The sequence below is a fragment of the Pseudomonas sp. NFX5 genome, assembly GCF_049132125.1.
GTDB classification, from domain to species: Bacteria; Pseudomonadota; Gammaproteobacteria; order Pseudomonadales; family Pseudomonadaceae; genus Aquipseudomonas; species Aquipseudomonas marginalis.
In genome coordinates this window covers 1-57,046 of record NZ_JAFMZG010000023.1, presented here as the reverse complement: position 1 = coordinate 57,046, position 57,046 = coordinate 1, and the positions used below count along the sequence as shown (strand labels likewise).

Annotated in this window: 49 protein-coding genes and 1 tRNA gene (1 of these 50 cut by a window edge); 26 read left to right on the top strand and 24 right to left on the bottom strand. The window is 59.2% G+C overall.

The features are described 5' to 3' along the window. Positions 1 to 752 carry the 5' portion of a LysR family transcriptional regulator gene (locus J1N02_RS14610; protein ID WP_146476781.1) on the bottom strand. Its footprint begins 115 nt before the window's first position, so only the first 752 of its 867 coding nucleotides appear in the window; it begins with the start codon at positions 750 to 752; its stop codon lies off the left edge, out of view. Positions 753 to 860: 108 nt separating this feature from the next. Between J1N02_RS14610 and J1N02_RS14605 the strand changes: the two genes are divergently transcribed. Beyond that, positions 861 to 2,048: a CynX/NimT family MFS transporter gene (locus tag J1N02_RS14605; RefSeq protein ID WP_027607857.1), complete on the top strand. Its 1,188-nt coding sequence runs from the start codon at positions 861 to 863 to the stop codon at positions 2,046 to 2,048. Here J1N02_RS14605 and J1N02_RS14600 read toward each other — a convergent pair. Beyond that, the gene (locus tag J1N02_RS14600) at positions 2,019 to 4,334 is read right to left on the bottom strand and encodes a TonB-dependent receptor (RefSeq protein WP_421147439.1); all 2,316 of its coding nucleotides are present in this window, start codon (positions 4,332 to 4,334) and stop codon (positions 2,019 to 2,021) included. The genes J1N02_RS14605 and J1N02_RS14600 overlap by 30 nt on opposite strands. Before the next feature lie 155 nt (positions 4,335 to 4,489). On the opposite strand from J1N02_RS14600, the gene J1N02_RS14595 reads away from it, so the two are divergent. Together J1N02_RS14595 and J1N02_RS14590 are read left to right on the top strand one after the other, a co-directional pair. Then, positions 4,490 to 5,434, top strand: coding sequence for a LysR family transcriptional regulator (locus tag J1N02_RS14595; protein WP_012721641.1), 945 nt, complete (start codon positions 4,490 to 4,492; stop codon positions 5,432 to 5,434). Between the two features lie 100 nt (positions 5,435 to 5,534). Further along, entirely contained in the window at positions 5,535 to 7,142 is a 1,608-nt protein-coding gene (locus tag J1N02_RS14590; RefSeq protein ID WP_012721640.1) for an alkaline phosphatase family protein, read from the top strand. A 258-nt stretch (positions 7,143 to 7,400) separates the two neighbouring features. On the opposite strand, the gene J1N02_RS14585 is transcribed toward J1N02_RS14590, so the two are convergent. Further along, a complete protein-coding gene (locus tag J1N02_RS14585) occupies positions 7,401 to 8,306 on the bottom strand; it encodes a TauD/TfdA dioxygenase family protein (RefSeq protein ID WP_421147438.1) in 906 nt (301 codons plus the stop codon). A 179-nt stretch (positions 8,307 to 8,485) separates the two neighbouring features. Between J1N02_RS14585 and J1N02_RS14580 the strand changes: the two genes are divergently transcribed. Beyond that, positions 8,486 to 9,406, top strand: coding sequence for a LysR family transcriptional regulator (locus tag J1N02_RS14580; RefSeq protein WP_012721638.1), 921 nt, complete (start codon positions 8,486 to 8,488; stop codon positions 9,404 to 9,406). A gap of 53 nt (positions 9,407 to 9,459) precedes the next feature. Here J1N02_RS14580 and J1N02_RS14575 read toward each other — a convergent pair whose 3' ends face one another. Beyond that, complete coding sequence (locus J1N02_RS14575; protein ID WP_421147437.1) at positions 9,460 to 10,461, bottom strand: ABC transporter substrate-binding protein; 1,002 nt, start codon at positions 10,459 to 10,461, stop codon at positions 9,460 to 9,462. 288 nt (positions 10,462 to 10,749) lie between these two features. On the opposite strand from J1N02_RS14575, the gene J1N02_RS14570 reads away from it, so the two are divergent. From J1N02_RS14570 to J1N02_RS14560, 3 genes are read left to right on the top strand one after another with little or no spacing between them, the layout of a single operon-like run. Next, complete coding sequence (locus J1N02_RS14570; protein WP_027607858.1) at positions 10,750 to 12,342, top strand: ABC transporter permease; 1,593 nt, start codon at positions 10,750 to 10,752, stop codon at positions 12,340 to 12,342. Further along, positions 12,339 to 13,154, top strand: a complete 816-nt coding sequence (locus J1N02_RS14565; protein WP_092358642.1) for an ABC transporter ATP-binding protein — start codon at positions 12,339 to 12,341, stop codon at positions 13,152 to 13,154. The genes J1N02_RS14570 and J1N02_RS14565 overlap by 4 nt, the downstream gene beginning before the upstream one ends. A 16-nt stretch (positions 13,155 to 13,170) precedes the next feature. Beyond that, positions 13,171 to 14,781, top strand: a complete 1,611-nt coding sequence (locus J1N02_RS14560; RefSeq protein ID WP_012721634.1) for an arylsulfatase — start codon at positions 13,171 to 13,173, stop codon at positions 14,779 to 14,781. On the opposite strand, the gene J1N02_RS14555 is transcribed toward J1N02_RS14560, so the two are convergent. Further along, positions 14,753 to 15,832: a fatty acid desaturase gene (locus J1N02_RS14555; RefSeq protein WP_098480625.1), complete on the bottom strand. Its 1,080-nt coding sequence runs from the start codon at positions 15,830 to 15,832 to the stop codon at positions 14,753 to 14,755. The two genes, J1N02_RS14560 and J1N02_RS14555, sit on opposite strands and share 29 nt — an antisense overlap. A 101-nt stretch (positions 15,833 to 15,933) precedes the next feature. Here J1N02_RS14555 and J1N02_RS14550 point away from each other — a divergent pair, with 101 nt between their 5' ends. Continuing rightward, positions 15,934 to 16,938, top strand: coding sequence for an AraC family transcriptional regulator (locus tag J1N02_RS14550; RefSeq protein ID WP_065926327.1), 1,005 nt, complete (start codon positions 15,934 to 15,936; stop codon positions 16,936 to 16,938). A 102-nt stretch (positions 16,939 to 17,040) separates the two neighbouring features. Here J1N02_RS14550 and J1N02_RS14545 read toward each other — a convergent pair whose 3' ends face one another. Both J1N02_RS14545 and J1N02_RS14540 read right to left on the bottom strand, forming a co-directional pair. Beyond that, positions 17,041 to 17,406 (bottom strand): response regulator, encoded by a 366-nt coding sequence (locus J1N02_RS14545; protein ID WP_027607863.1) that lies wholly within the window; start codon positions 17,404 to 17,406, stop codon positions 17,041 to 17,043. Between the two features lie 38 nt (positions 17,407 to 17,444). After that, positions 17,445 to 18,131, bottom strand: coding sequence for a Crp/Fnr family transcriptional regulator (locus J1N02_RS14540; RefSeq protein ID WP_027607864.1), 687 nt, complete (start codon positions 18,129 to 18,131; stop codon positions 17,445 to 17,447). Between the two features lie 83 nt (positions 18,132 to 18,214). Between J1N02_RS14540 and J1N02_RS14535 the strand changes: the two genes are divergently transcribed. Continuing rightward, on the top strand, positions 18,215 to 18,742 hold the full coding sequence (locus J1N02_RS14535) for a DUF962 domain-containing protein (RefSeq protein WP_421147436.1): 528 nt from the start codon (positions 18,215 to 18,217) through the stop codon (positions 18,740 to 18,742). Positions 18,743 to 18,868: 126 nt separating this feature from the next. Here the strand turns inward: J1N02_RS14535 and J1N02_RS14530 are convergent, their stop codons facing one another. The 6 genes from J1N02_RS14530 to dibA all read right to left on the bottom strand — a co-directional run bounded on the left by J1N02_RS14530 (position 18,869) and on the right by dibA (position 25,043). Continuing rightward, complete coding sequence (locus J1N02_RS14530; protein ID WP_027607866.1) at positions 18,869 to 19,849, bottom strand: sulfate/molybdate ABC transporter ATP-binding protein; 981 nt, start codon at positions 19,847 to 19,849, stop codon at positions 18,869 to 18,871. A 3-nt stretch (positions 19,850 to 19,852) separates the two neighbouring features. Further along, positions 19,853 to 20,725 (bottom strand): sulfate ABC transporter permease subunit CysW, encoded by an 873-nt coding sequence (cysW, locus tag J1N02_RS14525; protein WP_027607867.1) that lies wholly within the window; start codon positions 20,723 to 20,725, stop codon positions 19,853 to 19,855. A 13-nt stretch (positions 20,726 to 20,738) separates the two neighbouring features. Beyond that, entirely contained in the window at positions 20,739 to 21,557 is an 819-nt protein-coding gene (gene cysT, locus J1N02_RS14520; RefSeq protein ID WP_027607868.1) for a sulfate ABC transporter permease subunit CysT, read from the bottom strand. A 77-nt stretch (positions 21,558 to 21,634) separates the two neighbouring features. Beyond that, complete coding sequence (locus J1N02_RS14515) at positions 21,635 to 22,645, bottom strand: sulfate ABC transporter substrate-binding protein (RefSeq protein ID WP_027607869.1); 1,011 nt, start codon at positions 22,643 to 22,645, stop codon at positions 21,635 to 21,637. Positions 22,646 to 22,711: 66 nt separating this feature from the next. After that, positions 22,712 to 22,894: a sulfur starvation response protein OscA gene (oscA, locus tag J1N02_RS14510; protein ID WP_003170956.1), complete on the bottom strand. Its 183-nt coding sequence runs from the start codon at positions 22,892 to 22,894 to the stop codon at positions 22,712 to 22,714. A 238-nt stretch (positions 22,895 to 23,132) separates the two neighbouring features. Beyond that, a complete protein-coding gene (gene dibA / locus J1N02_RS14505) occupies positions 23,133 to 25,043 on the bottom strand; it encodes a phosphodiesterase DibA (protein WP_027607870.1) in 1,911 nt (636 codons plus the stop codon). A gap of 166 nt (positions 25,044 to 25,209) precedes the next feature. On the opposite strand from dibA, the gene desA reads away from it, so the two are divergent. Then, on the top strand, positions 25,210 to 26,394 hold the full coding sequence (gene desA, locus J1N02_RS14500; protein ID WP_421147435.1) for a delta-9 fatty acid desaturase DesA: 1,185 nt from the start codon (positions 25,210 to 25,212) through the stop codon (positions 26,392 to 26,394). A gap of 188 nt (positions 26,395 to 26,582) precedes the next feature. Then, the gene (locus J1N02_RS14495; protein WP_027607872.1) at positions 26,583 to 27,584 is read left to right on the top strand and encodes a sensor domain-containing diguanylate cyclase; all 1,002 of its coding nucleotides are present in this window, start codon (positions 26,583 to 26,585) and stop codon (positions 27,582 to 27,584) included. A 389-nt stretch (positions 27,585 to 27,973) separates the two neighbouring features. Here the strand turns inward: J1N02_RS14495 and gabT are convergent, their stop codons facing one another. Then, positions 27,974 to 29,251, bottom strand: a complete 1,278-nt coding sequence (gene gabT / locus J1N02_RS14490) for a 4-aminobutyrate--2-oxoglutarate transaminase (protein ID WP_027607873.1) — start codon at positions 29,249 to 29,251, stop codon at positions 27,974 to 27,976. Positions 29,252 to 29,432: 181 nt separating this feature from the next. Further along, complete coding sequence (gene gabD, locus J1N02_RS14485) at positions 29,433 to 30,875, bottom strand: NADP-dependent succinate-semialdehyde dehydrogenase (protein ID WP_027607874.1); 1,443 nt, start codon at positions 30,873 to 30,875, stop codon at positions 29,433 to 29,435. Positions 30,876 to 31,245: 370 nt separating this feature from the next. On the opposite strand from gabD, the gene J1N02_RS14480 reads away from it, so the two are divergent. The 9 genes from J1N02_RS14480 (at position 31,246) to J1N02_RS14440 (ending at position 39,463) form a co-directional block, all read left to right on the top strand. Further along, a tRNA-Arg gene (locus J1N02_RS14480) sits at positions 31,246 to 31,322 on the top strand. Between the two features lie 167 nt (positions 31,323 to 31,489). Next, positions 31,490 to 32,725 (top strand): tyrosine-type recombinase/integrase, encoded by a 1,236-nt coding sequence (locus J1N02_RS14475; RefSeq protein ID WP_034136437.1) that lies wholly within the window; start codon positions 31,490 to 31,492, stop codon positions 32,723 to 32,725. 279 nt (positions 32,726 to 33,004) lie between these two features. Beyond that, positions 33,005 to 33,862, top strand: coding sequence for a hypothetical protein (locus J1N02_RS14470; protein ID WP_241089535.1), 858 nt, complete (start codon positions 33,005 to 33,007; stop codon positions 33,860 to 33,862). Between the two features lie 100 nt (positions 33,863 to 33,962). Further along, a complete protein-coding gene (locus tag J1N02_RS14465) occupies positions 33,963 to 34,244 on the top strand; it encodes a helix-turn-helix transcriptional regulator (RefSeq protein ID WP_122764487.1) in 282 nt (93 codons plus the stop codon). Further along, complete coding sequence (locus J1N02_RS14460) at positions 34,241 to 34,546, top strand: hypothetical protein (protein ID WP_122764486.1); 306 nt, start codon at positions 34,241 to 34,243, stop codon at positions 34,544 to 34,546. The genes J1N02_RS14465 and J1N02_RS14460 overlap by 4 nt, the downstream gene beginning before the upstream one ends. A gap of 530 nt (positions 34,547 to 35,076) precedes the next feature. Beyond that, on the top strand, positions 35,077 to 35,361 hold the full coding sequence (locus J1N02_RS14455; RefSeq protein ID WP_122764485.1) for a hypothetical protein: 285 nt from the start codon (positions 35,077 to 35,079) through the stop codon (positions 35,359 to 35,361). Continuing rightward, complete coding sequence (locus tag J1N02_RS14450) at positions 35,358 to 35,630, top strand: DUF3077 domain-containing protein (protein WP_122764484.1); 273 nt, start codon at positions 35,358 to 35,360, stop codon at positions 35,628 to 35,630. Before J1N02_RS14455 ends, J1N02_RS14450 begins: the two co-directional genes overlap by 4 nt. Further along, positions 35,627 to 38,515, top strand: a complete 2,889-nt coding sequence (locus tag J1N02_RS14445) for a DUF927 domain-containing protein (RefSeq protein WP_421147434.1) — start codon at positions 35,627 to 35,629, stop codon at positions 38,513 to 38,515. Before J1N02_RS14450 ends, J1N02_RS14445 begins: the two co-directional genes overlap by 4 nt. A gap of 90 nt (positions 38,516 to 38,605) precedes the next feature. Beyond that, positions 38,606 to 39,463, top strand: coding sequence for a hypothetical protein (locus J1N02_RS14440; protein ID WP_421147433.1), 858 nt, complete (start codon positions 38,606 to 38,608; stop codon positions 39,461 to 39,463). A 279-nt stretch (positions 39,464 to 39,742) separates the two neighbouring features. Here J1N02_RS14440 and J1N02_RS14435 read toward each other — a convergent pair whose 3' ends face one another. Together J1N02_RS14435 and J1N02_RS14430 are read right to left on the bottom strand one after the other, a co-directional pair. Beyond that, the gene (locus J1N02_RS14435) at positions 39,743 to 40,267 is read right to left on the bottom strand and encodes a gamma-glutamylcyclotransferase (protein WP_122764481.1); all 525 of its coding nucleotides are present in this window, start codon (positions 40,265 to 40,267) and stop codon (positions 39,743 to 39,745) included. A 19-nt stretch (positions 40,268 to 40,286) separates the two neighbouring features. Further along, a complete protein-coding gene (locus tag J1N02_RS14430) occupies positions 40,287 to 42,923 on the bottom strand; it encodes an AAA family ATPase (protein WP_122764480.1) in 2,637 nt (878 codons plus the stop codon). Between the two features lie 348 nt (positions 42,924 to 43,271). On the opposite strand from J1N02_RS14430, the gene J1N02_RS14425 reads away from it, so the two are divergent. After that, positions 43,272 to 44,036, top strand: a complete 765-nt coding sequence (locus tag J1N02_RS14425; protein ID WP_163034895.1) for a hypothetical protein — start codon at positions 43,272 to 43,274, stop codon at positions 44,034 to 44,036. Between the two features lie 45 nt (positions 44,037 to 44,081). Here the strand turns inward: J1N02_RS14425 and J1N02_RS14420 are convergent, their stop codons facing one another. The 3 genes from J1N02_RS14420 to J1N02_RS14410 form a co-directional block, all read right to left on the bottom strand. After that, a complete protein-coding gene (locus J1N02_RS14420; RefSeq protein WP_122764520.1) occupies positions 44,082 to 45,311 on the bottom strand; it encodes an HAD hydrolase-like protein in 1,230 nt (409 codons plus the stop codon). A 15-nt stretch (positions 45,312 to 45,326) separates the two neighbouring features. After that, entirely contained in the window at positions 45,327 to 46,295 is a 969-nt protein-coding gene (locus J1N02_RS14415) for a DNA-processing protein DprA (protein ID WP_122764478.1), read from the bottom strand. 1,249 nt (positions 46,296 to 47,544) lie between these two features. Then, on the bottom strand, positions 47,545 to 48,045 hold the full coding sequence (locus J1N02_RS14410) for a hypothetical protein (protein ID WP_421147432.1): 501 nt from the start codon (positions 48,043 to 48,045) through the stop codon (positions 47,545 to 47,547). A gap of 83 nt (positions 48,046 to 48,128) precedes the next feature. On the opposite strand from J1N02_RS14410, the gene J1N02_RS14405 reads away from it, so the two are divergent. The 4 genes from J1N02_RS14405 to J1N02_RS14390 all read left to right on the top strand — a co-directional run bounded on the left by J1N02_RS14405 (position 48,129) and on the right by J1N02_RS14390 (position 51,333). After that, entirely contained in the window at positions 48,129 to 48,491 is a 363-nt protein-coding gene (locus tag J1N02_RS14405) for a CPCC family cysteine-rich protein (protein WP_074848336.1), read from the top strand. A gap of 289 nt (positions 48,492 to 48,780) precedes the next feature. Continuing rightward, positions 48,781 to 49,002, top strand: a complete 222-nt coding sequence (locus J1N02_RS14400; RefSeq protein ID WP_056858122.1) for a hypothetical protein — start codon at positions 48,781 to 48,783, stop codon at positions 49,000 to 49,002. Positions 49,003 to 49,269: 267 nt separating this feature from the next. Beyond that, positions 49,270 to 50,310, top strand: coding sequence for a virulence RhuM family protein (locus J1N02_RS14395; protein ID WP_027607875.1), 1,041 nt, complete (start codon positions 49,270 to 49,272; stop codon positions 50,308 to 50,310). 117 nt (positions 50,311 to 50,427) lie between these two features. Beyond that, on the top strand, positions 50,428 to 51,333 hold the full coding sequence (locus J1N02_RS14390; protein ID WP_092358636.1) for a DMT family transporter: 906 nt from the start codon (positions 50,428 to 50,430) through the stop codon (positions 51,331 to 51,333). Between the two features lie 109 nt (positions 51,334 to 51,442). Here the strand turns inward: J1N02_RS14390 and J1N02_RS14385 are convergent, their stop codons facing one another. Beyond that, positions 51,443 to 52,507: a 2,3-butanediol dehydrogenase gene (locus J1N02_RS14385; protein WP_227432305.1), complete on the bottom strand. Its 1,065-nt coding sequence runs from the start codon at positions 52,505 to 52,507 to the stop codon at positions 51,443 to 51,445. 552 nt (positions 52,508 to 53,059) lie between these two features. On the opposite strand from J1N02_RS14385, the gene J1N02_RS14380 reads away from it, so the two are divergent. Then, positions 53,060 to 53,695 carry a LysE family translocator gene (locus J1N02_RS14380; protein ID WP_027607878.1) on the top strand — a complete coding sequence of 212 codons (636 nt, stop codon included), beginning with the start codon at positions 53,060 to 53,062 and terminating at the stop codon, positions 53,693 to 53,695. Between the two features lie 181 nt (positions 53,696 to 53,876). On the opposite strand, the gene J1N02_RS14375 is transcribed toward J1N02_RS14380, so the two are convergent. The 3 genes from J1N02_RS14375 to J1N02_RS14365 all read right to left on the bottom strand — a co-directional run bounded on the left by J1N02_RS14375 (position 53,877) and on the right by J1N02_RS14365 (position 56,765). Next, positions 53,877 to 54,482 carry a hypothetical protein gene (locus tag J1N02_RS14375; RefSeq protein ID WP_027607879.1) on the bottom strand — a complete coding sequence of 202 codons (606 nt, stop codon included), beginning with the start codon at positions 54,480 to 54,482 and terminating at the stop codon, positions 53,877 to 53,879. Then, the gene (locus J1N02_RS14370) at positions 54,479 to 55,051 is read right to left on the bottom strand and encodes an RNA polymerase sigma factor (RefSeq protein WP_027607880.1); all 573 of its coding nucleotides are present in this window, start codon (positions 55,049 to 55,051) and stop codon (positions 54,479 to 54,481) included. The genes J1N02_RS14375 and J1N02_RS14370 overlap by 4 nt, the downstream gene beginning before the upstream one ends. 91 nt (positions 55,052 to 55,142) lie before the next feature. After that, entirely contained in the window at positions 55,143 to 56,765 is a 1,623-nt protein-coding gene (locus J1N02_RS14365; protein ID WP_098480627.1) for a vWA domain-containing protein, read from the bottom strand. Positions 56,766 to 57,046: the final 281 nt, after the last annotated feature.

Sequence of the window (57,046 nt, the reverse complement as noted above, 5' to 3'; positions counted from 1 at the left end):
TGCACCACGGGCAAACCGCTGTCCGGTCCCAGTTCCACATGCCCTGGCTGCACGACCCGTCGCGGCAACAGACTCACCCCCAACCCCGCCGCCACCGCCGAACACACGCTGGCCAGGCTGGCGCTGGAATAACCGATACGCCAGCGCCAGCCGCCCACTTCCAGGTGGTGCAGCATTTCATTGCGGTACAGGCCGCCCACCGGGAATGCCACCAACGGCAGAGGGTCGCGCCCCAGGCACGGCGTGCTGCGGCTGTCGACCCAACACAGCGGCTCGGGCCACGACGCCAGGCAGTCATCGCTGCTACCCATCTGCTTGACCAGCAACACGTCGAATTCACCACTGCGGTATTGGCGCTGCAACTCGGGGCCCAGGCCGCTGGTGACCTCCAGGCGCACCCGTGGATAGGCCAGCACAAATGCCGACAGCAACGGCATCAGGCGCTCGGCGGCAAAGTCTTCCGGCACCCCCAGGCGCAATACGCCGTCGCTCTGTTGGTTGATCAACACATCGGTGGCTTCTTCATGCAATGCGAGGATGCGCCGCGCATAGGCCAGCAAGCGCTCGCCCTCGGCGGTGGCGACCACGCGGCGCTGGTCGCGGTCCAGCAACTGGCACGCCACCGCGTCTTCCAGGCGGCGGATCTGCTGGCTCACGGTGGATTGGGTCAAGTGCAGGCGCTCGGCGGCACGGGTGAAGTTGCCGCAGTCCACCACGGCGACAAAGCTGCGCAACAACACGGGATCGAACATCAGCGTCACCATTCTCTTTGCCACTGGTTGGCATGGTTATATTTAATTTCAGAATACCTTGGGTGCTGGCCATACTCACGCCTCATTTGCCGACTGCAAGAGCGTTGCATGACCCTGAACAAATCCCTCGCCGGCTGGGGCCTGCTGGTGGTGCTCGGCCTGAACCTGCGGCCAATCCTCAGTTCCATCAGCCCGTTGCTCGGCGAGATCCGCCAGGCCACCGGCCTGAGTTTCCAGAGCAGCGCCCTGCTGACCAGCCTGCCGGTGGTGTGCATGGGGCTGGTGGCGCTGGTGGGCGTGCGCGTGGAAGCCCGCCTTGGCGAACGGCGCGGCATCGCCCTGGGCCTGATGATGATCCTGCTGGCGTGCCTGGCACGCTGGCTGATGGGCCAGGCCTCGGCGCTGCTGGTCACGGCGTTGCTCGGCGGTGCGGGGGTGGCGCTGATCCAGGCCTTGGTGCCGGCGATGATCAAGCGCGAATTCCGTCATCGCGTGCCGGTGGCGATGGGTGTGTACTCGGCCTCGCTGATGGCCGGCGGAGGGCTGGCAGCGCTGCTCAGCCCGCTGGTGGCCACGCATTTCCAGGAATGGCAGGCGGGGTTGGGGGTGTGGCTGCTGCCGGCGCTGGGCGCCTTGCTGCTATGGGCCTGGCTGCCCCTGGGCGCGGCCAGAAATCCACAGGTGGTGCCGGCCTTCAAGGACCTGCGCAATCGCCGCGCCTGGTTGCTGGCGCTGTATTTCGGCCTGGTCAATTGCGGCTACATGAGCCTGGTGGCGTGGCTGCCGGCCTACTATCAGCAACTTGGCTGGGGCGTGTTGCCCAGCGGTTCGCTGCTGGCGTTCATGACCATCTTCCAGGTGCTCGCCGCGCTGTTGATGCCGGTGCTGGCGCAGCGCGGTATCGACCGTCGGCCGCTGCTGGGCATCGCCCTGCTGGCCCAGACCGTGGGTTACCTCGGCCTGATCGTCGCGCCGCAGGAATATCCGCACCTCTGGGTGGCGCTGTGCGGCTTCGGCCTGGGCGCGTGTTTCGCCTTGAGCCTGCTGCTGACCCTCGACCACCATCGCGACCCACGCCAGGCCGGGCAACTGGCGGCCTTTGTGCAAGGCGTGGGCTTCTTGATCAATGCGGTGTCGCCGTGGCTGACCGGCTGGTTGCGCGGGCTGACCGGCAACTTTGTCAGCGCCTGGGTGGTGCTGACGGTCACGGCGGTGGCGATGCTGGTGGTGACGCGCGTGTTCAGCCCGGCCACCTATCGCACGGGGCTAGAAGTCATAGCGCCCGGTCACTCCTAGCGTGCGCGGCGTACCAAGCAGGCCTTCGTAGCCGCCGTTCCCCCCCGTCCACAGCGTGGTGTAGTAGGTCTTGTCGAAGGCGTTTTTCAGCCATAACGACACGTCCCACTGCCCTTGCTCATAGTTGCCACGCAGGCCGGTGGACAGGTTGACCACGGCGTAGGCAGGAATCTGTCCATAGTCGGAGTCCTCCACGGTGCCCACAGCCTTGGAGCGGAAGGCATAGCTGGCGGTGACGTAGGGTTCGAAGCCGTTATCCAGGTTCCACTTGTATTCGCCGTTGGCGTTGGCGATCCATTTCGAGGCCCCCACCACTTGGTGCCCACTCAGGTCACAGGAGGCCGGCGCACCGGGGCGCAGACTGACTTCCGGCGGGCACGGCGCATCTTTGTAAGACAGGTAGCTCACATCGTTGAACGAGCCGTTGAGGTTCAGCGTCAGGCCCTTGATCGGCACCAGGGTGCTTTCCACCTCGACACCCCGCGAGCGCACCGAACCGGCGTTGGTCAGGTACTGCACACGGTTGTCCTGGTCATAGGCATTGGTCTGGTAGCCGTTGACCTGGGTCCAGAACAGGTTGGCATTGAGCTGCAGCCGCCGGTCCCACAGCGTGCTTTTAAAACCCAGTTCGGCGTTATTGGCGCGCTCGGTGCCGATCAACAGCGAGTCGGCCCCAGCCGTCGGTGCCGAGCCGACCGCCAGGTTGACCCCGCCGGACTTCTCGCCATGGGACAGCGTCGCGTAGCCCAGCAGGTTTTCGTTAAAGCGGTAGCTCAGGTTGAGCAAACCCGAGGGGCTGGTGCTGTATTGCGTGAGGTCGCCGGAATCGTACGCTCCCGCGCGGCCGCGTCGAGCCGTCGCGGCAGCACCGGTGACCGCCGCACCGCCAAGGGGAGCGTTGCGCGTGACCCAGGCACTTTTTTCTTCATAGGTGCCGCGCAGGCCGGCGGTGAAATCCAGGCGCTCGGTGAGGTGCCAGGTGCCCTGGGCAAACAGTGCAAAACTGTCGGTGCGAATGTGCCCGTTGCCGACGCTGCTGACGTTGGCCAGTGCGCCGGCTGGCGTGCCGTTCCAGATGTCGGCCTGCGGCCCGTAATAGCTGAAGGATTTGTTATCCAGCGAATTACCGAAGTAGTAGGCACCGAGCACGTAATCGAAGAACCCGCCGGTGGGTGAAGCCAGCCGGAATTCCTGGGACCACTGCTTATCTTCCACCGACACCCCGGCGTTATACGACGCCGGCACGTTAAGGCCGTCGTCGTTACGCGGGGTGAAATTCCAGAAGCGATAGGAACTGACCGAGGTCAGGGTGAAATCACTCGGCAACGTCCAGTTGGCCTCCAGCGACGTACCGCCCTGGAACACGGTGACGTGCTGGTCGCTGTCCAGGTTGACCTTGCGGTGGGTGCCATCGACCAGGGTCGCGCCTGCCGCGTTGGCCCGCGACTGGTAGAGGTTGGTGCCGTTGATGGTCGGCCCGGTGCTGTACAGCACCCGGGTGCCGGCGCTGGAATCCTCTTCGTTGTAATCGCCGATCCAGCGCAGGTTGAAGGTCTCGCTGGGCTTGTACAGCAGTTGCCCGCGAAAGCCCTGGCGCGAGCCGCCGTTGAGGTCATGGCCGTTGTATTCGTTCTTGATGTCGCCGTCGCTGCGGGTGCGATACGCCGAGAAACGCCCCGCCAGGTCATCGGTGAGCGGGCCGGAAATCGTGCCCTTGGTCTGGAAGTAGCCGTCCTCGCCCAGCGAGGTTTCGATGCTGCGCTCCGGGGTAAAACTCGGCGCGCGCGTGCTGATGTTGATCACCCCGGCGGTGGTGTTTTTGCCGAACAAGGTGCCTTGCGGGCCGCGCAAGACTTCAAGCTGTTCGATGTCCATCAGGTCGAACACCGCCATGCCCGGCCGCCCGAGATACACGTTGTCGATATACAGCCCTACGCTGCCTTCCAGGCCGTCGCTGGCCGGGTTGTTGCCAAGCCCGCGGATCGACACGCTGGACTGGCGCGCATGCATATAGGCGACGTTGACGCTGGGCACCAGTTGCTGCAGATCCTGAATCCGGTAAACCCGCTGGCTCTCCAGGGCCTGGCCGCCGATCACGCTCATGGGCGTCGGCACTGCCTGGGCGCTTTCGGTGCGCCGCCGGGCGGTGACGGTGACCGTCTCCAACTCGCCGCCGGCGCTCTCGCCCTTGCTTACCGGCGCGGGCGTTTCGGCGGCCTGGGTCGGCGACCAACTGGAACTGCCGGCCACCAGAATGGCCAGGGGCAAGGACTTCAACAGACTCATAAGCGGCTCCGGAACCCGGAAATATCCATCGAGAGATATTCCTTTAGGTTATTTATTTATGTTTTTACGAACATTCACTGCATAAGAGATAGCCTTTATAAGGAGTCGACCTAATGCATAGCCAATGCATTTCCCGGATATTTTTGATGTGAAAAATGCATATCGATCTGCGCCAGCTTCGTCACTTCATCGCCCTTGCCGAACAACGCAGTTTTGTCGCCGCCGCGTTGACGGTGAACCTGTCGCAATCGGCGTTCAGTCGCAGTATCCAGGCCCTGGAACACAGCGCCGGTTGCCAGCTGATTGACCGTGGCCGCAAAGACCTGGCGCCGACCAAACAAGGCCAGGTATTGCTGGAGCACGCCCGGCGCCTGGTCAGCGGTGCGCAGCAGTTGGCCAATGAGATCAGCCAGTTCAATGGCCTGGAGGCGGGAGAATTGCGCTTCGGTTGCGGCCCGGCACCGGCCGGCGGCCTGATCCCGCGCGCCATCGGCAGTTTTATCGGGCGCTACCCCAAGGCACGGGTGCAGTACCAGGTGGACGACTGGCAAAGCCTGAGCAAACGCCTGCTCAGTGAAGAGTTCGAGTTTTTCGTCGCCGACACCCGCCACTTCGAAGCCAACCCGGACTATCACACCCACCGCCTGCGCCCGCGCCGCTGGTATTTCTGCTGCCGCGCCGGCCACCCACTGGCCGGGCGTGGCAGCGTAAGCGCCGCCGAGCTGATGAGTTACCCACTGGCCGTGACCATCCGCCCGCCCAACCTGCGCAAGGTCATCGTCGACCTCAGCGGCCGGCCCGATTACCTGCCCAATGTCGAATGCGAGAACGGCTATAGCCTGATGGGCGTGGTGCTGCGCTCCGACGCCATCGGCATCGTCAGCGCCAACAGCGATGTGCTGCACATGGCCCGGGGCGAACTGGTGTGCTTGACGATCGAGGGCCTGGCGGAGGATCTGGAGGAGCGTTACACCCGCTACGGCATCGTCAGCCGTGCGGGGTATCGCTTGTCGCCGCTGGCCGAAGCGATGATCGAGCAGATCAAGCAGGTCGATGAGTTGGATGAAGAGGTGTGCACGCTGGAGAACGTTGCGGTCTAGGCCATGCATTCACTGCATCAAAGCCAGTCCCCAAATGCACTTGCCAGCCCCCCACTCGAACGGCGAAAAACCTCACCTGTCCTCCGTCTGGTGAAGCCCCATGTCCCACCCCCAACCCGTGCGCAACGTGCTGTACATCATGTGCGACCAACTGCGCCGCGATTACCTGTCGTGCTACGGCCACGCCCACTTGCACACGCCGAACATCGATCGCCTGGCCGCCGCCGGTGTGCGCTTCAACCGCGCCTATACCCAAGGCACCATCTGCGGGCCCTCGCGCATGTCGGCCTATACCGGGCGCTACGTCAGCAGCCACCAGGTGGCGTGGAACGCGGTGCCGTTGCCCCTGGAAGAACTGACCCTCGGCGACTACCTGCGCCCCCACGGCATCCGCACGGCGCTGGTCGGCAAGACCCACGCCACGCCCAATGTGGACGCCTTGCAACGCCTGAATATCGACCCTGACAGCAAGCAGGCCGAGCCGTTGAACGAGGTCGGCTTCGAGGCGTACCTGCGTCACGACGGCATCTACCCCGACAGCCCGCTGTTCGAAGATAAACGCGAGTCCGCGCCCTACACCCATTACCTGCGCGAGCAGGGCTACAGCGGCGCCAACCCGTGGCACGAATGGGCCAATGCGGCAGCCGGTGAAAACGGCGAAGTCCTCAGCGGTTGGCACATGCGCAATGCGGGCCGCCCCGCGCGCGTGGCCGAGGAACATTCGGAAACCGTCTACACCACCGACCGTGCGATCGACTTTATCCGTGAACAGGCCGAACAACCGTGGTGCCTGCACCTGTCCTATATCAAGCCACACTGGCCCTACATCGCACCGGCGCCGTATCACGCGCTGTATGGCGCCGAGCATATCCAGGCACCGATCCAGCCAGGGGAGACCAGCGATCACCCGGTGTACCAGGCGTTCCGCCAGCACCAGGAGAGCCTTAACTTTTCCCGTGACGAGGTACGGCTCACGGTGATTCCCACCTACATGGGCTTGATCAAACAGGTCGACGACCAACTCGGGCGCCTGTTCGATTTCCTGCAAGGCAATGGCCGTTGGGACGACACCCTGATCGTGTTCACCAGCGACCACGGCGATTTCCTCGGCGATCACTTCCTCGGCGAAAAAGAATTTCTGCTGGAACCTGCGGTGGGCATTCCGCTGATCGTGCGCGACCCACGCGCCGCCGCCGATACCCGCCGTGGCACGGTGGACGCGCGTCTGGTGGAAACCATCGATGCGCTGCCGACCTTCCTCGACGCCCTGGGTTTGCCAGCGGCCGAGCATCGCCTGGAAGGCCGCTCGCTGATCCCGCTGTTGCACGGCCAGGAAACCCGCTGGCGCCGCTACGCCATCGCCGAGTACGACTACGCCTTCCAGGCCCCGGCCCGCGAACGCCTGGCGCAACCCATCGACCGTTGCCGGATGACCATGGTGCGCAGCGAACGCTGGAAATACCTGGCGTACGACGGCTTCCGCCCACAGCTGTTCGACCTGGAAAACGACCCGCAGGAACTGCACGACCTGGGCAACGACCCGGCCTATGCCGAAGTGCGCGAAACCCACGTGGGGTATCTGTTCGAATGGCTGCGCGGGCTGAAGCGACGCACCACCATCAGCCACGCAGAGATCGATCTGCGTGGCCAACGGTTTCGTTACGGTGAGCCGGAAGCGGAGAAGGTGGTGCAGATCGGCGTGTGGTAAACCACCCATCGAACGTGGGGGCCCCCACTACGTCTTCGAAGTAGCGTTGTCGCGCAGCAAACGGGTACCTCTGTGGTGAGCGGGCTTGTCCCGCGTTGGGGTGCGAAGCGCCCCTGATGAAGACGAATGCGGTGTATCAGGCACTCCGCTGCGCCTGGTTCTGGGGCTGCTTCGCAGCCCAGCGCGGGACAAGCCCGCTCACCACAGGTACGGTGTTCGCCGTTGACTGACTGGCATCAGGGCTTGCCCCCTCCCACATTAGAGACCTTTGGTGGTCTGGCTGCGTTGCCCGTGCACGCCCACCGGCACATCGCCCTTGAGCGTCACCCGGCGCACGATGCGTTCCTGGGTGCCGTAGTCGTCGACGGCGTAATGCTGGGTGGCGCGGTTGTCCCAGATCGCCACGTCGCCGGTGTTCCAGCGCCAGCGCACGGTGTTTTCCAGGCGGGTGACGTGGCTTTGCAGCAGGTTGAACAGCTGGGTCGAGTCCGCCTGGGAATAACCTTTCAGGCGCTTGACGAAGTGCCCCAGCAGCAGGGTTTTCTCGCCACTGACCGGATGCACGCGCACCACCGGGTGCTCGGTTTCGTACACCGTCGAGGTGAACACCTTGCGGTATGCCTCAAGCCGCTCGGCCGACACATCCGGCTTGAGCGCGGCGTAGTCGTATTCGTTGCTGTGCACTGCCCACAAGTTATCCGCCAGGGCGCGCAGTTCGACGCTGAGGTCGTTGTAGGCGCTTGAGGTGTTGGCCCAGACCGTGTCGCCACCGGACTTGGGCGCCAGTACCGAACGCAGCACCGAGGCTTTCGGGTAGGCATCGACGAAGGTCACGTCGGTGTGCCAGGAATTGGCGCGCTGGCCACGGGTGCCGTCCAGTTCCATGAGGAAGCGCGTGCCGTCGCGCACCGGCACCGTCGGGTGGGCAATCGGCTCGCCGAGCAGATGGGCAAAGGCTTCCTGGCTCTGGTCATCGAGGTGAGTCTGCTCACGGAAGAAGACCACCTTGTACTGCACCAGCGCCTTCTGGATGGCTTCGACCGTGGCGGCATCCAGATCGCCGGACAGTCTGATACCGCGGATCTCGGCGCCGATGCGGCCGGCGACCGGGTGAATATCCAGCGCCTGGGCGACGGGTTGAACAGCTAATGCGGCGTTGCTCATGGTGATGACCCTCTTGTGCCTGCTGATGGGGACGCTTTCCGACAACGCTCTATCCATATGCAATTTAGGTCTAGCAAATGAACGAATGCTTCATTGACGGAATAAGAGCTTGCATTTAAAACCTCTGCTCCCGTGGTCGCAAATGCCTTCGACCTATTTTTAAGATGCAGGGAAAGCATATGGATCTTCGCCAACTGCGCTACTTCATCGCCCTCAACGAACACCGCAGTTTCGTGCGTGCGGCAGACGCCATGGGCATCACCCAACCGGCGTTCAGCCGCAGCATCCAGGGGCTGGAACAGGAGTTCGGCTGCGTGCTGGTCGACCGTGGCCACAAGGACCTGCGCCCCACGCCGGAGGGCCAAGTGGTGCTGCAACATGCCCTGTCCCTGGTGCACGGCGCCGCCTTGCTGAGCAGTGAAGTGACGCGCATGACCAAGCTCGACGCCGGCGACCTGCGCTTCGGCTGCGGCCCGGCACCGGCGGTGAAACTGGTGCCGGATGCGGTGGCGCGCTTTATCAGCGCCCACCCGAAAATCCGCACCAGTTTCCAGGTGGATAACTGGGAAAAACTCAGCCGTGCCCTGAGCCGTGAAGAGATCGAATTCTTTATCGCCGACATCCGCCAATTCGAAGCCGACCCGAATTTCCAGACCCGCGCGCTGACCCCCAAGCGCGGGGTATTTTTTTGCCGACCGGGCCACCCGTTGCTGGCCAAGGACAGCCTGTCGACCAACGACATGTTCGACTACCCGCTGGCGGCGCCGCTGATCTCACAGGGCATTCGCAAACTGTTGGCGAACCTGAGCGGGCGCATGGATTTTTCCCCGAGCATCCAGACCGAACATTTCCCGGCGCTGGTGAAGATCGTGCTGCAGTCCAACGCCATCGGCGTCGGCACCGAGGAGGCATTCGCCGAAGACATCGCCCACGGCACGTTGAAACTGCTGCACTGGCGCAACCTGCCGCAGAACATGGAGACCATGAGCGCCCGCTGCGGGATTGTCAGCCGCACCGGTTCGCGGTTGTCGCCGGCGGCGAAGGCGATGATCGAGACGCTGGTGGAGGTGGACAGGCAGGAGGTGAGCGTGGCGGTGTGACGGGCCTCATCGGGGGCAAGCCCCCGATGGCGATAGCCCAGGCACCACCCGACTCAAAGCCCCGCCGCCGCCAGGTTCGGCGCCACCCAGTCACTCACCTGGAACGGCTTGCGAATCAGCTTCTCCTTGGAAGCCAGGTCCACCGAACCCTGCAATTTAGCCAGGAACACCGGGTCCAGGGTCGACGGGAAAATCTCGCTGAGGGTCTGGTCTTTCAAGTCATTGGTGAGAATCACCGGCGGGTAACTGGCCAGCCCGGACACCAGCGCAATGTAGGCTTGCTTGTTGGTGTCATCGGTCAACCAGTGCACCGCCTGCTGCTGGGCCTTGAGCAGCTTGGCGACGGCGTCGGGGTGCTCGTCGACAAACTGTTTGCTGCCCACCAGCACCGCCTGGATGCTGCCGGCGCCACCGAGGTCCTTGGTGGTCAGCGGTATTTCAGCCAGCCCCTTGGCTTGCAATGCCGTCAGGTTCGAACCGCCCCAGGTGGCGTCGATCTGCTTGGCGGCCAGCGCGGTATTGGCGGCGTTGTAGTCCAGGCTGATGACTTTGAGGTCCTTCTCACTCAAGCCCTGGCTGGCCAATGCACTGTCGAACGACAACTGGCTGGCCGTGCCACGGAACACCGCGACGCGCTTGCCCTTGAGGTCCTGCAAGGTCTTGATGCCAGAACCCGGCACCACGCCGAGGTACTGCTTGATGTCCCGCGCGGTGGCACTGAGCAGGCGCGTCTCCAGGCCATTGGAGCGGCCGATGATCGCCGCCAGGTCGCCCAGGTACGCCAGGTCCACCTGCCCGTTGGCGAAGGCTTCGTTGATCACAGGGCCGGCGCCCTTGAAGTAATTCCACTGGATCTTGATGCCTTGATCGGCAAAGGCTTTTTCGAAGATCTGCTGCTCGCGCAGCACGTCCGTTATGCCCCCGCCGCTGTGCTGGCTGCCTGCGCTGAGGTCGGGCACGGCGATGCGGATTTCCTTGAGGTCGGCAGCCTGTACCAGGCCCGCCAGGGCGGTGCCTGCGACCAGGGTGATCAGACGTTTGAACGGCAGTTTCATAAGCGCAGCTCCTTGTGGGCGAGGGTCGCCTGGGGAGCAGAAAGTAGGCACAACCTGGTCAAAACTTTAAATACTATAATTTCACAATTTAATAGCTTTTAGGACTATACGAAGGGAAACGCAGGCTCCAGAGGGCTATGCATGAATAGCATCGAAAATATTCTTCGAATGCATTGGATGCGTGCCGGGGCGAGGCTTTAAATGGTTTTTCTTATCCCTCAATCATCTTGATTACGTTTTTATAAGATCGAAATCACATAACGCCCCTGGCGACAACGGAGGTCCTCCATGGCCCGAATCTCACTTTTGAGCCTCCCGCTCGCGGCTCCCGGCGCCACGCCACGTTGGCCGCTGCGCTGTGAACGGCTGTTGCCATGGTTGCTGCCGGTGACGCTGTTTGCGCTGTGGTGGCTGGCCAGCCGCAATCACTGGATGAGCGAGCAGATCCTGCCGCCACCGTCCCTGGTGTGGAGCAGCGCCGTGGAACTGGCCGGCGGCGAGCTGTGGAGCCACCTGGCGATCAGCCTGCAACGCCTGTCCTGGGGGTTGCTGGCCGGCATTGGCGCCGGGGCGCTGCTGGGGGCGATGCTGGGTTTCAGCGCGCGCGCCGAGCGCCTGGTGTTTCCGACGTTCAGCGCGTTGTCGCAGGTACCGACCCTGGCCTGGATTCCGCTGTTCATGGTGTTCTTCGGCATTGGCGAAACCCTGAAACTGGTGGTGCTGGTGAAGGCGATCGTGGTGCCCGTCACCCTGCATACCCTGGTGGGCGTGCGCGACGCCCAACCCCAGTTGCGTGAAGCCGCCCGCGTGCTGCGCCTGCCCACGCACCTGTTGATCCGGCGCCTGATCCTGCCTGCCGCGCTGCCCGCCTTTATGGCCGGCGTGCGCCTGGCCCTGGCGGCCGGCTGGACCTCGCTGCTGGCGGTGGAGTTGCTGGCCTCCAGCGAAGGCATCGGCTACCTGATGGTGTGGGCGCGCCAGCTGTTCATGCTCGATATCGTCTTCGTGTGCATCGTGGTCATCGGCGTATTCGGCGTGGTTATGGACCGTGGCATTGGCTGGCTGGACCGCAAATGGGTGCACTGGCCCCATCCGGCCACGGCGCAGATTCGTCGCGGGCCGCGCTATCAAGGCTGGCAGCGCCTGCAACCGTGGGTGCTGCCCCTGCTGTTGCTGGCGCTGTGGCAGGTCGCGACGCAACAAGGCTGGGTCGACCCGAACATTCTGGTCAGCCCTTGGGTGGTGCTGCACACCACCGTCGCCGGGGTCGTGGATGGCAACCTCAGCGGTGCACTGGGCACCAGCCTGGGGCGAAGCCTGGGCGGCTTGCTGCTCGGTGGCGGCGTTGGCTTTGCCATGGGCCTGTGGCTCGGACTGTCACGGCGCAGTGAGCGGGTACTCGGGCCGACCCTGAGCGCCTTGCGCCAGATCGCGATTTTCGCCTGGGTGCCATTGCTCACTGCCTGGTTTGGCCTGGGTGAGTTGGCCAAGTGGGTGTTTATCGCCCTCGCCGCCTTCTTCCCGTTGTTTATCGCCACTCAACGCAGCGTGCTGAATCTGTCGCCACAGCTCAACGAAGCGGCGCAGGTGTTGCGCCTGAATCTGTTCCAACGGCTGCGACGCCTGGTACTGCCAGGCGCCGCAGCCGGGATTTTCGCCGGCCTGCGCCTGAGCCTGATCTACGCCTGGCTGGGCACCATCGGTGCGGAATATTTCATGCCGTCCAACGGCGGTATCGGCAGCCTGATGATCGGCGCCCAACAACTGCTGCGCATGGACCTGATCATGAGCGGCATGCTCCTGGTCGGCCTTACCGGCGCGGCCCTCAACCTGATCGGCCAGCGCATCGAAACCCGCGCCACCCGCTGGAGACACGCATGAACGCACCTATCGTCAGCTTCAACCATGTGGGCAAGACCTTCGACGTCGACGGCTTCGAGCTGGAAGCTATCCGCGAATTCAACCTGGAGATTGCCGAAGGCGAATTCGTTGCGATTGTCGGCTCCAGCGGCTGCGGCAAATCCACGCTGCTGCGTTTGCTGGTGGGGCTCGATACGCAGTTTCGCGGCGAGATCCGCGTCGACGGTAAAGCCGTGAGCGGCATAGGCGGCGAGCGCGGCATCGTGTTCCAGGAGCATCGTCTGTTCCCCTGGCTCACCGTGGCGGAAAACATCGGCCTGGGCCTGGTCAACGAGCCACTGAGCGACGCTGAGCGCAATCGGCGCATCAGCGATTTTATCGAGCTGGTCGGCCTCACCGATTTCACCCGCGCCTATCCGCACCAACTGTCCGGCGGCATGGCGCAACGGGTGGCGATTGCCCGCGGCCTGGTGGCCAGCCCGCGCATCCTGCTGCTGGACGAACCCTTCGGCGCCCTCGACGCCCTGACCCGCCAGCAGATGCAGGACGAACTCCTGGCGATCCGCGCCCGCGCCAAAATCACCACGGTATTGGTGACCCACGATGTGGAGGAAGCGATTTTCCTCGCCGACCGCGTGGTGGTGATGGAGCCCCGGCCGGGGCGGATCAAGCAGGTGGTGGACGTCGCCCTGCCACATCCACGTCAGCGCAGCAGTTTTGAATTCCATCAACTGCGCGAAGAACTGCTGCATGAATTGACCAACGATGGCCACTACCAGCCGCCGGTGCGCGAACAGATCCGCGATCTGCCATTGGCCTTTATTGCCTGCTGAAAAAAGGAGTGCCTTGATGCCGCAACGTCCCAATTTTCTCGTGATCCTGGCCGATGACATGGGCTTCTCGGACCTCGGTGCGTTTGGCGGGGAAATTTCCACGCCGCACCTGGACGCACTCGCCCTGAACGGCCTGCGCCTGACCGACTTCCACACCGCCCCGACGTGCTCGCCTACCCGCTCGATGCTGCTCACCGGCACCGACCACCATATCGCCGGTATCGGCACCATGGCCGAGGCGCTGACGCCGGAGCTGATCGGCAAGCCCGGCTACGAGGGCTACTTGAATGACAAGGTGGTGGCACTGCCGGAGCTGTTGCGCGAGGCCGGTTACCAGACATTGATGAGCGGCAAGTGGCACCTGGGCCTGACCGCCGAACTGGCGCCCCACGCCCGCGGTTTCGAGCGTTCGTTCTCGTTGTTGCCGGGCGCCGCCAACCATTATGGCTTCGAGCCGACCTACGACGAGCACACCCCGGGCCTGCTCAAATCCACCCCGGCGCTGTACATCGAAGACGACCGGTTCGTGGAGCAACTGCCCAAGGACTTCTATTCCTCCGATGCCTTCGGCGACAAGCTGCTGCACTACCTCAAGGAGCGCGACCAGGCCCGGCCGTTCTTCGCCTACCTGCCGTTTTCCGCCCCGCACTGGCCGTTGCAGGCGCCTGCGGACATCGTCGAAAAGTACCGTGGCCGCTACGACGCCGGCCCCGAAGTGCTGCGCCTGGAACGCCTGGAAAAACTCAAGGCATTGGGGCTGATCGACGCCGACGTCGAGCCCCATCCGTTGATCGAGCTGAACACCCAGTGGGCCGCCTTGAGCGACGAACAGCGCCAGGTGTCGGCGCGGGCCATGGAGGTGTATGCGGCGATGGTCGAGCGCATGGACTGGAACATCGGCCGAGTGGTGGATTACCTGCGCCAGCAGGGGCAGTTGGACAATACGTTCATTGTGTTCATGTCCGACAACGGCGCCGAAGGTGCGCTGCTGGAGGCGTTCCCCAAGTTCGGGCCGCAGTTGCTCACCTACCTCAACCAGCATTACGACAACAGCCTCGACAATATCGGCCGCGCCAACTCCTACGTCTGGTATGGCCCGTCATGGGCGCAGGTGGCGACGGCGCCGTCGCGATTGTTCAAGGCGTTCACCACCGAGGGCGGGATTCGCGTGCCGGCGCTGGTGCACTATCCGCAGTTGTCGCTCAAAGGTCGTATCAGCCATGGGTTCGGCACGGTGATGGACATCACGCCGACCATCCTCGACCTGGCCGGCGTGCGTCATCCGGGCAAACAATGGCGTGGCAAGCCGGTGGCGCCGCTGCGGGGCAAGTCGTGGCTGGGCTTCCTCTCCGGCGAGACCGCCCAGGTGCACGACGACGACACCGTAACCGGCTGGGAGCTGTTCGGCCGCCGCGCGATTCGCCAGGGCCAGTGGAAAGCCGTGTACATTCCCGGCCCCGTGGGCCCGGCGACCTGGCAGCTGTATGACCTGGGCCAGGACCCCGGCGAAATCCACGACCTGGCCTTGAGTCATCCGGACAAGCTCGCCAGGTTGATCGGCCACTGGCAGCAGTACGTCGACGAAACCGGCGTGGTGCTCAGCGCGTCGCCGTTTCAGCCGGATTGAGCCGGGCCTGGGGCGACGCCATGGGTTCAAGCCGATTGGCCCGCGCAAACGTGCCGAAATCATTGAAACGCACGCCCATCTCGGCCATGACCTTATGTGCCACCTTGGCCGTCATCTGGCGGATGTAGAACGGCTCCTTCACCACAAAATGGTGAATCCCGTGGGTGCTGCCGAAGTTGAAGCAGAACGCCTGCAACGGCCAAAGCCACCACGGGTTCAGCACTTGGGTTTGCTGGATCACATTGCCCGGTTCCACATCGCCGTAGTAGTGCATGTTGGAGCTGACAAAGTGCAGGCAAAAGGTGCGCAGCACATTGGGGCCGATGATTACCACGGCGGCGATGTCGATCACCTGCATCATCTGCAAGGTGCCGGCGGACCAGTCGATCGGCGTGCCCAGCAGGCTGGCGATGCCGTTGGCGGCATGGAAACCGAGGAAGAGGTACCACGCGCCCCAATGCAGCAGCGCCAAAGGTGCGTAGACCAGCAGCGAGCGCTTGAGGATCTTGAGTTTGTGGCCCCAGGTCCTGGCGCGCAGCATGCGGATAAACGCCGACATCACGTTATCGCCCACCATCAGCAACCGCGCCAGGCCCCAGGGCTCGCCGTTGGTGATCGCACGTTCCTCCATATCGGTCTCGGTGCCGGAGACCTTGTGGTGATTGAGGTGCAGATGCCGGCGGATCCACGGGTTGATGGTGCTCGGCCGCGCCAGCCACACCAGGCCCATCATCAGGTTGTGGGGCACGCGCTGTTTGCGAAAGTACATGCTGTGGATCAGGTCGTGTTCCAGCTCGTGGGTCAGTGAGGCCAGGAACGCATTGAGCAGCAGGCAGGCCCACCAGGCCATATGACCGCTGATATAGAGCGCCGCCGAGCCGATCATGCCGAGCAGGGAAAAGGCCAGGATGCCCGCGCCCAGGGCGTCCTGATGCTGCAGCCACGGGTGCCGGCGACGCAAGCGCACGCCTTCGGCGAGCACCACCTCACGGATATGCGCCGAACGCTGTTGCGCGTTCATCTGCTGGGGACTTGCAGAAGTACCGTCCATGCTCCCATCCTCTTATTCATTGATGGTTACATCCTGCACCAGGGCTTCTTGCAGGACGCTAGCCCCACACGCCAACCTGTTGACCGCAAGCGCCAATCGCCATGACCGAACCGACTTCCCTCGCCAGCTGGACCCGCGCCCTGCGTAAGCAGCTCGATGCCCTGGGCCTCGACAGTGCCGCGCTGTGCGCCCAGGCCGGGCTCGATCCGCAGCAGATGGACGACCCCAACGCGCGTTACCCGCTGTCGGCCACCACGCGCCTGTGGGAACTGGCGGTGCAGGCCAGCGGCGATCCGGCCATCGGGTTGCGGGTGTCGCGGTTTGTCAGCCCGACCACCTTTCATGCGCTGGGTTATGCGCTGGTGGCGAGCGGCAGCCTGCGCGAGGTGTTCGAGCGCATCGTGCGGTATCACCAGGTGGTCAGCGATGCCCTGAGCCTGGAACTCAGCGGCGATGGCGAGCGCTACCGCTTTCGCCTGCTGCAACCGCCGGGCAGCCCGGCGCCGGCGCTGGAAGCCATCGACGCGTTTGCCGCGATCTATGTGCGCACGTGCCGCAACCGCCTGGGCCGCGACTATGCGCCGCTGGCGGTTTACCTGCGGCGCCCGCAACCCGCCGACCCCAAGCCCTGGCACACGGTGTTCCGCGCACCGGTGTTTTTCGGCGCCGAGGAAGACCGCCTCGAATTCGCCGCCAGCGATTTCGACAGCCACCTGGACGACGCCAACCCGGAACTGGCCGAACATAACGAAACCGTGCTCAAACGCACCCTGGCGCAACTGCAACCGCTGACCTGGGAACGCAAGGTGCGCGCGGCCATCGAGGCCCAACTGCCCGATGGCGAGCCTAGCGCCGAGCGGATTGCCCAGGCGCTGCACTTGAGTTTGCGCAGTCTGCAGCGGCATCTGGCGGATGAGGGATGTCGGTTTGATGCGTTGCTCAATGAGTGTCGCCAGAACTTGGCGTTGCTCCACTTGCGTGATCCACAGTGTTCATTGGCCGAGGTCAGCCATCTGTTGGGATTTGCCGATACCAGCAGCTTTAACCGGGCGTTCAAGCGCTGGACGGGGATGACGCCGGGGCAGTTTCGGGATGGGTTGCGGTAGGGGGATGTGTGGGGAGGCTGAAGGCCTCATCGGGGGCAAGCCCCCTCCCACAGGGGAACGCATTTCAAATGTGGGAGGGGGCTTGCTCCCGATGGCGATCGCTCAGCGACCCCGATCCCGCCGCAACAGTTTCCTGACCCGCATCACCAACCCCTTGGCCTCAAACGGCTTGAGCAGGTAGTCATCCTCATGCAACTCCAGCCCGCGCAGGCGATCTTCAATCCCGCCCGGTGTGGTCAGGAACAACACCGGTGTCTCACCCTTCTGCCGGATCGCCTGCTGCAGCTTCCAGGCATTCAGGCCGGGCAACATCACATCCAGGATCACCAGGTCGTATTCGGCGCTTTCGACAAAGCGCTGCGCCGCCATGCCGTTGGCCGCGACTTCCACGGTGTAGCCGGCCTCGTTCAAGCCCTGGGCCATCCGCTGTGCCTCTTCGGATTCATGTTCCACTAACAGCACACGCATAACACACCTCGATTGATCAGGTTTGCAGGCTAACACCCTCAGGTGTGCGCCGCCTCTCGTAGCCGCTGGGCATCGAGGATTTCGATCTCGCCGTAGCCCAGGCGCACGATGCCCTGGGCTTGCAGGTCCTTGAGCAAGGCATTGGTGGTCTGGCGCGACAGGCTCAACATCGCCGCCAGGTCTTCCTGGGGCAGTTGCAGCACGCGTTTTGAAGGCGCCATGTCGCCGTAGCCCTCAACAATCATCAACAGCCGGTGGGCCAGGCGCACCGACGCGGGCATCAGGCTGAGCTGTTCGAGGCCGATAAAACTCAGGCGCAGCTTCTGGCTCATCAGCAGCGCCAGGTCGCGCCAGTAGCGAGGGGATTGATCGAGGATCTTCAGCAGCGCCTGCTGCGGCACCTGCACCAGCGTGCACGGCCCCGTGGCGCAGGCGTCGTGGGTGCGCGGCAAGCCGTCGAACAGGCAGATCTCGCCGAACCAGTAGGGCGCCCCCACCAGGCTCAACAGCGCTTCCTTGCCGTGCTCATTTACCGCACTGACACGCAACGTGCCCTCGAGCACCGCATACAAGCCGCAGGGCGGGTCGCCGCGCTTGAACAGGTACTGTCCCGCCGTCAGCTGCCGCAGCCGGGCATGGGCCAGCAGGCTATGCTGGAAAGGTACGGGCAGGTGACTGAACCAGTGACCGACGGCCAACCGGGAGTGCCATTGCGTCGCATCCATGAGAACTCCGAAGATTGTCGCCCAACTGACAGTTAGTCCCAGGCTGACAGGGCATGATCAAGCATCCTACAGGAGGAACAACAATGAAAAGCCTCGTCGATCATCTCAGTCAATACGCCGCGTACCACCGCGATCCACGCAATATCGCCAGCCACTTCATCGGCATCCCGCTGATTGTGGTCGCCGTGGCCGTGCTGTTGTCACGCCCCGAATGGGCGGTGGGCGGGCTGTGGCTTTCCCCGGCAGTGATAGTGGCGCTGTTTTCCGCGTGGTTTTACCTGCGGCTTGAACTGGCCCTGGGCGTGCTGATGACGGTGTTGATGGGCTTGTCGCTGTGGGCCGGGCACGTGTTGGCGGCGCAGAGCACGATGGTGTGGCTCAGCAGCGGCGTCGGCCTGTTTGTGGTGGGCTGGGTGATTCAGTTTGTCGGGCATTACTACGAAGGCAGGAAGCCGGCGTTTGTGGATGACGTGTCGGGGCTGATTGTGGGGCCGTTGTTTGTGGTGGCGGAGGTGGCGTTTTTGCTGGGGTTGCGGCATGACCTGAAGGCGAACATTGAGAAACGCTCAGGCCCGGTGGCGCGCCGCGATCTAAAGCCAAGCGAGGTCTGAATGTGGGAGGGGGCTTGCCCCCGATAGCAGTGGGTCAGCAGCAGATAAGCTGACTGAAACACCGCCATCGGGGGCAAGCCCCCTCCCACATTTGGTCCCAGTTTCAGAGTTGGTATTGCGGTGAACTCAGGCTTTTTGCCAGACCTTGGGCTTGAAGAACAGGGTCTCGCCACGGGCCAGGCCGGTCAGGCTGTCGTGGTCCTTCACCACTTCGGCTTCGATCAGCTCGCTCTGGCCTTCGACCTTCAAGGTGACCCGCGTGGTCGCGCCCAACGGGCGGATATCACGCACTTCGGCCGCGTGATGATCTTCCAGTTCGTGGCGCGACAGCGACACTTCATGCGGACGGAACAGCACATGCTTGTCCTCGCCCAGGTGCAGGCGGTTGGAGTCGCCGAGGAAGTGGTAGACGAAATCGCTGGCCGGGTTTTCGTAGACGTCGCCGGGTGAGCCGATCTGCTCGATCACGCCCTTGTTCATCACCACGATGCGGTCGGCGACTTCCATGGCCTCTTCCTGGTCGTGGGTCACGAACACCGAGGTCAGGTTGATGTCTTCGTGCAGGCGCGCCAGCCAGCGGCGCAGTTCCTTACGCACCTTGGCATCGAGGGCGCCGAAGGGTTCATCCAGCAGCAGCACTTTCGGCTCGACCGCCAACGCGCGGGCCAGGGCGATACGCTGGCGCTGGCCACCGGAGAGTTGTTCCGGGTAACGGTCGGCCAGCCAGTCCAACTGCACCATGTTCAGCAGTTCGTGAACCTTGGCCGCGATCTGGCTTTCGTTCGGACGCTGGTTCTTCGGCTTCATGCGCAGGCCGAAGGCGACGTTGTCGAACACGGTCATGTGGCGGAACAGCGCGTAGTGCTGGAACACAAAACCGACGTTGCGATCACGCACGTCGTGGCCGGAGACGTCTTCACCGTGGAACACGATGCTGCCGTCATCCGGGGTTTCCAGGCCGGCGATGATGCGCAGCAAGGTGGTCTTGCCGCAGCCGGAAGGCCCAAGCAAGGCCACCAGCTCGCCACTCTGGATATCCAGGTTGATGCTGTCCAGGGCCTTGAAGGCGTTGAAGTTCTTGCTGACGTTACGGACTTCGATCGACATGACTTATTCCTCAGCCGCACTGGCGCGCAGGCGATTAATACGGTTCTCGCTCCACTGCTTGAGCAGCAGGATGAAGAGCGCCAGGATCAGCAGCAGACTCGCCACCGCAAACGCTGCAACGTGGTTGTATTCGTTGTAGAGAATCTCGACGTGCAGCGGCAAGGTGTTGGTCACGCCGCGAATATGGCCGGACACCACCGACACCGCGCCGAACTCCCCCATGGCCCGCGCGGTGCACAGCACCACGCCGTAGATCAGGCCCCATTTGATATTCGGCACGGTGACATGCCAGAACATCTGCCAGCCATTGGCGCCCAGCAGGCGCGCGGCCTCTTCTTCCTGGGTACCCTGCTCCTGCATCAGCGGGATCAGTTCGCGGGCGACGAACGGCACGGTAACGAAGATGGTCGCCAGCACGATGCCGGGCAAGGCGAACACGATCTGGATGTCATGCGCCTGCAACCACGGGCCAAACAGGCCCTGGGCGCCGAACATCAGCACGTAGACCAGGCCGGCGATCACCGGGGAGACCGAGAACGGCAGGTCGATCAGCGTCACCAGGATGCTCTTGCCACGGAACGAGTACTTGCTCACGCACCAGGCCGCGCTGACGCCGAATACCAGGTTGAGCGGCACCGAAATCAGCACGGCGATCACCGTGAGTTTCAGCGCGGACAACGCGTCCGGTTCAAGGATCGCGGTGAAAAACGCCCCGAGGCCGTTCTTCAAGCCCTGGGACACCACGATAAACAGCGGCAGCAGCAGGAACAGGAAGAACACCAGCCAGCCCAGGCTGATCAGGATGCGCCGGGAAACAGCGCTGCCACGGCGGGCTGCGTTGGCCGAGGATGCCGCGGAAATAGACGATTGGGACATGTTCCGCGCCTCCTTATGGACGTTCGATGCGCCGCTGCAACAAGTTGATCAGCAGCAGCAGGACAAAGGAAACCACCAGCATCAGTACGCCAATGGAGGTGGCGCCGCGGTAGTCGTACTGGTCGAGCTTGACCATGATCAGCAGCGGCAGGATCTCGGTTTTCATCGGCATGTTGCCGGCGATGAAAATCACCGAGCCGTACTCACCGACGCCACGGGCAAACGCCAGGGCGAAGCCGGTCAGCCAGGCGGGCAGCAGCGCGGGTACGAGGATGTAGCGAAACACCTGCAACGGCTTGGCGCCCAGGCAGGCGGCGGCTTCTTCGATTTCCCGGGGGATATCGGCGAGTACCGGCTGCACCGTGCGCACCACGAACGGCAGGGTCACGAAGGTCAGCGCCAGGGTGATGCCCAAGGGGCTGTAGGCGATCTTGAAGCCCAGGTCGGCGGCGAACTGGCCCACCAGGCCGGTCGGCGTGTACAGGGCAGTCAGGGCAATACCGGCCACGGCGGTGGGCAGGGCGAACGGCAGGTCGATCATCGCATCGATGATCTTGCGGCCGGGGAAGGTGTAGCGCACCAGCACCCAGGCCAGCAGCGTGCCGATCACGCCGTTGATCAGGGCGGCGTACAGCGCGGTGCTGAAGCTCAGCTTCAACGCCGCCAGCACACGGGGTGCGGAGATGATGTTCCAGAACTGATCCCAGGTGAGTTGAGCGGCGTGTACGAACATCGCCGCGAGGGGGATGAGTACGATCAGGCTGAGGTACACCACGGTGTAGCCCAGCGTCAGCCCGAAGCCGGGTATGACGGGGGAAATACGACGCGACATAAGAGTCCTTGGTTAGCGGAACTGACACACAAAACCCGCAGGTGAATGCGGGCTCTGTGGGCGGGTTGTTGCTCGGCTTACTGCGCCGTGTAGATCTGGTCGAACACGCCACCGTCGTTAAAGAATTTCGGCTGGGCAGTTTTCCAGCCGCCGAAGTCTTTGTCGATAGTCACCAGGTCCAGTTTCGGGAACTGCTGGGCGTATTTGGCGGCCACTTTTGCATCCCGTGGGCGGTAGAAGTTCTTCGCCGCAATCTCCTGGCCAGCCGGGCTGTACAGGTGCTTGAGGTATTCAGTGGCGATCTCGGTGTTGCCCTTTTTCTCGGCGTTCTTGTCGACCACGGCCACCGGCGGCTCCGCGAGAATCGACAGGGACGGCACGACGATGTCGAACTTGTCGGCGCCGCCGTCTTCTTTCAGGGCCAGGAACGCCTCGTTTTCCCAGGCCAGCAACACGTCGCCCTGACCGTTGTTGACGAAGGTAATGGTCGAACCGCGCGCGCCGGTGTCGAGGATCGGCACGTGCTTGAACAGCTCCTTGACGTATTCCTGAGCCTTGGCTTCGCTGCCACCGGATTTCAGGCCGTAGGCCCAGGCGGCAAGGAAGTTCCAGCGCGCACCGCCGGAGGTTTTCGGGTTAGGCGTGATCACGGAAACGTCTTTCTTGATCAGGTCGCCCCAATCCTTGATGCCTTTAGGGTTGCCCTTGCGCACCAGGAACACGATGGTCGAGGTGTAGGGGGTGCTCGCATCCGGCAGGCGGGTCTGCCAGTTTTCCGGCAGGGTCTTGCCCAGCTTGGCGATTTCGTCGATGTCGCCGGCCAGGGCCAGGGTCACCACGTCGGCGCGCAGGCCGTCGATCACGGCCCGGCCTTGCTTGCCCGAACCACCGTGGGATTGCTGGATCTTGACGGTGTCGCCGGGGTGGGACTGTTTCCAGAAGTTGGTGAACTCAGCGTTGTAGTCCTGGTACAGCTCACGGGTAGGATCGTACGAGACGTTGAGCAACTCGTAGTCCTTGGCAACGGCGGAACCGGCAAACACGGCGCTGGCCAGGGCGGCCAGGGCATAACGGCGAATCGACGACATAGAAGCTCCTGAAAATTCTGGGTGTTGGCTTTTTCTTATAGTGACGGGGTCTATCGCCGTTATTGCTTAGCTCGGTTTGTTACCCGGATTCTGCAAACGGAATTTTTCCTTGCGTTCGATCTGTACCACTTGAGCGTTGTGCACAGTGATTTCCACCGCGCCAAACCGCAGATCGCGCAAGGCGCTCTGGATCTCGCGCAAAATGGCTGCTTCGTCCTGGCCGTCGACGCTACGTAGAGATGCGCTCATGGTCTCGCTCCTGAAATGAATAGTGCCTCGCAGTGGCGGCACTGCTTGCGGCGTAGGGCGATAGTAGATAAGCGCGGATATTCTTAAAAATACTATTTAAGAATGTTTATATAACCAGAAAGAATTTTCTGGCAGGACGTGGGGTTGCACGCGTGTTTTGCGACCGAGCACTGAAATAACACCTTGTGAATATCCCAATGTGGGAGGGAGCAAGCCCCCTCCCACATTTGAATGCATTTCAAGCCTGGATGGCGGGGGCGCAGTCCCAGTCAATGGCCTGCGCCGGCATCGGCCGCCCAAACCAGTACCCCTGGCCCATATCGCAGTGCTGCTCCAACAAGAACCGCGCCTGCTCCACCTGTTCGATCCCCTCGGCATGCACCTGCATGCCCATGCTTTTCGCCAGGGCGATCACCACCCGCACGATGGCGGCATCGTCTTCGTCCCACGGCAGCCCGGCGACAAAGCCCTGGTCGATCTTGAGTTTCTGCACCGGCAGGCGCTTGAGGCGCAGCAGGGAGGAATAGCCGGTGCCGAAGTCATCGATGGCCAGGCGCAAGCCCAGTTCGCGCAGGCGGTGCAGTTGTTCCAGGGCCACTTCAGGGTCGTCCATCACCGCGCTTTCAGTGACTTCCAACTCCAGGAAGGCCGGATCCAGGCCGGTATCGTGCAGCACCTGGGCGACTTGATCATAGAGTTCGCGCCGGGCAAACAGGCGGCTGGATACATTGATTGCAATAAAGCTCAGCGGCGCGCCGTCGGCCAGCCATCGGCACATCTGTCGGCAGGCCTGGTCCATCACCCATCCATCGATCTCGGCAATCAACCCGGTGCGTTCGGCGATGGGGATGAAATCACCCGGCGGTACCAGGCCACGCTCGGGGTGTTGCCAGCGCACCAGTGCTTCGACGCCGATCAGGCGGCTGGTGTGCAAGTCGTGCACCGGTTGGTAGTAGACGCGCAACTCCTGCTGTTCGAGGGCGCGGCGCAGTTCGCTGGCGATTTCCACCCGGTTCTGCGCGTGGGCGGTGAGTTCTTCGGTGTACAACGCGTAGCCTTCGCGGCCCACGCTTTTGGCCTTGAAGAGCGCGGAATCGGCGTTGCGCAACAATTGCTCGGCGCTCAGGGCATCATTGGGGAACAGGCTGATGCCGATGCTGGCGCTGATAAACAGTTGATGGCCGTCAAAGATGAACGGCTGCTTCATCACATCCAGCATGCGCTGTGCCAAAGCCGCCGCCTGCACCACCTGTGAGCAGTTTTCCGCGAGCACCGCGAACTCATCCCCGCCCAGGCGCGCCAGGGTCACGCCGGGGCCGAACAGCGCCTTGAGCCGCTCGCCCACCAGCTTGAGCAACTGGTCGCCCACATTGTGGCCAAGGCTGTCGTTGATGATCTTGAAGTGATCCAGGTCCAGCAACAGCAGGGCGCAGCCGCGCTTGTGGAGTTGCGCCGAGGCCAGCGCCTGCTCGGCACGGTCGGTGAACAGCAGGCGGTTGGGCAGGTCGGTCAGCGGGTCGTGGTGGGCCAGGTGGGCCAGTTCGTGCTCGGAATCCTTGATGGCGCTGATGTCGGAAAACACCGCGACGTAATGGCTGATATGGCCCAGGTCATCGTGAATCACGCGAATGGTTTGCCACTGTGGATAAATCTCACCGCTTTTGCGCCGATTCCAGATTTCACCGCTCCATTCACCGGTGTGTTCCAGGGTCTGGAACATCTGTTGATAGAAATTCGACGAATGGCGACCGGACTTGAAGAGGCTCGGCTGCCGGCCCATGACGTCATCGCGCTGGTAGCCGGTGATTTCCATGAAGGCCCGGTTCACATGCACGATCAGGCCCTTGGCGTCGGTGACCAACACCCCTTCGCGGGTGCAATCGAACACGGCAGCAGCCTGGCGCAGGCGCTCGCGGTTCTCTTTCAAGGGTTGCTGCTGGTCGGCCCGGGCAGATCGGGCACAGATCAGGTAGATCAGCCAGGCACTGAGCGCCACCCACACATAACCACGCACCTGCAGCCACTGGTGCAGGTCGGTTGGACTATCGAGAAACTCGATCAATACCCGATGAGTGAGGCCTATCCAGACGCTCGAAGCCAGCAGGTATACCAGCCCCGCACGCAGGGCACCTCGGTATGAAAACAGCATATGCCCAGTAATCCTTACTAAAAGCCCAGAATCGTCCTACAAAGAATGGGGATTATAGGATATGTAACATCTCGTAAGTCTTATCTGAAAGGGCCGCTGGTTTTCTCTGTAGGCTTAGTGATAATGCGTGAGCTGTTCTTTTCTTTATCTGAGGGCCATACAGCCTATGTGGTACAACGGTTTTCTTGACTTGTCGGCCTGGCAACTGGTGGCAGTCACCCTGTTGATGACCCACGTGACCATCGTTGGGGTCACGGTCTATCTGCACCGCTATTCAGCCCATCGCTCCCTGGAGCTCAATGCCGGCCTGAAACACTTCTTCCGCTTCTGGCTGTGGCTGACCACAGCGCAGAACACCCGCGAGTGGACCGCCATCCACCGCAAGCACCACGCCAAGTGCGAGACCGTCGACGACCCGCACAGCCCGGTGATCAAGGGCCTGTCCACCGTATTGCGCAAAGGCGCCGAGCTGTACCGTGCCGAGGCCGAAAACCCCGAGACCTTGCGCATCTACGGCAAGAACTGCCCGGACGACTGGATCGAGCGCAAGCTCTACACCCCTTACCCGCTGCTGGGTGTGGCGATCATGGGCGTGATCGACCTGCTGCTGTTCGGCGCCATCGGCATCACCATCTGGGCAATCCAGATGATGTGGATTCCGTTCTGGGCCGCCGGCGTGATCAACGGCCTGGGCCATGCCGTGGGCTATCGCAACTTCGAATGCCGTGACGCCGCCACCAACCTGGTGCCGTGGGGCATCATCGTCGGCGGCGAAGAGCTGCACAACAATCACCACACCTACCCCAACTCGGCCAAGCTGTCGGTAAAGAAGTGGGAATTCGACCTGGGCTGGGCATGGATCAAGGTGTTCAGCTTCCTGCGCCTGGCCAAGGTGCAGCGCGTGGCACCGATTGCCCACCGCTTGGAAGGCAAGGGCCACCTGGACATGGACACCGCCATGGCGATCCTCAACAACCGCTTCCAGATCATGGCCCAGTACCGCAAGTTGGTGATCGGCCCGTTGGTCAAGCAGGAGCTGGAAAAAGTCGATCACTCGGTGCGCCACCAGTTCCACCGCGCCAAACGCCTGCTGTCACGGGAAACCAGCCTGCTGGATGACCGCCACCACCTGCGGATCCAGAGCATGCTGGAACACAGCCAGGCGCTGAAAGTGATCTACGAAAAACGCCTGGCGCTGCAGCAGATCTGGCTCAAGACCAGCTCCAACGGCCACGATATGCTCGCCGCCATCAAGGAATGGGTGCACGAGGCCGAGGCCAGCGGCATCCAGTCCCTGCGGGATTTTGCCCACCAATTGAAGACCTATTCGCTGCGTCCTGCGGCGGTCTGACAGTCGCGTGGGAGGGCTTGCCCTCCCACCCATCAGCTTTTTGGCGTCATTTCTCGGACACCGTCAATCGAGCCTGTTGACGGAACTTCACTGCAATTCGCCTCTCTCAATGAACACTTCGCCATCATGGTGGCCCCTTGTAGTGACCGCTGCTCGATCTTGCGGCGCGCCCAGAGAGAGTTGTGCCGATGGTTCTCGAAAAGCCCTTCACCGCCGACAGCCCTACCGCTGACCCTCCGCGTCCGGCCGCGGCAGCAACCCTGCTGGCACTGGTACATGCCCAGGGCGAAGTCGAGCGACTGAGTGAGCGCGAACAATTGCTCAGTTCTCTGCTGGTCAGCGTAAACGCCGTGCTGTGGGCCATCGATTGGCAGACCCGCCGCGTGCTCTACGTGAGCCCGGCATACGAGCGGATTTTTGGACGTTCCGCCGGCCTGCTGCTGGCGGACCACCGCGAATGGCGCAACAGCATTCACCCCGAAGACCTCGACTACGCCGAACACAGCCTGGCGCGCGTGCTGGAGCAGGGTGCCGTGGAAGACCGCGAGTACCGCATCATCACCGCCGACGGGCAGATCCGCTGGCTGAGCGACAAGTGCTACATCAACCAGCAGGTCGAACCCGGCGAGCCGGTGATCGTCGTCGGCATGGCCGAAGACATCACGGAAAAAAAACAGCTGGAACTGGAGCTGCACCGTCTCGCCACCACCGACGTGCTGACCCAGAGCAGCAACCGCCGACACTTCTTCGAATGCGCCAACCAGGCCTTCGACAGCGCCTGCGCCCAAGGCGCGCCGCTGGCCTTCCTGCTGCTGGACATCGATGACTTCAAGGACGTCAACGACACCTACGGCCACCTGGAAGGCGACCAGGTGCTGCGGCGTATCGCCGAGAGCGGTCGCGGGGTACTGCGCCGTGGCGACCTGTTCGGGCGCATTGGCGGCGAAGAGTTCGCCGCCGTTCTGCCGGGTTGCGCGCCGGAGATGGCGCTGCAAGTGGCCGAGCGCCTGGGCAGGGAGATTCAGGCGCTGAGCTTCAGCTATGAGGGCCAGGCGTTCAGCGTGACCATCAGCCAGGGCCTGGCCAGCCTGACCGAGGAAGACTCCACCCTGGACAGCCTGTTCGCCCGCGCCGATGCCGCCATGTATGAGGCCAAGCGCCTGGGCAAGAATCGCGTGATCGCTGGCTGAATGCCGATCACTGTGGGAGGGGCTTGCCCCAATGCCGGTCAGTTAAGGGACAGAGCGGGCAACCCGTCATCTGTGGCGAGCGGGCTTGTCGAATCGTCGCACCGCCCGCGTTGGGCTGCACAGCAGCCCCAAAACCAAGCGCAGAGGAGTGCCTGATACACCGCATTTTGTCTTTATTAGGGGCGCTTCGCGCCCCGGCGCGGGACAAGCCCGCTCACCACAAGAATGCGGTTGCCTGAAATTGTTTATGCAAGACTCAAGATTTTAGAGTGAAATTTTTTACCCTTTAAAATCAGTAATTTATTTTAAATTTGATAAGAGCTGGCTTGCTTCAGGCACAAAAAAACCCGCCGAAGCGGGTTTTTCTTATCGATCAGGCCAACTGCCGCTTACAGCTCGGAGAAGCACTCTTCGATGATCGCCAAGCCTTTGTCCAACTGCTCGTCCGGCGAGGTCAGCGGCACCAGTACGCGCAACACGTTGCCGTAGGTGCCGCAGGACAGCAGGATCAAGCCCTTGTCACGCGCCTTGGCCACCACGGCGGCAACGGCTGCAGCGTTTGGCTTGTGGCTGTCGCCGTCTTCGAACAACTCGACCGCGATCATCGCGCCCAGGGCACGCACGTCACCGATCACCGGGTACTTGGCTTGAATCGACTTGAGGCCAGTCACCAGGCGCTCGCCGACAGCCTTGCAGCGGTCCAGCAGGTGCTCTTCCTCAAACACGTCCATCACCGCCAGCGCAGCGGCGCAAGCGATCGGGCTACCGGCGTAGGTGCCGCCCAGGCCACCTGGGGCAATGGCGTCCATGTATTCGGCCTTGCCGCACACACCGGCCAGGGGGAAACCGCCAGCGATGGATTTGGCGAAGGTGGTCAGGTCGGCGGCAACGCCCATCTGTTCCATGGCGAAGAAGGTACCGGTACGGCCGGCACCGGTTTGCACTTCGTCGGCGATCAGCAGGATGCCGTGCTTGTCGCACAGTTCGCGCAGGCGCTTCATGAACGGCTTCGGCGCGACGTAGAAACCGCCCTCGCCTTGGACCGGCTCGATGATGATGGCGGCGATATCACGCGGCTCGGCATCGTTCTTGAAGATGCGCTCGATGCTGGCGATGGAGTCGTCGTCGCTGACACCGTGCAGTTCGTTCGGGTACAGCGCGCGGAACACGCCGCCTGGCATCAGGCCCATGCCGGCCGAGTAAGGCACCACTTTACCGGTCAGACCCAGGGTCATCATGGTGCGGCCGTGGTAGGCGCCGGTGAAAGCGATCACGCCGGCACGGCCAGTCGCGGCACGGGCGATTTTCACGGCGTTTTCAACGGCTTCGGAACCGGTGGTGACCAACAGGGTTTTCTTGGCGAAATCGCCTGGAACCTTGGCGTTCACTTTCTCGCACACTTCGACGTACGGCTCGTAGGCCAGTACCTGGAAGCACGTGTGGGTCAGCTTGTTCAGCTGTTCGGTCACGGCGGCGATGATTTTCGGGTGCACGTGGCCGGTGTTCAGCACGGCGATACCGCCGGCGAAGTCGATGAACTCGCGACCTTCAACGTCGGTCACGGTGGCGTTCTTCGCGGATTCGGCGAAGATCGGGTGAATCTGGCCAACACCGCGCGGTACAGCGGCTTCGCGGCGTTTCATCAGGGAAGCGTTGGTCTTGCTCATAAAGTCCTCATTCGCCACTCATCGGGTGGCGTTGTTCAAGGAATACGTGGCGGGGAGGCAACTACGGCAGCATGCGATGATCGACTGCCACAGCTTTCCCGGCCACTACGAATAACGGTGTGAAACGCGCAAAGGGTCAGCGCTCTCGTGCCCTTTGCGTTTACTGCAATCCCTTCCCGGCTTAGATGCCCAGGCAGAGGTATTTGATTTCCAGGTAGTCCTCGATCCCGTACTTGGAGCCTTCACGGCCCAGGCCCGAGGCCTTGATGCCGCCGAACGGCGCCACTTCGTTGGAGATCAACCCGGTGTTGACCCCGACCATGCCGTATTCCAGGGCTTCGGCCACACGGAACACACGGCCCAGGTCGCGGGCGTAGAAGTAGGACGCCAGGCCGAATTCGGTGTCGTTGGACATCGCGATCACTTCGGCTTCGTCCTTGAAGCGGAACAGCGGCGCCAGCGGGCCGAAGGTTTCTTCCTTGGCGACGGCGGCGTTTTTCGGCACATCGACCAGGATGGTCGGTTCAAAGAAGTTGCCTTCCATGACCTTGCCACCGGCCAATAGCTTGGCGCCTTTGCTCAGGGCGTCGGCGATGTGTTCCTGGACCTTGGCCACGGCTTTTTCGTCGATCAGCGGGCCGGTGGTGGTGCCCTCTTCCAGACCGTTGCCGATCTTCAATTTGGCCACCGCGACTTTCAGTTTTTCCGCAAACGCGTCGTACACCGAATCCTGGATGTACAGGCGGTTGGCGCAGACGCAGGTCTGGCCGTTGTTGCGGTACTTGGAGATGATCGCGCCTTCGACGGCCTTATCCAGGTCCGCGTCGTCGAACACGATAAACGGCGCGTTGCCGCCCAGCTCCAGGGAAACTTTCTTGATGTCCTTGGCGCATTCGGCCATCAACTGGCGACCGATTTCGGTGGAGCCGGTGAAGGACAATTTACGCACGATCGGGTTGCTGGTCAGCTCGCCGCCGATATCGCCGGCACTGCCGGTGACCACGCTCAGCACGCCTTTCGGGATACCGGCACGGTGCGCCAGCTCAACCAGGGCCAGGGCCGAGAACGGGGTTTGCGAGGCTGGCTTGATCACCATGGTGCAACCGGCGGCCAAGGCCGGGCCGGCTTTACGGGTGATCATCGCGGCCGGGAAGTTCCACGGCGTGATGGCGGCGGTCACGCCGATAGGCTGCTTGATCACGATCAGGCGCTTGTCGGGCTGGTGGCCGGGGATCACGTCGCCATAGATGCGCTTGGCTTCTTCGGCGAACCACTCGATAAAGGACGCGGCGTAGACGATTTCGCCCTTGGCTTCGGCCAATGGCTTGCCTTGTTCCAGGGTCATCAGGCGACCGAGGTCGTCCTGGTTTTCGATCAGCAGCTCGAACCAACGGCGCAGCTTGTTGGCGCGCTCCTTGGCAGTCAGCGCACGCCAGGCCGGCAGCGCCTTGTCGGCGGCCTCGATGGCGCGGCGGGTTTCCGCGGCGCCCATCTTTGGCACGGTGCCGATAATCTCGCCCGTGGCAGGGTTGTTGACCTTGATGGTCTGACCGTTGTCCGCATCCACCCAAGCGCCATCGATAAAGGCCTGCTGGCGGAACAACTGGGAATCTTTGAGCTGCATGTCGGCTTTCCTTAACAGCACCGCGCGCACGCGGAGCGAATTAGAGTTGTTGAAAGGCGCCTTGTGGGCTGCCGTCAGGGAAATCAGCCCCCGCGCGCGCGATCAGTGAATAGCGCACGAGAGACAGAGCGTTTGAAATCTCAAACGAATCCTAGGATCAATGGGGGTACAGGGCAATAGTCTGTTCGAAAAAAAGAACGAAAACGGCGCATTTGCCGGATTTTTCTGATCAGCGTGATTCGAGCCCGTTCCGCCGTGTTGACCAACGGTGCCCGACGCAGGGCCTCTGCGGGGCAAATGCCTACGTTTGAACGGCCAAAGACCGGCATGGACGCCCAAGGTCGACATGGGTATGATGTCGCCCGCACAAGCATCCGTAGCTCAGCTGGATAGAGTACTGCCCTCCGAAGGCAGGGGTCGTGGGTTCGAATCCCGCCGGGTGCACCATATAGCAGTCTCGGGCTGTCTCAGACAGTCTACGAAACACCCCAAGAAGCCCGCCTCGTGCGGGCTTTCTTGTTTCTGGCTATCCATCCCTGTCCACCCCTATAACTTCCCGCCGTGTATGCCCACGTGTATGCTTTGAAATTCCTATAACTGGAGGCATACAGGAAGTGAAGCGCTCTGAAATCAAACGCCGCCCCTTAGCAGACACCACGCTTGCAGGCCTGGAGCCTGAGCACGCTACATATCGGGAGCAGGACGGGAATGGCCTGTACTTCCGGGTGAAACCTAACGGTCAAAAATCGTGGGAGCTGCGCTACAAAAAGCCAGACGGGAAATGGTCTTGGCTGGGCCTCGGCGGCTACCCGGAAATCAGTGGCTCTTTGGCGAGACAGAAAGCAGCTCAACTGCGGGAAGACGCATCGACCGGTAAAAATCCATTGGTGAGCAAGCAAGCTCGCAAAGTCGCAGACCAGGTCGCTGCCAACAACACCTTTGAAGCTTTAGGCCGCGAGTGGTTTGAGGCCAGACGCACAAGCTGGGAATCAGGTACGTCTCGACGAGTACTTGGCGCACTCGAGCTTCACGTGTTCCCTGTGTTCGGCAAACGCGTATACACGGAAATACTGCCCCTGGAATGGATGGAGTTTCTACGCGGCATGGAGCAGAAGGGGATCATTGAACAAATGGGCCGAGTTCGTGCCTTTTGCAAAGAGATCTATGACCTGGCACGAGTAACAGGACGAGCCGTCCACAACCCCCTTGAAGGTCTCAGCAAATTCCTGCAATCGCGTAGCGCTGAAAACTATGCACACGTTTCGATTGAAGAACTGCCTGCGCTACTTCGAGCGATCAACTCCTACCCTCACGCAAAGGACGTTCGTATAGGGCTTCGTCTGCTTTCCTTATTAGCATCACGCCCGAGCGAGATCCGAGAAGCACGCTGGTCAGAAATCGACCTCTCCAAAAAGCTATGGACGATCCCAGCCGAGCGAATGAAACGTCGTCGCGAACATGTGGTGCCTCTTTCTCGACAGGCAATCGAAGCGCTCACTGAGTTACGAACACTGACAGGTGCGTACCCTCTCCTATTTCCAGGCAGGAAAGACAGGACAATTCCGCGTAGCAACACCGTCTTTCTAATGGCGCTCCGCAGACTGGGATATGCCGGTCGGCAAACAGGCCACGGCTTTCGTCACATCGCGAGCACCATACTTAATGAGCAGGGTTTCGATGAGAATCACATTGAGGCCCAGCTCTCTCATGCAAAGGAGGGTATTGCCGGGGTCTATAACAAAGCGGTGTACCTGCCTCAGCGTAGAGTGATGATGCAGTGGTACGCCGATCACCTTGATGCCCTAGTGAGTGGAAATGTGGTGCAGGGCCAATTTGGAAAGGCAGTATGAGAGCACATACCCAGCCCCCCTCCAAAACCGGTGTAACGGGTGTTACTCGTGTAACGCCCATAGTCAAACGCCCGGTTTCATTGGCCTCCACGCCTGTTACACAGTTGAGCGACATAGCGTACATCCGATGTAACGCTGCCCCTGCGTGTAACGCAGAAGTCAGCGCTAAGGTGCTGCGGGCAGACGTTTTCGCCCGAGACTGGCAAGCGACCCTCGCTGGCTCCGCCCTTCAAGCGCAGGGCGTGGGACTTTCGGTTACACGGCGGATGAGGCCTGGCAATGACTGATCACGAAGTCATATTGCATTCGGCGCTAGGCAGCGGCCTGCTCAAATCTCTCTCAGCACAACCGCTCTATGATCTCTGTCGTGGACAGGTCGCTGACGCCTGCCACCTGATCGACCAGTGCTGGCTGCGCATTCATCGCGACGATATCAATAAAAATCTCGCCGACATGAAAGATCTCGGCAGTATGTGCATTCAGACGATGATCCATGAGGAGAGCATTTTTCAGTATGCCTCCACCGACACCACGGCACGCCTGGCGCACTGGGTACGAATGTACAGCGGATATTACTCAGTGTCGGAGCGCGATGCTCATGCGGGCTACATCATGGCTTGTGCCGTAAAAGCGCTGGAGACATTAGCCAGTTGGATGCACACAGCCGATCAAGAGGCCTGGTCTCATGTCTCTGAACCTCCTAATGACTGGCCCAGGGATCTGTATTGCCAATTCGTAGAGATGCAGGTCGACCCGGACAAGCACATCGAAGTGCTCGATCAGTACACCCTCTACCTGGAACCGATCAGATCCCTACCCTGCCTGGTCGACGATGAACTAAGACCCATCGCCGAACGAGCGATCAAAAATGCCGTCCGCAAAAAAGGCGGTCTCATCAGCGGTATGGAGCGTAACGAGGAAATTAGCGTTCGAGACGCCGCGATAGTTAAAAAGGGGCTCCACTACCGTGCAGCGGGGATGTCCAAACGCAACGTTGCTACGAAGGTGCATGCATGGCTACAAGGCGAGGTAGCAAAACCGCCAAAACAACGGCCTGAGTGGATTGCGCTTGAGACCGAAAAAGCCCTCACCCGCAAAAGAGTTGAAGCCATCCTCAAACGCTACTTCGTGCTGTAAGCCAGAAATTTCAATCGGATTTCAATTGGAAGTGAACTGCTCACCACCGACCTACACCTAGATCATTGCTCTCAGTCCTAACCAGTCGAGAGCAAGACCTATGAAAGCCCCTATCACTGAAATTCCCCGCCTTAACCCAACCACTCCAAGCCCAATGTTTGACGCATCGTCGACATTGATCCGTATGCCCGAGGTCGAGCGGATCGTGGGCATGAAGCGTTCCACCATCTACAAACTCATGCAGCGCACAGATAGCGGCTTTCCCCTACCCGTCAAATTGAGCAACAGCAACGCTCGCGGCGCGCCCGTAGCTTGGGTTTTATCTGAAATCCAAACATGGGCACGAAGCCGCATAGAGGCTCGCGACCAGGTGGCAGCATGAAAAATCGTGTCGCCAATAGGGCCATCTTGCAGCCCTTTTCTGTACTCAGAACAGTCGGGTTCTCATCACGCGGTATGCAGCGTTTTGAACGTTACCGCACGGAGCAAAAACGCCTGAACCGGGACGTCATGGTGATGCGATGGAGAGATGGCATCTGGTGCGCATTGTCAGTTCCTTGCCAAGCCCCACAAGCAATCATCGTCGACGAAGGCCAACAAATAGATGCCTACGAGGATGCGCGCGCGTGCCTCGAAGGCGACCTTTTGCCCTTTGTCTCCCTGCGCTGGGACATCCATGCCTGAAACGAAAACGCCCCCGGCGGCAACCGGAGGCGTTGAGGTAAATCTACATGCGTGATCAATTTATGCCGCATCGAAAAAATCCGCAAGCGTTCCGGATAGTTGCACTTTCAAAAATCAGGCGTTACTCTCTGGCCGTCGCTGCAAAATCAGCGACCGGGTTTGACGGCCCGTTCAGACATTGGCGCACAGGCGCCCCCATCACGATTGCAGGCGCTTTTTTTGTGCCTGCACATCCTGTTTATGGCGGCTGTGCGCGGGATACCTTCGGGTATGCCGGGTTCCTTTGTCCCCGGTCCGTCAACCTGCGTACAGCTGCCACCCTAATTCGTTTGACGGCGAACCGTGGCAGCTCCCCAGACAAAGGAGTTTCGCCCAATGCACGCCACCGATCCGTCCAAAATTCGCGCCGCCGCTCATCGAGCAATGGCTCTCGCCGCTTTACACGCCAACTCCAGCCTCGCTACACGCCTCTCCCGTTACAACGCCCATATGTCCAAGGCTCGCGCCCTGGAAGCCGCAGGAGGTGCCCAATGAGCATGCTCCCAGGCTTTTCACTACCCGAGGATCTGCTCTGTGTCAGCCAGGACGCCGAAGCCGGTATTCCCATCGACGCCATCACCTGCGCCCTCGACCGTGCTGATTCAGTTCTGATGCTGCTGGAAGATCATTTAGACGGCGATAAACCCGTACTCTCCAACCGCGTACTGTCGTCCGTTATTTGGGACGTGCGCGGCACCTTGGGCTTGATCAAAACACTTGCCTTGTACGGTGATGCCTCCTCTGTGCCATTGGGCCAGAAAGGCGGTGCCCTGTGAACACAGCCAACACCCTCGGGCGTACCGAATTCTCATGCGTTGCCAGCGGTACTCAAAAGCTGTTTAGGGTCAATGCAGGCGTGCCGATCGAGGACGCACTTGAGGCCATATCGCTGTTTCAGTACTACGCCAACCAACTGACCCTCGACGCAGCTATGAGTAATGAGGGCGAGCGGTTCAGTTGGCCAGCTCTCTACCTGGGAGAAATGGCAAAAGCACTGATTGATGACGTGAACGATGCGCTTTATGCGACGAGTAAAACGCCATGACTCAGCGCACAGGCAACACCTCAAAACGCCCTAGCTTCGCTGACGTAAAAAGCGCTGCCCTGAAGAACATCGACCGTGTGCTTGCTCACTGGCTACCAAACGGCAAACGTGTTGATGGCGGCAAGGAATACACCGCACCGAATCCCACACGCACGGACAAACGCGCAGGCTCACTCAAGGTCAATTTGAGCAAAGGCACCTGGGCGGATTTCGCCACCGGCGATAAGGGCGGCGACCTGATCGACCTGGTGCGCTACATCGATGGCAGCACCGACGTTGAGGCCTGCAAAAAGCTGGCGGATCTGCTCAGTGTTTCCGCTGGCTCTGCGACTGCCAAAAGCGCACCGCCCAAGCCCGCAGCGCCGGAGTGGATTTCGATTCAGCCGATCCCGGCCGAGGCCATGAACAAGTGCCCGGCTAAGCACCGACAACATGGCGCCCCGTCCAAGGTGTGGATCTATCGCGATGCTCAGGGCCAGCCAGCTATGGCGCTGTATCGCTTCGACTTAAGCCCCGATGAAGACGGCAAGCCACGAAAGGTCTTTGCGCCGTTGACCTGGTGCAAACGCTCCGATGGGCAAACCACACAATGGCGCTGGCAGGGATTGCCCGAGCCTCGGCCCTTGCTGCGCCTGGATGAGCTGGTACAGCGTGCAGATGCGCATGTAGTGCTGTGTGAAGGCGAGAAAGCTGCTGACGCCGCCGCTGAGCTGATGCCCGACCACATCGCCACCTGCTGGCCGAACGGTTCCAACTCTTGGCACAAGGCCGATCTGACGCCACTCAAAGGGCGAACTGTAGTCTTGTGGCCGGATAACGATGCAAGCGGCAAGGCCTGCATGGACGCCATCGAGCTCAAGTTAATTGAGCTGGGTGCCGCTTCGGTGCAACGAATTGCTCTCGACGTGTTCAAGCTCAAGCCCAGCAGCAAAGGCGACAAGCCGACACTCGTCAAAGGTGGAAAATGGGCAGACGGCGACGATGCAGCGGACGCATTAGCTAAAGGCTGGACCGCTGCCCACGTCGCCGAGCTGGTGCGCAACGGCGAGTTTTTCGGCAGTGTTGCTGAGCCAACCGAGCATCAAGCACCAAAGACCAAGGCACCCGCCAAACGCCCTGCGAAATCGAAAAATGACCTATTGCCGGGCGGCTTTCGCCTGACCGCTGAAGGGGTGTTTTATTCCGGCGATGATGGTGAGGCACGCCCCGTGTGTTCTCCTCTCGAAATCATCGCCCGCACTCGCGACGACAAGGGCCACAACTGGGGCTTATTAGTTGAATTCGATGACCCGGACGGCGCTAAAAAACGCTGGAACATCCCAGCCAGGACCATGACCGGCGACTTCGGTAAGGACGTACTCGGCCCACTGGTAGATATGGGTTTGCGCCTTGCAGGAAGTCGATCCGGGCGTAACGCACGCAATGATCTGCAGAGTTATCTCGGCGGCTTCGACAGCGCCCAGCGCGCACGCTTGGTCACGCGCTTGGGCTGGCACGACAAGGCGTTTCTATTGCCCGAACAACAGATTGGCTCGCACGTCGAACACCTGCATTTTTATGAGGCCGGTGCGCAGTTGCCACCGATCAGCGAGGCGGGCTCTCTGGAGCAGTGGCAGCAGCAAATCGGCGCGCTGTGCGTTGGTAACCATCGCTTGGCGTTTGTCGTCTCTGTGGCCTTTGCAGGGCCTCTGCTAAACCTGCTCGGGCATGAGTCGGGCGGCTTCCACCTGTATGGCGACAGCTCCGGTGGCAAGACTACTCACCTACAAGTCGCCGCCTCGGTTTATGGCGGGCCGCGCCTAGTGCGTTCATGGCGCTCGACAGACAACGCCCTGGAGTCCATCGCAGCCGCTCACTCAGACGGCCTCCTGGTGCTAGATGAAATTGGCATGTGTGACCCACGCATTATTGGCGAGACGGTTTACATGCTCGGTAACGGTACCGGTAAGGCCCGGGCGAATGATCGAGGCCAAGCGGGCCGACAGGTACAGGAGTGGCGCTTGCTGTTTCTCTCGACCGGCGAGAAGACATTGGCGCAGCACATGGCGGACGCCAACAAGGAGCTGAAAGCGGGCATGGAGGTGCGCATGCTTGCGGTGCCAGCGGATGCCAGCAAGGGCCTCGGCATGTTCGATGTGCTGAACGGTTTTGAGGATGCAGCCGCCCTCTCCGATGCGCTCAAGGCCCGTGTAGCTAAATACTACGGCACACCCCTCACCGCCTTCCTGCACGCACTGTGCGCTCCAGGAGAAATGCTCAGATGGACGGTGATCATTCGCCGCACGGTGGAGCAGTTCATCACCCAAAACCTACCCGCATCGGCCAGTGGGCAAGCCCAACGTGCCGCCCTGCGCTTTGGCCTCGCAGCAGCGGCCGGAGAGTTGGCCACCGCTTTCGGCGTCACTGGCTGGCCCGATGGCACGGCCACGACCGCCGCACGGGTGTGTCTGCATGCGTGGCTCGCCGAGCGTGGCGGCGCCGGTAACTTCGAGGGTGACGCGATCCTGGCTCGACTGCGCCAGGTCATCGAACGCTTCGGAGAAAGCCGCTTTACCCGCTGGGAATCTGCTGCCGCAAAGATCGATGAACACGGCCCACGCACGATTGATCGGTTGGGCTTTCGCAAGACGATGGAACACGGCATGGGCGATGCCCTGCACACCACCAACACCTACTACGTGCTGCCGGAAGCATGGCGCTCCGAAATCTTCCGAGGCATGAACCTGAGTGCGGTCAACAAAGAGCTTTTGCGAAGGGGTGTTCTAGAGCCTGGAAAGGACGGTAAAGCCTCAACCGCAGTGCGACTACCCGGACTGGGCTTGCAGCGCTGCTATGTGGTTGTCGCAGTGCCAGAGCAAGGTGATCACAGCGCCCAGGCGGCGTAATAACGGCCACTCCATGAGGAATGTAGGCTCACCTTGGTCTGGCCCGCCAACTAAAAAAACCAATCAACCTCTCGCCTTTAGGAACGCAACATGAACCAGCTAAAACAGCAACAAGCCGCTTTGATTCAAGAACTGGAAGCCTTGGAACAGAGCCTTCCACAACTGGAAGCCGAATGGAGAAACGCGCCGCGCGGTTTCAGTGCTGTTGGCAACCCAATTGGAAGCCCGGAAGCAAGCGAAGCTGCGGATAAAATATCAAGTGCCGAAGCTCGTATACGAGCGATACCACATGACTTGGCTGCAATTGATCGGAAGATTCAACACCTGGAACGCCTGGAAAAAAACGATCAAATCAAAGTCGAATCCATCCAAGCAATGACCGATGCGACAGCTGAAATAGAAGCGCTGGAGCGAAAAAGAGCGCACTTGAGTGAGCGGTTTAAGGCGATTCAATCCGAAGCCGATCAAGCACTGGAAAAGGCGCAACAAGCCGAGAGCGACGCTGCAACGTCCTACGCCAAAAGCCTCGCCAGCGGTGATACCGAAGGGGAAAAATCGGCAAGCGGCGAAATGCAAAAGGCCGCTAAGCAACTGGCAACAACGGACGAGCAGGTCAGAAGGCAAGACCTGATCCTTGGTGCTCTGCAAGTCGAGCTCGATACGCTTGAGACTCAAATTACGAACGCCCGCCAACGTTGCGATGAAGCCAAGGCCAAAGCGTTGAATGCAGTAGGTTTTGCGCTGAATGAGGAGTGGAATGCTGCAACCGAACGGCTGATGGCTTTGGGCGCACGCATAGTAGCCGTCAGCCACAAAAAAGGGGGAATGGGCGATTCTTTGTCCGGACTGAAAGTGCCTCGCTTCGGCCCCTTCCATTCGAAACTTGACCGTTCCGATTTGGCAGCGCTAGCCCGTAACATCTCCCTGGAGGAACTACTCGCTGCGTAACCCCGAATCAGCCCGCCTTAGCGGGCTGATTACTTTAGCCAGCCTTTCATACCACCCGAAGCAGATGCAGAACGAGAACTAACATTAAAATTAAAAGCTGAACGGATTCAAACCCGATAGATCGCTCCTCATTACGCCAGAAACAACTCACCGCGATCGGCCAAAAGCGGTCATTAGGAAGCCTGGAATGACCTACTGCGAACTTTCAAACACCAAGCTTGACTAGACAAATATTTTTACCTGTCCTTTTCCTCAGTGCCTGTTCCTTTGACTTCGCCTCTAATCCGGACGGACTCCACGTACTAAGTCCCACATTTCAGTTACCGCAGGATCGTTGATGCCGAGTTCCCTCAGTTGCTCATAAACACCAAATACATAGTCAGAGCACCGGCCACTCGAGCCCTTGGCATGGAGGGCCAATTCGATAGATGCTAGCGTATCAGTGGTGTGGATGATGTTTTTACCCGCATACAAAGGGACCAGCGCCCGGACCACTCCTGCACCCTCGGCTATAACCTCCAGATTGGAAAGCTCGAACCCCTTACCTTCACGTCTGGCAAGGTAGACCTCTACATCATCTCTCCTTGCCTCGGAAAATTCGAACGCAATCCCACGACAGTGCGCATTTGGTTCAGGCACCAGGTTGAGGGTTGGACACGGGCAATCACGTGTGCCCCAGTTGGCGACAGAGGCTTTATTGAATGCGCGGCGATATCCCTTTAATTCAGCTGTAACACGCCGTTTGCAGTCAAATTCTTTCTCCCAAGCATCGGTCATCAGCGACCCGAATCCGAAAACCCACATGGCAGCTCCCTTTTTTCACTTAACTGAACACAGCCTTCGGCTTAGCCCTTTCCCATTCCTTGCGAGCCCTACTGTAGTCCGACTTAATGCTATCGAACTGTGAAAACTCATTGACCAAGACCTCAACTGTGAGTGGCACTTCATGGAAATCTTCAGAGTGTGAATGCGCGTCGATGTACCGGGACAGTGTGACCATTCTTTCGTGCACACGCAGGGCAATCGCCTCATCAAAGAAAACTTGATTCAACGTGAACGTAATATTCTCTCGCCACCGACGTACGACGTTATTAAACAGCTTCTTCTGGATGAAATCCTCATAGCCGGTTCTCAGGCTTCCACAGGCTTTTTCTAAAGCATCGCGCTGCGGGGCGCCAGTGAGCGCACGAGCGGCATCGTAGTGTTTTTTCGCTCGATCATACGCAGCGCCTTCATAATGCTCATGTGGAAAAGCCAATCGATCTATCGCGCCAGGGGCATCGTTGTCATCACGCCAAACTGTGCGCCCGGCGAATGACACACCTTTATCCTCCGCAGCAGTTGCGAGGTAATTCGTAAATAGAATGTCATGAGTGAACACAATGACCTGACGGCGTGTGGCCTCATCTACTAGGCGTTGGGCGATGAGTTCTTTACGTACATGGTCCATGGATGTAACCGGATCATCGAAGATGACGCCGGCACACGTACCATTGAGTTCGATTTCCGTCAGAAAGTCTGCCAAGGCCGCGGCGGTCTGCTCCCCCTCACTCAGCACACGGGAAGGGTCAACACCGGCCGTACCTGCGTTGCTGATCTCGATCTTTCGATCTGTGGTTCCTGCATCTCCGGCAAACCGGAACTGCACGGGCAACTCCAGCTTTAACGCATTACAGTTCTCCGCAAAGCGAGCGATAAAACCTTTGGCAACCAACGTTGTAGCAAGGTTTTTTTGCTTAGCTGTCACATCACGCTGAATGGCTGAGAAGCCTCGAATGCATGGCGTTGCCTTACTCACCCACTGGAGGCTCTCGACCGCAGCCGCAACCTCATCGTATTGGCCAAAAAGTCGATGGCGGTCATTCAGAAGTTGTTGCTCTAACAAAAGAGCATCAATCATAGTCTTGGGATCACTTTCGCGCAGTTGTTCGTTATCCCGTTTCAAGCGTTCGACCAAAGCGCTAATTCGCTCCGAAACAGCGTCATATTCCAGCACGGAACACATTGGGTCGCAGACGTTTGTTACAGCTAGGTCCAAAGACTCAATGAGATGCCGGTAACCCTCCACATGAGCCGCGATATCAGCTTCCAGCACCACGTCGAGCTCCAGCAACGCACGCCGCGCTGCGCCGTCCTGGGCGAAGAACGTAGTACTAACCGTACTTACATCCGAGCCATGAGCCTTCATTTCGTTTCGGGCACTGGTCAGCTGTATTTCTAAGTCGCTAGTGACCATTTGATAGAATCGCCCCATACGATCTGCGCTCGCCACATCAAGCACCTGCTGACACAACACGCAACGCGCGCCCTCAGCTTGGGGAGGGAACGCATCGCCTGGATAGGCTTCGACGTTATATGCGATCGCAGCGGATAAAAGATCACGCCACACCGTAGTCCCGATGGGCTGTAAAGGCTCTTCGGCGAACTGAACTGCGGACAATGCAGCTCCCTTTTCGATGAGCTCTCCAATCTGCTTAGCTGTGTCGCCGATTTTGGTCACCGTGGCCGGTTTTACACCGACAGCCAGTGCCGCAATACTCGCTTTGAGAGTGTCCAGGTCAACAATCCGTTGCTCATTTTTTTTGACGATTTCCTTAGGGTCCGTTGTCCTAAGCTCAGTCAATTGGGGCTCAATAGCCAGTAACCTAGCGGCTTCGACATCGCCAAACACCGCAAACGATTTCAGCTGGATCAAATCAGTTTTCGCGGTAAGCGTCGCCAAGGCATTGGCTACATCTGACGTACTGTCCTGGATAGCGAATTTATCCAGCACCGGTGTTCGATTGGTGATTTCGTCGCGAAGTTTTGTTTGTAATTTGCCAAACGCTGTAACCATTCGAGGGAACACGTCGAACAGGTACGGCATAACTTGAAAGACGTTACGATCATCAAGGTGCACACGAACGCAGGTCGAATCGAAAACGGAAAAACCATCACGCAATCGAGGACATGCCTCTTGATGTACGAAGCTGACGCTTGAACCATCATCAAAATGGAAGGTAGCCGTAGGTTTCGGATTTGCTCCCTTTGCTAGCCTAACGTCGCCTAGGATCCCAGTGTCTTTGGATCGAGTGAAGCATGCAGACTTCAATACACGAGCATAACCAGACTTGCCGGCGCCATTGGGACCATAGATCACAGTAAGCTTGGGTCCGAAGCTCAGTGTTTCGCCAACAGCTAGCGCATTGACGCCTGCTACCGACCCGATAGATTTCAAGGTGCTGACCGCCTTCGACGTGTCGGCTTCGAGCTGCGGTAGCGTCATGTCCCAGGTTGCACGGACTGCGGGGGGCACACTAAGACCCTGGTCGACTAGGTATTCGGTAAAGACTTCATCCAGTGACTCATCGCTGAGCTCAGCTGATGCCACCAACTGGCTCAACAAAAAGCCCTGCCAGGGAGAAAGTGTTTTCCCCCAATCAGACAGCGCATCGAAGATATTGAATACGGGCTGCGTCATAGGGCATCTCTCGATAACGAAACAGAGGATAAAATCTGCAAGGGTCTAGCCTTATGGATACTCACCCACGGCCAGCTCAACCGCTCACAGCATAGTTGAGCAAAAATATTGTGATAGCCTAAAAATCAGAAAAGGTGGAATAGATTTTTTAAGCGCCTCTAAAAAATCACGTCGTTATAAAGCTGGATTCTGGAAAAGTGTTCACAAGACGGAAAAATGGTACGTGCAGATTTTTCTAGGCTAGCTGTAACGCTTCACAATGACGAACATCACCAAGCGAGGTAGATAGGCTGCGATTTACCTTCAGCTTTTCACCTACAGAAAATAACGATACGGAATCATGGCTTTATGGATATCGAAATTGAATGTCGCAAATGTAGAAAGCTAGTAACAAAAAATTCAATATTGCGTGAACATGTTAGACCTCGGTTCCTTGATCCTAAAAATCCTGGCGGATGGGTCAGCGTTTGCAAGGAGTGCAGCCAATTAGAAGCTGAGCATCAATACCTAGAATACAAAACATTTGCCATATCAAAGAATAAAGAACCATACAAAAACTTCCTAGAAAGCATTTATGAATTAAATGCGATGATCAATATTCGTTTACCCGACAAAAAACTAAGTTTGACGATGGCAAGAATTTTATATGCAACAGCAATTACAGCAATGGAAACGTACCTTTCGGACACCTTTATCAATCGCGTTGTAAACAATGGAGATCATCTACGGCGCTGCGTGGAAACCGACTTAGAATTCAGAAATAGAAAGCTTGAATTAACAGATATCTTTAAGAGAAAAGAAACCCTTAAAGAAGAAGTCCAAGAGTACCTAGCAGGAGTATTATTTCACAACCTTGCTAAGGTCCGCCTAATGTATAGAACTGTCCTTAGCATAGAGTTCCCGGCAGATATGACGCCACTATTTAAAGCTGTCAAAACCCGACACGACATTGTACATAGAGGAGGTAAGGATAAGTCAGGAGCTATAACCTCAATAGATCAAGATAAAGTTAAGTCTTTAATTATCACCTTGAAGGCATTTGTAAAGGCGATTGAGGAGCAACTCTCCAATACCGCAGCAGGTTCAAGTTTTGAATCCACCCAGGACTTGTAGATAACATTAGGATAAATTACGGCCTCATATTTTAGAAGGATTATTCTATGCAGGCCATTCCCAGTCTTTATAATGCGCAAAGATCTCCGACAGCTCACCGGGAGCTAAGTGATCGACAATATTTTCATGGTACGAGTGAGTTTTATGAGCACGCTGCGTGCTGAAAACTGCAGGCTTGTAAGGATCAAATTTTTCAAATGGCGCCAGCTCTACGATATCCGTGTTTATGGTTTTAAGCCATGACACAAGTATGGCTTTAGCTCCCGTTTGTTCCACAAACGTTCGAGCAGCTTCGAGTGAGTACCCCCTAGTGCAAATGTCATCAATAACAAGAACCGACTTGCCTTTGCCAAGTGGCGGACTTTTATATCTGACATCAGATGTTTTCAGCGGAGCTTTATTAAGCACAATAGTATTGAGCTGATTAAGGTGATCAAGAGGTATACCCTGATTACGGGCAGTCTGAGACTTCTGCGCTGTAGTGTGACGCACTATAAGATCTGGTAGATAGTTTTTTCTAAAGCATTTACCAAATATGGCCATTGCATCATTCATCACCACATTCCCCGAGCCTGCTTTATGACCCGGGTATACGGTGATGTAGTTGATACGGTTTTGAATCCCACTAAAGTAAAGACTTGATACTATTGCTCCGACCCAAAAATCAGGATGACCAAGACCTTGCTTCGCGGCTTTCCTAGCATCCTCGGAATACAGAGTATACTCCGCCTTCATAGTACTAAACGGGGCAAGCGCATAGTACTCAAAATCGCCATCATGTATTTCATGACACCATAAATGGTCTCTAAAACAAAAGGTATCAATAAATCTAGCAATATCTTTAGGTGCATCAAACTCAAACCCATAGTCAGTTTTATTGGCGTACCATGTGGCCCTGAGAAATAATAGCCCTCCATTTACTGCAGTTTGCATATCGCTTTCAGACGCACCGATATACAAGACCTCGTTACTCTTCCAGCCCATCAAATTTAGAACGTATTCAGTTGCTTCAGCACGAGGCTTTGCGGGTATTTTGCTGTCAGCCGAACGGCACAAATAAGTAAACTCACCCCACACTTCCTTAAGAGCATCTACTAATTGTCGAGAGCCATTACCTACCGTCCACCGTCGATTTGTCATCACAACAAACTGCGTGCCGGTACTTTTTAAATATTTTATAAGCTTTGTTACTTCCGAAAAAACCAGGGCATCCCCAACTCCCTGTTGAACCAGTACATCTTCAACACTTAGAATCACACCTTTTAATTTAGGCATAAACTGCATCCCTGCTTAAAGTTCAAGACCTAACTGGCCGTTGGTCTCAATAGCTAGTTTTGTGCATTTTTCAGGTATCGACGAAATACTGCTCAAAAACTCTGGAATTTCTAAAGGCACTTCGTAATCGCTTGCTGCATAGCTATGCCTGGAAAACTCTATTTCAGGTCGCGACTCTAAAGTTTTCGGCAAATATACATTAACTATTCTCTTATTATATTTCGCGGCAAACCCTACAGTATGCGCAGTACCACTTTTAATTTTCCATTCCACAGGAATTAGAATATCAGAAAGTGCAGCCTGTATTCGATTACGCCTCACAAAGTTTTCGCCACTGTAACTTTGAGTAGGTAAGTATTCAGTTACCACTGCACCACCGCTATCAAGAATCAGCTTCCTAATCGACTCAGAGCCTTTCGGATAGCTTTCTTTTATACCTGTGCCTAAGACAGCTATCGTCGGAAGCTCGTATCTTATAGATTCGAGATGAGCTAGTTGATCGATACCAAGCGCTAAACCGCTAACCGTAGAAAAGCTGGACCTGTGCAAAGCGGCAAGAATAAGCCTTGTAAGAAACATACCTTCGTCGGTAGGCTTCCTTGTCCCCACAATTGCAATAGACGGTGTATCAAGTATGCCTAAATTACCCTGCACGAATAACCACTGTGGCGCGTCATGAATATTCTTTAACTTCGCAGGGAAACGGTCTTCACCTTGAAATATCAGAATGATATTTTCTTTCGCAAGCTCTTCAATTATTTTTATGCCGCGCTGCCATAGCTTTTTTTTGATTTCTGCCAGGGGAGTAACTGATCCCTCCTCTAGCTTTACATATTTTTCAAGATTGGATTTGAACGTGCTTTTGAAACCCACTTTAGACGTAGCAAGTTGATGCAGCGTCCAAAAGCCGACACCCTTCAGTGTGGTTAAGGCGAGGAAGGCTATTCTCTCGTTCTTCCAAAAAATGCGTTGGTCTAATGCCACGTTTGACGCCCTGTTGGATGTTGACGTTCTTCACTGAGCCCACCTTATCATGGCCATAGGCTAGGTGAGGGGCTCTTAAAGACTTCTAAGGGGGACGGGTAGGTGTCTGATACTAGCAGTCCTCCAGCTACGCTGCCTCTACCCATGCCTCCCAGATGGGCAAGCAGGTTACCGCATGTGGGAAGGTCAGCCTCGGATCGATTGCGAACTACGCCAACGGACCGGTATTGGCCGGAAGCGTGCCCTGTGCAGACAACCGCCAGTACTAGAATCCGCCAACTCAACATCGCCGTCAGAAGTAACACCTGTTCAGCTTTTAACACTTCTTAGCGATCTCCGCGCATAGAGGTGCAACCCTATAAAAAGTCATATTAATCAATAAGATAACTAATCATGCAGCTCGAGTAAAACCTTTCACACTTCTTTAGCCCCTGGCCCCATGCATTGATATACCTTCAGCGATGTTCGTCACGACAATGCATCTCTAGTTCGGTTAATCCAGGGCCTATGAGGTTTTTCTTTCAGTACTGTGCAGGAAACCCGGGGGATCGAGTTGGCGGAAAGTCACCCAGCTAAGTGAACAAGCGAACCTGGTCAACTCCAGCTCACCTGTGCATTTGCCCTAACGCCTGAGCGATTTGAGAGCACCGTTACCATTACGGTAACGATACCCTCTTTCCTTCAAAATCCTTTCAATTTCAACGATTGAAATTTCAGTAACTTCCAACGCCTCCCACTAACTCGATCCCGCGGGTTTCATGCCCCGTGTGAAGCTAAAGCTCTCAGGGTCCCCAGCGTGATTTCCTCTCATCGAAAGGCGGAGCCCGCGAAATTCGCTTGGTAGGCTTGAGCGCAAAGCGCCTGCCCACAACACCCGGATGCTGACTTTAGCGTTACACGCAGTGGCAGCGTTACATCGGAGGTACGCTATGTCGCCCGACTGTGTAACAGGCATGAAAGCCAATGAAACCGGGCGTTTGGTGAAGAGCGTTACACTCGTAACACCGGTTACACCAGTTTTGGAGGGGGGCTGGATACGTGCTCTCATGCTGCCTTTCCAAATTTGGCCCTACACCACATGGTTGGCCTCTAGGGTGGGTAATTGCACTCAACCTGACCACCCATCTGCATTGCACTTGCCCACTCATTTGCATTCGACTTGGCAAGTCGTTCGCATCGGATTTGACCAGCACACTGGGTGGCCCTGATTGGCAGAAGTCGACCCAATGTGGATACTGCAGAGATGAAATCACGCTCGCTTAAAAGCAACCTTAATCGCCGCACCAACTTGACCAGCGAGCAAAGCTATCTCAGAGTTGATGACAACCTCGCTCCAAGACAATTTGGTTGCGACGCACACTATTAAATACAGCTCACAGTAGCGCCCCCCGAGTTCGGTTTTGACCCAAGCAAGGGTGCCCCCTAAGGCAGCCATCGTGACAGGGATAGAGATATACCGGCTTCCGTCCGTCACTCGCATGCCGCCACGACGACATTCGAAGTGAACGGCCAGTCGTTCGTAGGTCTCAATGTCAATGCCATGCACGACGACGAAATAGCTTAAGCAATCATCTTGGTTCACTGTAGTGATCATATTTTTACAGCCTACCTCGCAGGCCAACTCGTCATTGGTGTCATAGCAGATAAATCCCGCTTTTGGCCCACTTCTGCCAGTGTCGACCGGCTGTATTGGGTCGTTTTCTTCCATCTCGCGACGGGCAGAAGACGACCCAACGCGGACCTTGACCATCGGCAAGTAGGTCTTACAATTTTCGACCCGAGTAAAACGGCACTTGACCGATACCGGTAGACCATTAAATCAGGTGATGTCGTATGCGTGATCTACCATGCCCTTGCTGCGGTTTCGTAACCTTGGAATGCGAGTACGGCTCGTACGATATCTGCCCCCTTTGTGGCTGGGAAGATGACGCCGTCCAGTTAGCCAATCCAACGTCAGAGGGAGGCGCAAATTCGATTTCCCTCGCTGACGCTCAGATGAGCCTCTTAAACGAATACCCAATAACTGTTCGGCTTGCGGGGGGATTTCGGCGAGGGCTCGGATGGCGACCGTTAGACGCCAATGATCTTGAGGCTGCTAACGTACTTAAGACCGTCAAGCACTGGCACACCATCGCCGTTCGCTTTGAGTCAGAAGCCTATTGGTTAGTGAATGGAACGAACGACGTTAAGGTCTGAATTTACGAGACCCAACAGAATTTTCCGCTTGTAGCCGGAAGCGGGTCTAATCCGAAGGTCCGGTTTTGGCCGTTTTCTGCCGATCAAGGCCACCCAGTGTGCTGGTCAAATCCGATGCAAACGATTGGTCAAGTCGAATGCAAATGGGTGGACAAGTCCATGCAACTACGCATCTAGGGAATCAAGATGGTCGGCGTGATTTCTGATCACCAGGTGGTAAGGACAGCTGATATGCAATGCTACTGGCTAGAGGTAGATTGACTACCTGATAACAGGGCGGGAGAACATCATGGAAGACACCCCTTTGCTTGCGTCATTGCTCAAGCGCATGAATGAAAACCAACTGGCCCTGGGGGCAGCTATCGAGGAGCTGTCAAACTGGGTTGAGCAAAGAGGATCTACAGAAGTGGCACAGAACATTCGAGGGGCACTGGATACCCTGGATGGAAATGCAGGATTCATCACCCTTGCGCTCGCCTCACTGGCAGCAGAAGGTCGAACGAAGAAGTAACCACTAAGCCGGATGGCAACACATCAGCAACCATTTGGTGTTGCTTTACCCCACGGGGATACCTCGAAAAAAGTGGCCAGACGGAAGCGCCGTGTATGCCCACATGTATGCCTAACCGAAGCACCACCAAACACACCCAATGAATACGGGCATATTACTGCCCAGTTCAAACGACGCCGGGGCACCAGATATAGATGAAAAGCCCCAGGTCGAAAGGCCTGGGGCTTTTTTGTAGACTGTCGATCAGCCCGATCACTGAGTTCTCACATGAGCGACAGCAGCCAGAACCAACACCCTCCAGCCCCACTAGGTGAAATACTGCTGTTCCAGAGCGGTGACGGTTCAGTTCGCCTGGAGTGTCGTTTTGACAGCGATACCCTGTGGCTATCGCAGGCCATGATTTGTGAGTTGTATGGCAAGGCGAAAGCGACTATCAGCGAACATATCAGCCACATCTTTGCAGAGGGCGAATTGGCTGAAAATTCAGTTGTTCGGTTTTACCGAACAACTGCCGCCGACGATAAGCCCTACAACGTCAGACACTTCAGCCTACCGCTGATTCTGGCCGTCGGTTATCGAGTACGTTCCAAGCGAGGTACGCAGTTCCGCCAATGGGCTACGCAGATATTGCAGGAGTTCTTGGTCAAAGGCTTCGTCATGGATGATGAACGGCTGAAGAACCCTCCAGTGGGTCGTTCATTGGCTCCTGACTACTTTGACGAATTGCTTGAACGCATTCGCGATATCCGCGCCAGCGAGCGGCGGGTTTACCTGCGAGTTCGGGAAATTTTCGCGATGGCTGCGGACTACGTGCCGTCGAATAGTGAAACGACCGCTTTCTTTCAAATCATTCAAAACAAACTGCACTTCGCGAGCACCGGCCTTACCGCTGCCGAACTAATTGCCCAACGTGTCGACTCGACACAACCAAATATGGGCCTCACCAGCTTCAAAGGTGATGAGGTACGCAAAAGCGATGTCACGATCGCCAAAAACTATCTGCGTGCAGACGAAATTTCCGCATTGAATCGCATTGTCACCATGTGGCTGGACTTCGCAGAAGACCAAGCGTTGAGGCGCAAGCAAATCTTCCTACGGGACTGGCAGGAAAAACTGGATCAGTTCCTAGCCTTCAATGACCGTGAGGTTTTGCAGGATTCTGGACAGGTCAGCAAGCACGTGGCTGACGACAAAGCGAAAGCGGAGTACGAACGTTACAATCAGCAACGCAGGGTATTGAAAGAAGCCAAGGGAGAATCCTTAAGCATTGAGGCACTGCGGGCGATCTCACAGAAGACAAATCAGTGAAGCCGTTCGTATGGCTCATAGGCCTCAAGTCAAAAGACCTCGGAATTTTTGTGGGGCGGCATCGACGCCCAAATGCTGAGCAACCTCGATAACCCCCTGACCCCCGGAGACTCACGGATTAGCACTTCCAACCCACCCATCACCCTTGCCAAGGGCGCCGCCAGTGCGACGCTGATCGGGGTGATTGCCGTGTTTTTGTGGGCGTGCCTGGCGCTTCTGACCACCTTGACCGCCGGCATCCCGGCCTTTCAGTTGCTGGCTTCGAGCTTCGCGGTCGCGTTCGTGGCCAGCCTGTGCGTGCTGGGGCTGCGTGGCGCTGCGGGGTTCAGCAGCTGGCGCCAGCCCTGGCCGGTGTGGGCAACAGGTTTTGCCGGGATCTTTGTCTATCACGCGTTGTATTTCTTTGCCCTGAAGGCCGCGCCTGCGGCTGAAGCCAGCCTGATTGCCTATCTGTGGCCACTGCTGATCGTGCTGCTGTCGAGCCTTGCCACCGGCGAGTCGCTGCGCAAGCGCCAGCTGCTGGGCGCCTTGCTCGGCCTGGCGGGGACGGCCTTCATCATGCAGCTGCGGGCCCGGAGTGACAGTGCGTCGATGCCGGTGATCGGTTATGCCGCCGCCTTTGCGTGTGCCTGGGTCTGGGCGATCTATTCGGTGTTCAACCGGCGGTTCAGCCATGTTCCGAGCAGCATCATCGGGGGGATCTGCGGGCTGGTGGCAGTGGCCGGGGGGCTCTGTCACCTGGCTTTCGAAACCACGGTGCGGCCTGAGCCGGGCCAGTGGGCGGCGATCATTGCCCTGGGGCTGGGACCTGTGGGCCTGGCTTTTTTCGCCTGGGACCACGCGACCAAGCACGGAAACCTATCGATGCTGGGCGCCCTGTCTTACCTGGCGCCGCTGTTCTCCACGCTGCTGTTGATTGCCGTGGGGCAAAGCGATGCCAAGCCGATCCTGATGATTCCCGCGGTGTTGATCATTACGGGGGCGGTCATCGCCACTTCACGCTCACGCACGACCTCACGGTGATCTCGACGGGCCGAGTTTTTCAGTCGCGCCCACACGTCCCCCACTCCCCTCCTCTGTCTTGCTTGGGGAGTCGGGAGCGGGGCAAAGACTGCGGCGGTCAGCGTGCGCGTCAGACCCTGGCAGGCGACACAATGATCTTCACATTGTGTTCCTTGTTTTTAACCAGTTCCTCGAAGCCCTGGCCCACGATCTGTTCCAGCTGAATGCGCCCCGTCACCAGTGGCGAGATGTCCAGCCGCCCATCGGCGATAAACGCGATCACGTCGGCGAACTCCCCGTTGTAGGCCAGCGCGCCGAGTACCTGTTTTTCCGTGGCCACCAGCTCGAAGAAGTTGAATTCACTGGGTTCTTCGAAGATGCCCACCAATACGCACTTGCCGGCCTTGCGGATCAGGTCGATGGCGAGTTTGGCCGTGTGTTTGTTGCCGATGCATTCGAAACTGACGTCCGCGCCGAGCCCGCCGGTCAGGCGGCGGACCTCGGCCAGGGCGTCGCATTCATTCGGATCGAGCACGTGGGTCGCCCCCACTTCCCGGGCCTTGGCCTTGCGCGCGCCGGACATTTCCAGCGCGATCACCTGGGCCGCGCCCGCCGCCTTGGCACACATGATGGTGCACAGGCCGATGGTGCCGGCACCGACCACCACGACGTTTTGCCCGAGCAGGCTTCCGGCTTTTTTCACCGCGTGCATGCCGACGGCCAGCGGCTCGATCAGCGCCCCGGCTTCAGCGGGGAAGTTCGCCGGCAATTTGTACAGCAGGTTGGCGGGCACGTTGACCAGCTCGGCGAAGGCGCCGTTGTTCATCAGGCCGGTGAAGGCCAGGTTTTCGCAAATGTTGTAGAGCCCGTGGGTGCAGTAGTAGCAGGTGCCGCAATGCTGGCAGGCGTCGGCCGCCACCGGCTCGCCGACGCTGAAACCCTGTACGCCGGCACCGAGTTCGACGATCTCGCCACAAAACTCATGACCGAGAATGCACTGGCCCTTGATCCCGGTCAGCGGGTGCGGGGCGTCGACCGGAATGAACACCGGGCCGGCCACGTACTCATGCAGATCGGAGCCGCAAATGCCGCACCATTGCACGCGGATCTGCACCCAACCGGCAGGCGGCGAAACGGGCAGCGGCACGTCTTCGACGCGGATGTCGTTACGACCGTGCCAGACAGCGGCACGCATGCTGCGTTGCGAGTTGCTCGAAAGGCTCATAGCGAAGTCTCCTTGAAACGGTTGGCACTGGCGTGCCGGGTGGGTTGCAAGGGGCCAGAGCAAGGCCGGTGCCAGCTGTGCAAAAACGCCTGGACGCCCCTCTCCTAGAGCCACCGAATGAACACCCAAGGGTGGCCGGCATCGAGGTCAAACGAGACGCGCCATGCCAGATCGCACGCGGTAGCGACGAGACCGTGAGACGTTGCGTCTCACTGCAAGCGTTGATGCCAGGGGCGTTCCTGATACATCGCAGTCGTCTTCATTAGGGGCGCTTCGCACCCCAGCGCGGGGCAAGCCCGATCACCACAGCACGCCCGCTCACCACAACAAGCCCGATCACCACAAGTAGGGTGTTCGCCCTTAACTGACGGACTCGCCGCCAACCAAGGGTGCTCAGGCGGCCCAAGCCCCCTGTATGACGTTTTGTCGGCCGATCTGTATCTAACGCGCGCCCTGCTCCCGCCCTACCATCAGGTGCATCCAACCTGCGCAACGACGCGCTCAACCTACAGGAGTTAACCCATGCCCGAACTGTCGAGCCTGCTGGCGTATGGTCTGATTTCCCTTGGCATGGTGCTGACGCCCGGGCCGAACATGATCTACCTGATTTCGCGCTCGATCTGCCAGGGGCCGCTGGCCGGGTTGATTTCACTGGGCGGCGTGGCGCTGGGTTTCGTCGTGTATATGCTGTGTGCGGCGCTGGGGATTACCGCGTTGCTGATGGCAGTGCCGTATGCGTATGACGCACTCAGGCTCGGCGGTGCGCTTTACCTGTTGTACCTGGCCTGGCAAGCGGTCAAGCCCGGCGGGCGCTCGGCGTTTCATGTGCGCGACTTGCCCAGGGACGGCCCACGCAAGCTGTTCATGATGGGCTTTGTGACCAACCTGTTGAATCCGAAAGTCGCGGTGATGTATCTGTCATTGCTGCCCCAATTCATCTCCCCCACTGGCCACGGCAGCGTGCTGACACAATCCATCGTGCTGGGGTTTACCCAGATCATGATCAGTGTGAGCGTGAATGCGGTGATCGCCATCATGGCCGGTTCCATCGCGACCTTCCTGGCGGCCAAGCCGGTTTGGCAACTGGTGCAGCGCTGGCTGATGGGGACGGTGCTGGCTGGCCTGGCGGTGCGCATGGTTTTTGATGCGCGGCGTTGAAGACGGGCCTTGAGGGCACTGTGGTGAGCGGGCTTGCCCCGCGTTGGGCTGTGCAGCAGCCCCAAAACCAGACGCTGTGCGCTATCGGGTATACCGCATTTGTCTTCATTGGGGGTGCTTCGCACCCCAGCGCGGGGCAAGCCCGCTCACCACAGATTACCGGTGGCCCATTCTTTCTTGGTCAATGCTTGCGCAGCGCCTCCAGCCGTGCGGGCAGGTCTTCCTCGGGAAAGCGCGCGTGCAACGCCAGCAATTTTTCATCCGCGGCTTTGCTTTCACCCGCTTCACGCAAGCGCACGATCGACTGTAACTCTTGCTCCAGCGACGGCAACGCTGACGGTGCGCGCTTGCTGAGCCTGGCGCTCGATTCATCTGCCAGCGCACCTGCCATCTCAGCCTGAACCGGCGCACGTTCAGCCTTGGGCGCGGCGGCGATGCGCGCCATCGGCGCCGGTGCGGACAACGCTTGCGGTGCCGGGCGGGCGGTTTCCTCGTGCAGGGCGGAGAAGGTCGCCGTGGAGATTTCAGGTTGCGGCACGGGCGAGCGCGTGACCACGCCGATCATCAGCGCCAAGCCGGCCACGGTGGCGAATGCCATTTGCCAGCGCGGGCGTTGGCAGGCGTGCAGCCAGCGTTGCCACAGGCTCGGTTGCGGTGCCGGGGCTTCGCGGCGGGCGGCGTCGAGGATGAAGGCGTCGAGGGATGCGGGCGGCTCGCCGCTGCTGTGTTGACGGTAGTGCTGGATCAGCACGTCGTCGGTGTCGGGCGTATGTCGGGAGTCGGTCATGCAAGTATCTCCTCGGCCAGCAGGCGGCGCAGTTTCTGCTGGGCGTAACGCAGGCGGCTTTTGACGGTTTCCAGCGGGGCTTGGGTGAGGGCGGCGATTTGCGGCACGTCGAGGTCGCCGTGCAGGCGCAGCAGGAAGACTTCGCGCTGGTCTTCAGGCAAGTCTTGCAGGGCAGCGTCGAGGCGCGCCTGGTCGCGGCTCAGGCTCAGCTGTTGCTCGGGGCCGGCGCTGTCGTCGGCCTGGGCGTGCAGTTGCTCATCGTAGCTGTCGTGCAAGGGGTTATGGATGCCGTGCTTGCGCCAGTGGTCGATCAGGCGGTTGCGGGCGATCTGGAACAGCCATGTACGAAAACTCGCCCGGCCTTGTGGCTGGGTGTTGCTGCGGATCAGGCTGAGCCAGGTGTCCTGGTAGATTTCCTCGGCCAGTTCGGCCTTGTTGCTCAGGGACACGAGGAAGCGGTAGAGGCCTTGGCGATGCCGCGCGTACAAGGCTTCGAACGCGGCGGCGTCACCGGCGCGGTAACGGGCCAGCAGCGATTCGTCGCTGGATGGATCATCTGGAACAGCCATGCAGGGGGCGAACTCCTTTTATAAATTTAACGCTGTTCAAGTGTGGGAGGGGCAAGCCCCCTCCCACATTTGATCAGTGTCCTGTTTGAGATCAGGGTTTCAGGCTTTGGGCCAGTTCCACCAGTTGCACGAACTCGTTGCGCAAACCAAAGGGGTCATCGCCCCTGGCCGATCGGGCCAGTGCGGCGGTGTCCTTCAAACTCATGCTGCCAGTGTAGCGGCCATCGCCCTTGAGCTGTTGGGCGAAGGCGGCCACCGCCGCCGAGAAGCGCAGGTCGTCGCTGGCCTGGGTGGTTTCGTGGCGGATGGGCCGTTCGATCAAGCGGCTGTCACCGCCCGTGGCGGGCTTGTAGCGTACGCGCAGCATCGCCAGTTCATCGGATTTACCTTCGGCCGCAGGCGCAGTGGCGTAGCGCAAGGGCTCCAACCAGCCCTTCTGGCCCTTCGGCACAATTTCATACAGCGCGGTCACGGTATGCCCTGCGCCGATCTCACCGGCATCGACTTTGTCGTTGTTGAAATCCTCACGCTTGAGGGCGCGATTTTCATAGCCCAGCAGTCGATACTCGCTGACCTGTGCCGGGTTGAATTCCACCTGCACTTTCACATCCCGCGCGACCACCGCCAGGGTTGAACTGAGCTGGTCCACCAGCACCTTGCGGGCTTCGCGCAGGTTGTCGATATAGGCGTAATTGCCATCGCCGGCATCCGCCAGTTGTTCCATCAGGTGTTCGTTGTAGTTATCCACACCGAAGCCGAGGGTGGTCAGGGACACCCCGCTTTTACGCTGCCGGGCGGCCATTTGCTTGAGGCTGTCGAAGTCGCTGACGCCCACATTGAAGTCACCGTCGGTGGCCAGCAGGATGCGGTTGATGCCCTTGTCGATAAAGCCTTCGCGGGCCATCTGGTAGGCCAGTTCGATGCCGGATGCGCCTGCCGTGGAACCGCCGGCGGTGAGTTGATCGATGGCATTGCGGATCCTGGCCTTGTCGCGCCCCGATGTGGGCTTGAGCACTACGCGGGACTCACCGGCGTAGACCACCAATGAAACCCGGTCCTGATCACGCAACTGGTCCACGAGCAATTTCAGGGTGCTTTGCACCAACGGCAAGCCTTCGCGGCGGTCCATGGAGCCGGACACATCCACCAGGAACACCAGGTTGGCCGGCGCCAGGTCCGCCACGGCGCGGTCGGACGCCTTGAGGCCGATGCGCAGCAGTTGGGTATGCGGGTTCCACGGCGTGGCGGCGACTTCGGTGGTCACGCCAAACGGTGAGCCGTCGGTGGGCAAGGCGTAGTTGTAGGGGAAGTAGTTGACCATTTCCTCCAGTCGCACAGCGCCTTCGGGCGGCAGGCTGCCTTGGTTGAGGAAGCGTCTCACGTTGGCGTAGCTGCCTGTGTCGACATCCACACTGAAGGTGGACACCGGCGTCTCGGCCACGCGATGCACCGGGTTGTCCGGCAGGTTGGCGTATTGCTCGCGGGGTTCGCTGCGGTAATCCATCGCCGCTGATTCCTGCATGCGCATTGGCGCGGGCATTGCCATGCGCTTGACCAAGGCGCCCTGGGGCGACGCGCGTTGCAGCTCGGCAACGGGCTCGGCCGGTTTGGCCAACTCAGGGGACGAAGACAGCCCACACCCGGCCAGCGCCACCACCAGGGTGACGGCAAAGCCTTGGGCAGCAGGACGCAGGAAGAGCAGAGGACGGGACATGGGCTGAACCTCGTGAATGAATGATCCGTTCACAAGGTCAGACGCAAGGTGCGGGGTGTTCGGGTTAACTCTGATTCAAATAACACAGACATTCAAATGTGGGAGGGGGCTTGCCCCCGATGGTGGTAGATCAGTCAGTACATGTTTGACTGAACCACCGCTATCGGGGTGTAGAACCGTAGACATCGTTTACATCTGAAACCGGGGACATCGTTTACACATTTGAGGCCTGGACGCGGGTCATACCTCGTCCAAGCCTCCCCAAGGGATAATCACACAGG

Excerpts from the sequence above, each read along its gene's own strand:
- J1N02_RS14605 (WP_027607857.1), top strand. The coding sequence starts at position 861 with ATGACCCTGAACAAATCCCTCGCCGGCTGGGGCCTGCTGGTGGTGCTC.
- J1N02_RS14600 (WP_421147439.1), bottom strand. The coding sequence starts at position 4,334 with ATGAGTCTGTTGAAGTCCTTGCCCCTGGCCATTCTGGTGGCCGGCAGT.
- J1N02_RS14595 (WP_012721641.1), top strand. The coding sequence starts at position 4,490 with ATGCATATCGATCTGCGCCAGCTTCGTCACTTCATCGCCCTTGCCGAA.
- J1N02_RS14590 (WP_012721640.1), top strand. The coding sequence starts at position 5,535 with ATGTCCCACCCCCAACCCGTGCGCAACGTGCTGTACATCATGTGCGAC.
- J1N02_RS14585 (WP_421147438.1), bottom strand. The coding sequence starts at position 8,306 with ATGAGCAACGCCGCATTAGCTGTTCAACCCGTCGCCCAGGCGCTGGAT.
- J1N02_RS14580 (WP_012721638.1), top strand. The coding sequence starts at position 8,486 with ATGGATCTTCGCCAACTGCGCTACTTCATCGCCCTCAACGAACACCGC.
- J1N02_RS14575 (WP_421147437.1), bottom strand. The coding sequence starts at position 10,461 with ATGAAACTGCCGTTCAAACGTCTGATCACCCTGGTCGCAGGCACCGCC.
- J1N02_RS14570 (WP_027607858.1), top strand. The coding sequence starts at position 10,750 with ATGGCCCGAATCTCACTTTTGAGCCTCCCGCTCGCGGCTCCCGGCGCC.
- J1N02_RS14565 (WP_092358642.1), top strand. The coding sequence starts at position 12,339 with ATGAACGCACCTATCGTCAGCTTCAACCATGTGGGCAAGACCTTCGAC.
- J1N02_RS14560 (WP_012721634.1), top strand. The coding sequence starts at position 13,171 with ATGCCGCAACGTCCCAATTTTCTCGTGATCCTGGCCGATGACATGGGC.
- J1N02_RS14555 (WP_098480625.1), bottom strand. The coding sequence starts at position 15,832 with ATGGACGGTACTTCTGCAAGTCCCCAGCAGATGAACGCGCAACAGCGT.
- J1N02_RS14550 (WP_065926327.1), top strand. The coding sequence starts at position 15,934 with ATGACCGAACCGACTTCCCTCGCCAGCTGGACCCGCGCCCTGCGTAAG.
- J1N02_RS14545 (WP_027607863.1), bottom strand. The coding sequence starts at position 17,406 with ATGCGTGTGCTGTTAGTGGAACATGAATCCGAAGAGGCACAGCGGATG.
- J1N02_RS14540 (WP_027607864.1), bottom strand. The coding sequence starts at position 18,131 with ATGGATGCGACGCAATGGCACTCCCGGTTGGCCGTCGGTCACTGGTTC.
- J1N02_RS14535 (WP_421147436.1), top strand. The coding sequence starts at position 18,215 with ATGAAAAGCCTCGTCGATCATCTCAGTCAATACGCCGCGTACCACCGC.
- J1N02_RS14530 (WP_027607866.1), bottom strand. The coding sequence starts at position 19,849 with ATGTCGATCGAAGTCCGTAACGTCAGCAAGAACTTCAACGCCTTCAAG.
- cysW (WP_027607867.1), bottom strand. The coding sequence starts at position 20,725 with ATGTCCCAATCGTCTATTTCCGCGGCATCCTCGGCCAACGCAGCCCGC.
- cysT (WP_027607868.1), bottom strand. The coding sequence starts at position 21,557 with ATGTCGCGTCGTATTTCCCCCGTCATACCCGGCTTCGGGCTGACGCTG.
- J1N02_RS14515 (WP_027607869.1), bottom strand. The coding sequence starts at position 22,645 with ATGTCGTCGATTCGCCGTTATGCCCTGGCCGCCCTGGCCAGCGCCGTG.
- oscA (WP_003170956.1), bottom strand. The coding sequence starts at position 22,894 with ATGAGCGCATCTCTACGTAGCGTCGACGGCCAGGACGAAGCAGCCATT.
- dibA (WP_027607870.1), bottom strand. The coding sequence starts at position 25,043 with ATGCTGTTTTCATACCGAGGTGCCCTGCGTGCGGGGCTGGTATACCTG.
- desA (WP_421147435.1), top strand. The coding sequence starts at position 25,210 with ATGTGGTACAACGGTTTTCTTGACTTGTCGGCCTGGCAACTGGTGGCA.
- J1N02_RS14495 (WP_027607872.1), top strand. The coding sequence starts at position 26,583 with ATGGTTCTCGAAAAGCCCTTCACCGCCGACAGCCCTACCGCTGACCCT.
- gabT (WP_027607873.1), bottom strand. The coding sequence starts at position 29,251 with ATGAGCAAGACCAACGCTTCCCTGATGAAACGCCGCGAAGCCGCTGTA.
- gabD (WP_027607874.1), bottom strand. The coding sequence starts at position 30,875 with ATGCAGCTCAAAGATTCCCAGTTGTTCCGCCAGCAGGCCTTTATCGAT.
- J1N02_RS14470 (WP_241089535.1), top strand. The coding sequence starts at position 33,005 with ATGACTGATCACGAAGTCATATTGCATTCGGCGCTAGGCAGCGGCCTG.
- J1N02_RS14465 (WP_122764487.1), top strand. The coding sequence starts at position 33,963 with ATGAAAGCCCCTATCACTGAAATTCCCCGCCTTAACCCAACCACTCCA.
- J1N02_RS14460 (WP_122764486.1), top strand. The coding sequence starts at position 34,241 with ATGAAAAATCGTGTCGCCAATAGGGCCATCTTGCAGCCCTTTTCTGTA.
- J1N02_RS14455 (WP_122764485.1), top strand. The coding sequence starts at position 35,077 with ATGAGCATGCTCCCAGGCTTTTCACTACCCGAGGATCTGCTCTGTGTC.
- J1N02_RS14445 (WP_421147434.1), top strand. The coding sequence starts at position 35,627 with ATGACTCAGCGCACAGGCAACACCTCAAAACGCCCTAGCTTCGCTGAC.
- J1N02_RS14440 (WP_421147433.1), top strand. The coding sequence starts at position 38,606 with ATGAACCAGCTAAAACAGCAACAAGCCGCTTTGATTCAAGAACTGGAA.
- J1N02_RS14435 (WP_122764481.1), bottom strand. The coding sequence starts at position 40,267 with ATGTGGGTTTTCGGATTCGGGTCGCTGATGACCGATGCTTGGGAGAAA.
- J1N02_RS14430 (WP_122764480.1), bottom strand. The coding sequence starts at position 42,923 with ATGACGCAGCCCGTATTCAATATCTTCGATGCGCTGTCTGATTGGGGG.
- J1N02_RS14425 (WP_163034895.1), top strand. The coding sequence starts at position 43,272 with ATGGATATCGAAATTGAATGTCGCAAATGTAGAAAGCTAGTAACAAAA.
- J1N02_RS14420 (WP_122764520.1), bottom strand. The coding sequence starts at position 45,311 with ATGCCTAAATTAAAAGGTGTGATTCTAAGTGTTGAAGATGTACTGGTT.
- J1N02_RS14410 (WP_421147432.1), bottom strand. The coding sequence starts at position 48,045 with ATGGTCAAGGTCCGCGTTGGGTCGTCTTCTGCCCGTCGCGAGATGGAA.
- J1N02_RS14405 (WP_074848336.1), top strand. The coding sequence starts at position 48,129 with ATGCGTGATCTACCATGCCCTTGCTGCGGTTTCGTAACCTTGGAATGC.
- J1N02_RS14400 (WP_056858122.1), top strand. The coding sequence starts at position 48,781 with ATGGAAGACACCCCTTTGCTTGCGTCATTGCTCAAGCGCATGAATGAA.
- J1N02_RS14395 (WP_027607875.1), top strand. The coding sequence starts at position 49,270 with ATGAGCGACAGCAGCCAGAACCAACACCCTCCAGCCCCACTAGGTGAA.
- J1N02_RS14385 (WP_227432305.1), bottom strand. The coding sequence starts at position 52,507 with ATGCGTGCCGCTGTCTGGCACGGTCGTAACGACATCCGCGTCGAAGAC.
- J1N02_RS14380 (WP_027607878.1), top strand. The coding sequence starts at position 53,060 with ATGCCCGAACTGTCGAGCCTGCTGGCGTATGGTCTGATTTCCCTTGGC.
- J1N02_RS14375 (WP_027607879.1), bottom strand. The coding sequence starts at position 54,482 with ATGACCGACTCCCGACATACGCCCGACACCGACGACGTGCTGATCCAG.
- J1N02_RS14370 (WP_027607880.1), bottom strand. The coding sequence starts at position 55,051 with ATGGCTGTTCCAGATGATCCATCCAGCGACGAATCGCTGCTGGCCCGT.
- J1N02_RS14365 (WP_098480627.1), bottom strand. The coding sequence starts at position 56,765 with ATGTCCCGTCCTCTGCTCTTCCTGCGTCCTGCTGCCCAAGGCTTTGCC.